Annotated in this window: 56 protein-coding genes (2 of these 56 cut by a window edge); 11 read left to right on the top strand and 45 right to left on the bottom strand. The window is 68.9% G+C overall.

Annotation, left to right across the window (positions count from 1 at the left end; translation table 11 throughout):
* The 18 genes from PCA_RS03775 to PCA_RS03690 all read right to left on the bottom strand — a co-directional run.
* Positions 1–783: the 5' portion of an FtsX-like permease family protein gene (locus PCA_RS03775; RefSeq protein WP_181301096.1), read on the bottom strand. 450 nt of this gene lie to the left of the window's left edge; only the first 783 of its 1,233 coding nucleotides appear in the window; the start codon lies at positions 781–783; the stop codon falls past the left edge of the window.
* 14 nt (positions 784–797) lie between these two features.
* Entirely contained in the window at positions 798–2,105 is a 1,308-nt protein-coding gene (locus PCA_RS03770; RefSeq protein WP_181301094.1) for an ABC transporter permease, read from the bottom strand.
* Between the two features lie 64 nt (positions 2,106–2,169).
* Complete coding sequence (locus tag PCA_RS03765; protein ID WP_181301092.1) at positions 2,170–3,387, bottom strand: FtsX-like permease family protein; 1,218 nt, start codon at positions 3,385–3,387, stop codon at positions 2,170–2,172.
* Positions 3,384–4,694 (bottom strand): ABC transporter permease, encoded by a 1,311-nt coding sequence (locus tag PCA_RS03760; RefSeq protein ID WP_181301157.1) that lies wholly within the window; start codon positions 4,692–4,694, stop codon positions 3,384–3,386. The genes PCA_RS03765 and PCA_RS03760 overlap by 4 nt, the downstream gene beginning before the upstream one ends.
* A 64-nt stretch (positions 4,695–4,758) precedes the next feature.
* Positions 4,759–5,982 carry an FtsX-like permease family protein gene (locus tag PCA_RS03755; RefSeq protein ID WP_181301090.1) on the bottom strand — a complete coding sequence of 408 codons (1,224 nt, stop codon included), beginning with the start codon at positions 5,980–5,982 and terminating at the stop codon, positions 4,759–4,761.
* 19 nt (positions 5,983–6,001) lie between these two features.
* Positions 6,002–7,294, bottom strand: a complete 1,293-nt coding sequence (locus PCA_RS03750) for an ABC transporter permease (protein WP_181301088.1) — start codon at positions 7,292–7,294, stop codon at positions 6,002–6,004.
* A 46-nt stretch (positions 7,295–7,340) separates the two neighbouring features.
* Positions 7,341–8,558, bottom strand: coding sequence for an FtsX-like permease family protein (locus tag PCA_RS03745; protein WP_181301086.1), 1,218 nt, complete (start codon positions 8,556–8,558; stop codon positions 7,341–7,343).
* A gap of 11 nt (positions 8,559–8,569) precedes the next feature.
* Positions 8,570–9,895 (bottom strand): ABC transporter permease, encoded by a 1,326-nt coding sequence (locus tag PCA_RS03740; RefSeq protein ID WP_181301084.1) that lies wholly within the window; start codon positions 9,893–9,895, stop codon positions 8,570–8,572.
* A 164-nt stretch (positions 9,896–10,059) separates the two neighbouring features.
* On the bottom strand, positions 10,060–11,319 hold the full coding sequence (locus PCA_RS03735) for an ABC transporter permease (RefSeq protein WP_181301082.1): 1,260 nt from the start codon (positions 11,317–11,319) through the stop codon (positions 10,060–10,062).
* 103 nt (positions 11,320–11,422) lie between these two features.
* Positions 11,423–12,739 carry an ABC transporter permease gene (locus PCA_RS03730; RefSeq protein WP_181301080.1) on the bottom strand — a complete coding sequence of 439 codons (1,317 nt, stop codon included), beginning with the start codon at positions 12,737–12,739 and terminating at the stop codon, positions 11,423–11,425.
* Positions 12,740–12,778: 39 nt separating this feature from the next.
* A complete protein-coding gene (locus PCA_RS03725; RefSeq protein WP_181301078.1) occupies positions 12,779–14,020 on the bottom strand; it encodes an FtsX-like permease family protein in 1,242 nt (413 codons plus the stop codon).
* A 10-nt stretch (positions 14,021–14,030) separates the two neighbouring features.
* Positions 14,031–15,341: an ABC transporter permease gene (locus PCA_RS03720; protein WP_181301076.1), complete on the bottom strand. Its 1,311-nt coding sequence runs from the start codon at positions 15,339–15,341 to the stop codon at positions 14,031–14,033.
* Positions 15,342–15,478: 137 nt separating this feature from the next.
* Positions 15,479–16,825: a TolC family outer membrane protein gene (locus PCA_RS03715; RefSeq protein WP_181301074.1), complete on the bottom strand. Its 1,347-nt coding sequence runs from the start codon at positions 16,823–16,825 to the stop codon at positions 15,479–15,481.
* A gap of 35 nt (positions 16,826–16,860) precedes the next feature.
* On the bottom strand, positions 16,861–17,586 hold the full coding sequence (locus tag PCA_RS03710; RefSeq protein ID WP_181301073.1) for an ABC transporter ATP-binding protein: 726 nt from the start codon (positions 17,584–17,586) through the stop codon (positions 16,861–16,863).
* A gap of 83 nt (positions 17,587–17,669) precedes the next feature.
* Positions 17,670–18,941, bottom strand: a complete 1,272-nt coding sequence (locus tag PCA_RS03705) for an efflux RND transporter periplasmic adaptor subunit (RefSeq protein WP_181301071.1) — start codon at positions 18,939–18,941, stop codon at positions 17,670–17,672.
* A 171-nt stretch (positions 18,942–19,112) separates the two neighbouring features.
* Positions 19,113–19,673, bottom strand: a complete 561-nt coding sequence (locus tag PCA_RS03700) for a hypothetical protein (RefSeq protein WP_181301069.1) — start codon at positions 19,671–19,673, stop codon at positions 19,113–19,115.
* Between the two features lie 110 nt (positions 19,674–19,783).
* The gene (locus tag PCA_RS03695; protein ID WP_255436624.1) at positions 19,784–20,008 is read right to left on the bottom strand and encodes a hemin uptake protein HemP; all 225 of its coding nucleotides are present in this window, start codon (positions 20,006–20,008) and stop codon (positions 19,784–19,786) included.
* 84 nt (positions 20,009–20,092) lie between these two features.
* Entirely contained in the window at positions 20,093–21,061 is a 969-nt protein-coding gene (locus PCA_RS03690; protein WP_181301067.1) for an aldo/keto reductase, read from the bottom strand.
* Positions 21,062–21,290: 229 nt separating this feature from the next.
* On the opposite strand from PCA_RS03690, the gene PCA_RS03685 reads away from it, so the two are divergent.
* A complete protein-coding gene (locus PCA_RS03685) occupies positions 21,291–22,781 on the top strand; it encodes an alpha-L-fucosidase (RefSeq protein WP_181301065.1) in 1,491 nt (496 codons plus the stop codon).
* A 7-nt stretch (positions 22,782–22,788) separates the two neighbouring features.
* On the opposite strand, the gene PCA_RS03680 is transcribed toward PCA_RS03685, so the two are convergent.
* The gene (locus PCA_RS03680) at positions 22,789–23,697 is read right to left on the bottom strand and encodes a LysR family transcriptional regulator (RefSeq protein ID WP_181301063.1); all 909 of its coding nucleotides are present in this window, start codon (positions 23,695–23,697) and stop codon (positions 22,789–22,791) included.
* Positions 23,698–23,787: 90 nt separating this feature from the next.
* Between PCA_RS03680 and PCA_RS03675 the strand changes: the two genes are divergently transcribed.
* Positions 23,788–24,732, top strand: coding sequence for an NAD(P)H-binding protein (locus tag PCA_RS03675; protein WP_181301061.1), 945 nt, complete (start codon positions 23,788–23,790; stop codon positions 24,730–24,732).
* A gap of 4 nt (positions 24,733–24,736) precedes the next feature.
* On the opposite strand, the gene PCA_RS03670 is transcribed toward PCA_RS03675, so the two are convergent.
* Together PCA_RS03670 and thiL are read right to left on the bottom strand one after the other, a co-directional pair.
* A complete protein-coding gene (locus tag PCA_RS03670; protein ID WP_181301059.1) occupies positions 24,737–25,246 on the bottom strand; it encodes a phosphatidylglycerophosphatase A in 510 nt (169 codons plus the stop codon).
* Positions 25,243–26,211, bottom strand: a complete 969-nt coding sequence (gene thiL / locus PCA_RS03665) for a thiamine-phosphate kinase (RefSeq protein ID WP_181301057.1) — start codon at positions 26,209–26,211, stop codon at positions 25,243–25,245. Before thiL ends, PCA_RS03670 begins: the two co-directional genes overlap by 4 nt.
* A gap of 132 nt (positions 26,212–26,343) precedes the next feature.
* On the opposite strand from thiL, the gene PCA_RS03660 reads away from it, so the two are divergent.
* Positions 26,344–26,805, top strand: a complete 462-nt coding sequence (locus PCA_RS03660; RefSeq protein WP_219918491.1) for a nuclear transport factor 2 family protein — start codon at positions 26,344–26,346, stop codon at positions 26,803–26,805.
* Positions 26,806–26,814: 9 nt separating this feature from the next.
* Here the strand turns inward: PCA_RS03660 and PCA_RS03655 are convergent, their stop codons facing one another.
* Genes PCA_RS03655 through ribE form a run of 3 tightly spaced genes read right to left on the bottom strand, consistent with a single transcriptional unit; the run spans position 26,815 to position 28,264 of the window.
* Positions 26,815–27,360: a GNAT family N-acetyltransferase gene (locus tag PCA_RS03655; RefSeq protein ID WP_181301055.1), complete on the bottom strand. Its 546-nt coding sequence runs from the start codon at positions 27,358–27,360 to the stop codon at positions 26,815–26,817.
* Entirely contained in the window at positions 27,357–27,803 is a 447-nt protein-coding gene (gene nusB / locus PCA_RS03650) for a transcription antitermination factor NusB (RefSeq protein ID WP_181301053.1), read from the bottom strand. Before nusB ends, PCA_RS03655 begins: the two co-directional genes overlap by 4 nt.
* Entirely contained in the window at positions 27,803–28,264 is a 462-nt protein-coding gene (gene ribE / locus PCA_RS03645; protein WP_181301051.1) for a 6,7-dimethyl-8-ribityllumazine synthase, read from the bottom strand. Before ribE ends, nusB begins: the two co-directional genes overlap by 1 nt.
* Positions 28,265–28,682: 418 nt before the next feature.
* Between ribE and PCA_RS03640 the strand changes: the two genes are divergently transcribed.
* Positions 28,683–29,126 (top strand): hypothetical protein, encoded by a 444-nt coding sequence (locus PCA_RS03640; RefSeq protein ID WP_181301049.1) that lies wholly within the window; start codon positions 28,683–28,685, stop codon positions 29,124–29,126.
* Between the two features lie 296 nt (positions 29,127–29,422).
* Entirely contained in the window at positions 29,423–29,590 is a 168-nt protein-coding gene (locus PCA_RS03635; RefSeq protein ID WP_181301159.1) for a hypothetical protein, read from the top strand.
* Between the two features lie 242 nt (positions 29,591–29,832).
* Here the strand turns inward: PCA_RS03635 and tldD are convergent, their stop codons facing one another.
* The gene (gene tldD / locus PCA_RS03630; protein ID WP_181301047.1) at positions 29,833–31,272 is read right to left on the bottom strand and encodes a metalloprotease TldD; all 1,440 of its coding nucleotides are present in this window, start codon (positions 31,270–31,272) and stop codon (positions 29,833–29,835) included.
* Between the two features lie 142 nt (positions 31,273–31,414).
* Here tldD and PCA_RS03625 point away from each other — a divergent pair, with 142 nt between their 5' ends.
* A complete protein-coding gene (locus tag PCA_RS03625) occupies positions 31,415–32,629 on the top strand; it encodes a sterol desaturase family protein (RefSeq protein ID WP_181301045.1) in 1,215 nt (404 codons plus the stop codon).
* Positions 32,630–32,887: 258 nt separating this feature from the next.
* Here PCA_RS03625 and PCA_RS03620 read toward each other — a convergent pair whose 3' ends face one another.
* A complete protein-coding gene (locus PCA_RS03620) occupies positions 32,888–36,868 on the bottom strand; it encodes a YhdP family protein (protein WP_181301043.1) in 3,981 nt (1,326 codons plus the stop codon).
* Between the two features lie 27 nt (positions 36,869–36,895).
* The gene (gene rng, locus PCA_RS03615; RefSeq protein ID WP_181301041.1) at positions 36,896–38,377 is read right to left on the bottom strand and encodes a ribonuclease G; all 1,482 of its coding nucleotides are present in this window, start codon (positions 38,375–38,377) and stop codon (positions 36,896–36,898) included.
* Between the two features lie 149 nt (positions 38,378–38,526).
* Between rng and PCA_RS03610 the strand changes: the two genes are divergently transcribed.
* Genes PCA_RS03610 through PCA_RS03595 form a run of 4 tightly spaced genes read left to right on the top strand, consistent with a single transcriptional unit; the run spans position 38,527 to position 41,792 of the window.
* Entirely contained in the window at positions 38,527–39,192 is a 666-nt protein-coding gene (locus PCA_RS03610; protein ID WP_181301039.1) for a response regulator transcription factor, read from the top strand.
* Positions 39,189–40,589, top strand: coding sequence for a HAMP domain-containing sensor histidine kinase (locus PCA_RS03605; protein WP_181301038.1), 1,401 nt, complete (start codon positions 39,189–39,191; stop codon positions 40,587–40,589). The genes PCA_RS03610 and PCA_RS03605 overlap by 4 nt, the downstream gene beginning before the upstream one ends.
* Positions 40,586–41,284: an ATP-binding protein gene (locus PCA_RS03600; protein ID WP_181301036.1), complete on the top strand. Its 699-nt coding sequence runs from the start codon at positions 40,586–40,588 to the stop codon at positions 41,282–41,284. The genes PCA_RS03605 and PCA_RS03600 overlap by 4 nt, the downstream gene beginning before the upstream one ends.
* On the top strand, positions 41,268–41,792 hold the full coding sequence (locus tag PCA_RS03595) for a mismatch-specific DNA-glycosylase (protein WP_181301035.1): 525 nt from the start codon (positions 41,268–41,270) through the stop codon (positions 41,790–41,792). The genes PCA_RS03600 and PCA_RS03595 overlap by 17 nt, the downstream gene beginning before the upstream one ends.
* Before the next feature lie 171 nt (positions 41,793–41,963).
* Here the strand turns inward: PCA_RS03595 and PCA_RS03590 are convergent, their stop codons facing one another.
* Entirely contained in the window at positions 41,964–42,740 is a 777-nt protein-coding gene (locus tag PCA_RS03590) for a c-type cytochrome (RefSeq protein WP_255436622.1), read from the bottom strand.
* A 92-nt stretch (positions 42,741–42,832) separates the two neighbouring features.
* Here PCA_RS03590 and PCA_RS03585 point away from each other — a divergent pair, with 92 nt between their 5' ends.
* Complete coding sequence (locus PCA_RS03585) at positions 42,833–44,434, top strand: amidase (RefSeq protein ID WP_181301033.1); 1,602 nt, start codon at positions 42,833–42,835, stop codon at positions 44,432–44,434.
* A gap of 19 nt (positions 44,435–44,453) precedes the next feature.
* Here the strand turns inward: PCA_RS03585 and PCA_RS03580 are convergent, their stop codons facing one another.
* The 17 genes from PCA_RS03580 to rpsN form a co-directional block, all read right to left on the bottom strand.
* On the bottom strand, positions 44,454–45,266 hold the full coding sequence (locus tag PCA_RS03580; RefSeq protein WP_181301031.1) for a hypothetical protein: 813 nt from the start codon (positions 45,264–45,266) through the stop codon (positions 44,454–44,456).
* A 110-nt stretch (positions 45,267–45,376) separates the two neighbouring features.
* Positions 45,377–46,048 carry a signal peptidase I gene (gene lepB, locus PCA_RS03575; RefSeq protein ID WP_181301029.1) on the bottom strand — a complete coding sequence of 224 codons (672 nt, stop codon included), beginning with the start codon at positions 46,046–46,048 and terminating at the stop codon, positions 45,377–45,379.
* Positions 46,049–46,154: 106 nt separating this feature from the next.
* Positions 46,155–47,516 (bottom strand): 3-deoxy-7-phosphoheptulonate synthase class II, encoded by a 1,362-nt coding sequence (locus PCA_RS03570; RefSeq protein ID WP_181301150.1) that lies wholly within the window; start codon positions 47,514–47,516, stop codon positions 46,155–46,157.
* 5 nt (positions 47,517–47,521) lie between these two features.
* Complete coding sequence (locus tag PCA_RS03565; RefSeq protein ID WP_181301148.1) at positions 47,522–48,043, bottom strand: disulfide bond formation protein B; 522 nt, start codon at positions 48,041–48,043, stop codon at positions 47,522–47,524.
* A gap of 158 nt (positions 48,044–48,201) precedes the next feature.
* A complete protein-coding gene (gene rplQ, locus PCA_RS03560) occupies positions 48,202–48,585 on the bottom strand; it encodes a 50S ribosomal protein L17 (RefSeq protein WP_181301027.1) in 384 nt (127 codons plus the stop codon).
* Between the two features lie 246 nt (positions 48,586–48,831).
* On the bottom strand, positions 48,832–49,830 hold the full coding sequence (gene rpoA / locus PCA_RS03555; protein WP_181301024.1) for a DNA-directed RNA polymerase subunit alpha: 999 nt from the start codon (positions 49,828–49,830) through the stop codon (positions 48,832–48,834).
* A 15-nt stretch (positions 49,831–49,845) separates the two neighbouring features.
* Positions 49,846–50,472, bottom strand: a complete 627-nt coding sequence (rpsD, locus tag PCA_RS03550) for a 30S ribosomal protein S4 (protein ID WP_181301022.1) — start codon at positions 50,470–50,472, stop codon at positions 49,846–49,848.
* Between the two features lie 12 nt (positions 50,473–50,484).
* Positions 50,485–50,871 (bottom strand): 30S ribosomal protein S11, encoded by a 387-nt coding sequence (gene rpsK / locus PCA_RS03545; protein ID WP_007513384.1) that lies wholly within the window; start codon positions 50,869–50,871, stop codon positions 50,485–50,487.
* A gap of 12 nt (positions 50,872–50,883) precedes the next feature.
* Positions 50,884–51,240: a 30S ribosomal protein S13 gene (gene rpsM, locus PCA_RS03540; RefSeq protein WP_181301015.1), complete on the bottom strand. Its 357-nt coding sequence runs from the start codon at positions 51,238–51,240 to the stop codon at positions 50,884–50,886.
* Between the two features lie 136 nt (positions 51,241–51,376).
* Positions 51,377–52,699: a preprotein translocase subunit SecY gene (gene secY / locus PCA_RS03535; protein ID WP_181301013.1), complete on the bottom strand. Its 1,323-nt coding sequence runs from the start codon at positions 52,697–52,699 to the stop codon at positions 51,377–51,379.
* Positions 52,700–52,703: 4 nt separating this feature from the next.
* A complete protein-coding gene (gene rplO, locus PCA_RS03530; RefSeq protein WP_343204401.1) occupies positions 52,704–53,141 on the bottom strand; it encodes a 50S ribosomal protein L15 in 438 nt (145 codons plus the stop codon).
* Positions 53,141–53,338, bottom strand: coding sequence for a 50S ribosomal protein L30 (gene rpmD, locus PCA_RS03525; protein ID WP_181301009.1), 198 nt, complete (start codon positions 53,336–53,338; stop codon positions 53,141–53,143). The genes rplO and rpmD overlap by 1 nt, the downstream gene beginning before the upstream one ends.
* A complete protein-coding gene (gene rpsE, locus PCA_RS03520; RefSeq protein WP_181301007.1) occupies positions 53,331–53,840 on the bottom strand; it encodes a 30S ribosomal protein S5 in 510 nt (169 codons plus the stop codon). The genes rpmD and rpsE overlap by 8 nt, the downstream gene beginning before the upstream one ends.
* A 110-nt stretch (positions 53,841–53,950) precedes the next feature.
* Positions 53,951–54,310 (bottom strand): 50S ribosomal protein L18, encoded by a 360-nt coding sequence (gene rplR / locus PCA_RS03515; RefSeq protein WP_181301005.1) that lies wholly within the window; start codon positions 54,308–54,310, stop codon positions 53,951–53,953.
* 91 nt (positions 54,311–54,401) lie between these two features.
* Complete coding sequence (rplF, locus tag PCA_RS03510; RefSeq protein WP_181301003.1) at positions 54,402–54,929, bottom strand: 50S ribosomal protein L6; 528 nt, start codon at positions 54,927–54,929, stop codon at positions 54,402–54,404.
* A gap of 10 nt (positions 54,930–54,939) precedes the next feature.
* Positions 54,940–55,335, bottom strand: a complete 396-nt coding sequence (rpsH, locus tag PCA_RS03505) for a 30S ribosomal protein S8 (protein ID WP_181301001.1) — start codon at positions 55,333–55,335, stop codon at positions 54,940–54,942.
* A 218-nt stretch (positions 55,336–55,553) separates the two neighbouring features.
* On the bottom strand, positions 55,554–55,851 hold the 3' portion of the coding sequence (gene rpsN / locus PCA_RS03500) for a 30S ribosomal protein S14 (RefSeq protein ID WP_181300999.1). The gene runs 8 nt beyond the window's last position; the window shows 298 of its 306 coding nt (coding positions 9–306); its start codon lies off the right edge, out of view; the stop codon is at positions 55,554–55,556.

The following is a 55,851-nucleotide window of genomic DNA, read 5'->3' as shown; positions in this document are numbered from 1 at the left end:
GGGGTCGATCTGCTTCAGCTTCGCCACGGCGGCTTCCAGCACCGCTGCGCGGTCCTGCGGTGCCGTGCGCAGCACGTAGTCCGCGCCGTCGGCCGAAGTCATGTGGATCGGCCACACCACGGTGTATTGCGGCCCCTTGTTCAGCATGTTGGGCCGCGCCAGGGACTCCACCACGCCGATGACGCGCAGCGGTATGCCTTTCCCCACGTACGCCGTCTGGCCCAGCGGGGCCTTGCCCGGCCACAGCCGATCGGCCAGCGCCCGCGTCACGATCATGGATTGCGGCAGGCCTTTGGTGTCGCCGGTTTTCAGGGCCGCGAGGGCGATGTCCAGGTCGACGTATTCACCCGGCTGGAAGTCCCGCCCGGCCACCAGCCGCAACCCGAGCGTGGGCAGGATGTTCTGCCCCATGTACTGCGACACGGTGACGGTGGGCTGCTGCTGTCGCGGTTCCAGCATCAGGCCGCTGTTCGACGAACCGCCGAAGCTGAACGGGAGCTCCTCCGTCAGCCCCGCCTGTTTCACGCCGGCGATCTGCCGCAGCGCGGCCAGGTCCGTTTCGGTCTGCGCCTTCGCATCGGGGTTCTTGCCGATGTGGCCCAGCTGGATCTGCACCAGTTCGCGCTCGGCGATGCCGCTGGGCAGGTCCATGCGGTGAAGCCGCTGGCTGATCAGGAACACGGCATTGCACACGATGGCGCAGGTGAGCGCGATCTCCAGCACCAGCAGCCACGCGGTGAACTTGTGCCGGCGCAGCGTGGAAAGAATCGGTCGCAGTTCCATGATGGCGCCCTCCTTCAATTGCTCTTGAGCTGGAGCGCCGGCGCGATCTGGCACGCGCGCCAGGCCGGCAGCAGGCCGGCCAGCAGGCTCGCGCCCAGCGCCAGCAGGAACGTGGCCAGCAGCATCGTGGGGTCGAGATGCGCCAATGCGGCATAGCTGGCCGGCTGCCGCCGCACCAGCCACAAGCCGACCAGCGCCAGCAGCAGGCCACCGATGCCGCCGACCAGGCCCACCACGCCGGCCTCGATGAGCAATTGCGCGAACAACGAGCGCTTCGATGCGCCAAGCGCACGGCGCACGCCCAGCTCACCGGAACGGCGCAGGAACTTCGCCAGCATCAGGCCCACCGTGTTGACCAGGCACACCAGCAGGAAGCCGAAGGCAAGGCCGTTCTGCAGGCGTACGTCGTCCGGCACGACCTGGTTGTAATCCAGCCATTGCATGACGTCGCGCAGCTTGATGTTCGGCGGCCGACCGAAGCGCCCCAGCTCCTTCTGCTGCCTGGAGTAGCCGACGAGGAAAGCCTCGTACGCCGCGACCTTGGCCGGACTGTCCAACTGCACCCAGAACTGCAGCCACACGCACGGCGAGTTGTGGTCGGGCGTATTTCCGCCGCCGCCATTGCCCCAGCAATCGACGCCGCCGTCGTGGGTCATGCCAAGATCCTGCGACGTGGACAGCGGCAGGTAAACGCCTTCATTCTCGTTGTAGCTCTTGCGATTCAAGTCGTAGAAGTGCGGATTCGGGTTCCAGTCGCCGATCACTCCGACGACGCGAAACATCGCACCGGACAGCCGCAGCGGCTTGCCCGTGCTGTCCCCGCCTCCGAACAGCTTGTCGTTGAGCTGGCTGCTGATCACCGCCACGCGCGCATGCGCCGCGTCGTCCGCCTCGCCCCATGCATGCCCGTACTTGAACGGCACGCCGAACATGGCGAAGAAATCGACCGTGGTGTAGCGCGCACTCTCGTAGAACGGGTCGAGCGTGCTGTGGTCCGGCTGGATAGCCACGTTGCCGCCGGTCATCAGCGCCTGGCGGTCCGCCCGCCTCGCCTGCAGCAGGTTCATGCCGTCGATCCAGCTCAGCTGGTCCAGCGGCTCCGTCTTGCCCGGCACGTAACCCAGGCTGTCGCGCGGGTCGATCTGCGGGTAGTAGAGCGATCCGCTGCGCCCCGGCAACGGATCGCCCGCCAGCACGTGCAACACGGTGAGCGTGGTCATGGACGCGCCGATGCCCAGCGCAATCGCCAGCACCATCAGTGCGGTGAGCGCCCGGTTGCGCTTCAGGCCGTGCAGCGCCAGATCGAGGTAGTAGCCGAACATGCGATCGTCCTCATTGCGAAACCCGCCCCGCACCCGCACTCCCGCCGTTCCGGCGGAAGGAAACTCACACGCTGCGCGTCGCCACCACCGGCGGCACCGCCGCCGCCCGCAGCGCGGGGCCCAGCACGGCGAGCTGGCCAAGCACCCACAGCGCCAGTGCGCCGACCAGCAGGTAATGCGCCGGCAGGTGGGCCAGCTCGAAGCGATGCATCAGGAACAGGTTCAGCGCATACGCGAACAGCGCGCCCAGCAGCACGCCGGCACTGACGATGAGGAAATTCTCGACCTGGAAGTAATGCAGGATGTCGCCGCGTGTGGCGCCCAGCGCGCGGCGCATGCCGATCTGGCGACGCCGCTGCTGCACCCAGAAGCTGGCCAGCCCGCTCACGCCCAGCGCGGTGACCACCAGCAGGATCAGCATGATCGCCACCAGCATGCGGCCGGCGGCGAGGTCGCTGCGGAAATAGTTCTCGCGCAGCTCGGCCATGGTGTACAGCTTGCTCTGCACGTGGCCGGGGTTGGCCTTCTGCAGGGCGGCGGCAGCGGCGGCCAGCACCTCGGGCAGGTGCGCGGGATCGCCGGCGCGTATCATGAAACCGCCGCCGACATTCTGGTTCCCGAGAAGGAATTCGGCGACCAGCGCGTAGTCGTCGTCGGCGCGTCCGGTGATGCCGCCGCGCAGGTGGTCCACGATGCCGACGATGCGCATCGGATTGGAACCGCCGTCGTAGATCACCTTGCCCAGCGCGTGGCCGTCGGCGAACAAACGGGATGCCAGCGCCTGGGTCGCCAGTACCGGAACCTCGGTGTCCTTGGTGGCGTTTTCCGCCACCGGCAACTCGTCGCGCGCGGGCGCCCTCCCCTGGATGACGCGCAGGCCCAAGGTACTCACCAACCCCTGGCTGCCCTGGAATTCGTACACCTTCGCCAGTGCCTGCTTGCGCGAAGGATCGACAAAGACCGGATTGCTCTGCACGAACCAGAGCGGCGGACCGCCGTAAGCCGCATCCGCCACGCCGGGAACGGCGCGCAGTACGGCGATGTTTCCGGCCGCCGTCCCGGGATTGTCCTGCCCGATCACGCCTATGCTCTGGATCAGCCCGATCCCGCTTTCCGCCACGCCGGTAGGCACGTGCGCGCGCTGGATGTTGCCGTAGACGATGAACACCAGGTTGCCGAGCACCGCCATGGTCAGCGCGATCTCCAGCACCAGCAGGACCACGGCGGCCTTGTGGCTGTGCAGCGCGGCGAGGATGGGCCGTACTTGCAGATGGATTCTCATAGCGACTTCACCTGCAGGGCGGGCGCCACGCGCGATGCGCGCCAGGCCGGCCACACGCCCGCGAGCAGGGACGACAGCACCGCCAGCAGCAGCGCCACGCCCAGCATGGACGGATCGAAATGCGCGGAAGCGGCGAAGCTCACCGGCTGCTGCCGCACCATCCACAGGCCCAGCCACGCCAGCGGCAGGCCGAGCAGGCCGCCGGCCAGGCCGACCACGCCGGCCTCGATCAGGCATTGCGCGAACACGTCGCGGCGCGAGGCGCCCAGCGCGCGGCGCACGCCGATCTCGCCGGACTTGCGCAGGAACTTCGCCACCATCAGGCCGACCGTGTTGACCAGGCAGATCAGCAGCACGCCGAACGCGATCCAGGTCTGCATGCGCACCGTCACCGGGATCACGCGCTTGTAGTCCAGCCAGTCGAGCAGGCCGCGCAGGCGCACGTCCGGATCGCGCTGGAAGCGGCCAAGCTGGTGCTGCTGCGCGCTGTACTGCACGAGCGCGGCGCGGTAGTCCGCCGCCTGCGCGGGCGTGTCCAGCTGCACCCAGAACTGCGCCCAGGTGCACTGCTGCACCCTGGGATCATGCGTGCCGGCGTTCGGATCGTTGCCCCAGCAGTTCATCGGGCCGTAGCCGTAGTCCTGCGGCAGGTCCAGCCAGGCGAAGAACGGCAGGTACATCTGCTCGGGCTTGCCGAACGCGCCGCCGTTGACGTCGTAGAAGCGCGGTTGCGGGTTCCAGTCGTCGATCACGCCCGCCACGCGGAAGGTCTTGGTGGCGATCACCAGGGTCCTGCCCACGCTGTTCCCGCCGCCGAACAGTTTCTGGTTCATCGCCCGCGACAGCACCACCACCTGCGCATGGCTGGCATCGTCCTGCGCGGACCACGCGGCGCCGTACAGGAAGGGCACGCCGAACATCGCGAAGAAGTCGGCGGTGGTGGCGCGGTCGGTGTACATCGCCAGCGGGCTGTCCGGCGCATCGGCCCGCACGGGCAGCCAGTTGGAGCTCATCACAGCGCGGCGCGGCGCAATGCCCAACTGGTACAGGTTCACCGCGTCGATGTAGGTGAGGTCGTCCGGCGGCTCCACGTCGGCGCCGGACAACTTCGCCGGACGCGGGTCCACCTGCGGATGGAACAGCACGCCGCTGCGCCCCGGCAGCGGATTGCCCGAGAGGTTGTGCAGCACCGCCAGCATGGTCACTGAGGCGCCGATGCCCAGCGCGATCGCCAGCACCATCAGCGCCGCAAGCACCTGGTGGTGCCTGAGGCTGCGCCATGCGAGATCCAGGTAATAACCGAACATGTCCACCCTTGTGTTGATGAAATCCGTACCCGTACCCATGCCCGGAAACGGGCCGGTGCAACCGTCACGCGCTCCGTGTCGCCACCACCGGCGGCACCCGGGCCGCGCGCAGCGCAGGCCCCAGCACGGCGAGCTGGCCCAGCACCCACAGCACCAGCGCGCCCACCGGCAGGTAGTAGCCGGGCAACCGGGCCAGTTCGTAATGCGCCATCAGCAGCAGATTGAGACCGTAGGTCAGCACCATGCCGAGCGCGATGCCCAGCGAGGCGATCAGGAAGTTCTCGGTCTGGAAGTAGCGCAGGATGTCGCCGCGCGTGGCGCCGATGGCCCGGCGTATGCCGATCTGCCGGCGCCGCTGCGCCACCCAGAAACTGGTGAGGCCGACGATGCCCACCGCGGTGACCACCAGCAGCAGCACGCACACGCCCACCAGCATCCAGGCCATGGCGCGGTCGTTGCGGTAGTACTTCGCGCGCTGCGATTCCAGGGTGAACGCGTACTTCGGCGAGATCAGCCGCAATGGGCCGCTGGCCTTCAGCGTGCGCAGCACGTCCTGGATCACCGCATCGCGCCGCATCGCATCCTTGACCCGGATCACGTAGGCGCCTTCGGTGTACGGCAGCGTCACCGGGAACAGCATGGCGTAGCCGTAACTCTCCGTGGGACCGGAGTCGCGCGGCTGCACGAGGCGGTCCAGCACGCCCACCACGCGGTTGGCGCCGAACGCGTAGATCGTCCTGCCGACCGCCGACTCGCCCGGGAAAAGATGCTCCGCCAGAGCCTTGGTGATGATCACGGGCAGACCGGAGCGGCCGGCCTCGAGCTGTTCTTCAGTGATGAACTCGTCGGGCTTGAACCACTGGCCCTCCGCGAGTTTCAGGCCCAGCGTGTCGGCCAGGTTCGCGTCGCCCATGTACTGCGTGACCGAGATGCGCGGCGCCTTCGCATCGTCGCTCAGGCCCACGCCGCTGGCGCTGAACGAGTTGCCGAACAGCGTCTGGTTGACGACGGCCACGTTCGCTACGCCGGGGATCGCGCGCAGTGCGGCGATGTCGGTGCGCGTCTGCGCCATCACGGCCTCGGCCGAACCGGGCGTGACGCTGCCGATGAACATCTCGACCACGTGCGCCTCGTCCACGCCGGTGGGCCGCTGCATGCGCTCCAGCCGGTTGCCGATGAGGAACAGCGCGTTGCAGACCACCGCGCAGGAGAACGCGATCTCCAGCACCAGCAGCGCCACGGCGATACGGTGGCGGCCCAGCGCATTGAGGATGTGACGGAAGTGCATTGGAGAGTCCCCTCGCCCGCTAGTTCGACTTGAGCGCCACCGCCGGCGCCACCTGCATCGCCCGCCACGCCGGCAGCAGGCCGGCCAGCAGGCTGCTCGCCAGCGCCAGCGCGAACGTGAGCAGCAGCATGCTCAGGTCCATGTGGATGTATGCCGCGTAATCGGTCGGCTGGTGCCGCACCAGCACCAGGCCCAGCGCAGCCAGCGCCAGGCCGAGCACGCCACCGGCCAGCCCCACCACGCCGGCTTCGACCAGGCATTGCAGGAAGATCGCGCGGCGCGAGGCGCCCAGCGCACGGCGCACGCCGATCTCGCCGCTGCGGCGCAGGAACTTCGCCAGCAGCAGGCCCACCGTGTTGAGCAGGCAGATGCCCAGGAACCCCAGCGCCAGCCAGGTCTGCAGCCGCACGTCGGAGGGCACCACGCCCTTGGCGTCCAGCCATTGCATCACGTCCAGCTCCTCGGCCAGGCCGGGATGGCTGAAACGGCCGCCCTGCTGCTGCAGCGCGATGTAGTTCTGCAGGTACTGGCGATAGGCCGCCGCCTTTGCCGGCGTGTCCAGTTCCGCCCAGTACTGCAGCCAGATGCAGGGCGCTTCGGGGGCGCGGGAGTCGGGCGCACTGCCCCAGCAAGTCAACGAGCCGCTGGTGGAAAGCTTCAGGTCCAGCGCCGTCGACAGTGGCAGGAACACCTGTTCGCTGTTGCCGAACTGGCCGTTGCTGAGGTCGTAGAAGCGCGGGTTCATGGCCCAGTCGCCCAGCACGCCGACGATGCGCAGGGACTGGCCGCCCACCTGCAGCGTCTTGCCCACGCTGTCCTTGCCGCCGAAGAGCTGTTCGTTCAAGTCGCCCGAAATCACCGCCACGCGCGCGCGTGCCGCATCGTCTTCCGGCCGCCATGCTTGGCCGTAACGCATCGGCACGTCGAACATGGGGAAGAAATCCGCGCCCGTGTAACGCGTCGCCACGCGCAGCGGCTCGCCCTGCGCGGATACCACCACCATCGCGCCCGCCGACATCGCCGCCTGGTGGTCCGCCTTGCCGTCGCGCAGCAGCGCCTCGGCATCGCGCCGGGTCAGGTTGTCCGGCACCTTGTCGCCCTGGCGAAAGTGGTCGTCCGGTGACACATCCATGCGCACGCGGAACAGCTGCGCGCTCTTCTGCGGAATCGGGTCGCCCGACAACACGTGCATCACCGTCAGGGTGGTCATGCTGGTGCCGATGCCCAGCGCGATCGCCAGCACCATCAGCGCGGTGAGTACCCGGTTGCGCTTCAGGCTGCGCAGCGCCAGGTCGAGGTAATAACCGAACATCCTCACTTCTCCCCTTGTCCGTACGCTGCCGCCATGCAATCGGTGCTCATGCCGTCCTCGTCGCCACCACCGGCGGCACCCGGGCCGCGCGCAGCGCGGGGCCCAGCACGGCGAGCTGGCCCAGCACCCACAGCGCAATCGCGCCCAGCGGCAGGTAGTACAGCGGCAGGTGCGGCAGCTCGTAGAACTTCATCAGCAACGCGTTGAGCACGAAGGCCAGCAACATGCCCAGCGCGATGCCGAACGTGACGATCAGGAAGTTCTCGGTCTGGAAGTAGCGCAGGATGTCGCCGCGCGTGGCGCCGATCGCGCGGCGTATGCCGATCTGCTTGCGGCGCTGCGCCACCCAGAAGCTCGCCAGGCCTACGATGCCGAGCGCGGTGACGCCGAGCAACGAGACGATCACGCCCACCAGCATGCCGGTCAAGGCGCGATCGGCCTGGAAGAAACGTGTGCGCAGCGCCGGCAGCGTGTCGCTCTGCTGGTGGTCGACCACGGCGTCGGGTGCGATCTTGGCCAACGCGGTCCTGGCATCGACCATCACGCGGTCCAGCTCGCGTGGATCGGCGCGGACCAGGTACGTACCGGCAAGCTGCGGACCCGGCTGCACGGGCACGAACACGGTCCATTGCGCCCCGCGCTCGCCTTCCTCGTCGTATTGCTGCACCGAAAGCTGCGCTACCACGCCGATCACGCGGAACTGGTTCCGCCCGGTCCAGAACGTCTTGCCGAGTGCGTCCTCGCCGGGCCACAGGTGCTCCGCGAACACGCGCGTGACCAACACATTCGAATTGGCCGGCAAATAGCCTTCCAGCACGGTCTGGTAATCCTCCGCACCCGGCATGCGGCCCGCGACCAGCTTCAGTCCAAGGGCTTCCGGCGTGCCCGGTGCGCCGAGGTACAGTTCGGGAACGCCGCGGAATTGCTTGCCCGCCTGATCCAGCGTGACGCCGAAGGCGCCGGCCGCCGGCCCGAACGGCACCGAGTTGATGACGCGCACGGCTTGCACGCCCGGGATGGCGCCCAGGCCGGCGACCACCCGTGCGTTGAGATCGTGGGCGGACTTCGGATCGAAGCCCCCGAGCTGGATGAAACCCAGCGACGACTCGTCCACGCCGCTGACAAGCTGCATCGCCGACAACCGGCTGGCGATCATGAACACGGCGTTGCACAACACCGCACACGCCAAAGCGATCTCAAGCGCAATCAGCAGGGTCGCAAGCCGGTGCTTCTTCAGGGCCACGAGGACGGGTTTGATCTGCATGGCGCGATTCCTCACAGGATCTTGAGTTGCAACGCTGGAGGAACCCGACTGGCGCGTAGCGCCGGCAAGGAGCCTGCGAGCACGCTCACCACCACCGCCAACACGAAGGTGATAAGGAACATGCCCCCGTCCAGATGCGCCAGGTCGGCATACGGCGTGGGCTGGCGACGCACCAGCCACAATCCGAGCAGGCTGAGCAACCAGCCTCCCACGCCGCCGATGAAGCCGATCAGCGCGGCCTCGGTCAGGCACTGCGCGAACACCGCACGCCGCGAGGCGCCCAGTGCGCGGCGTACGCCGAACTCGCCGGCGCGGCGCAGGAACTTGGCCAGCAGCAGGCCCACCGTGTTGAACAGGCAGATGCCGAGAAAGGCGAACGCCAGCCAGGTCTGCAGCTTCACGTCGCGCGGAATGGCACGGTTGAAATCCAGCCAGCCCATCAGGTCGCGCAGGCGCGTCCCCGTGTAATTGAAGCGCCCCAGTGCCTTCTGCTGCTGCGCGTAGTTGTCGAGGAAACCGCGGTACGCGGCGGTCTTGGCCGCACTGTCCAGCTCCACCCACAAGCCGACCCAGTTGCAGGGCGCGTTCTCCAGATGGCCGGGCGTGGCCGGGGCCGCCCAGCAATTGAACTGCTGGAACGCGCCCTGATTGATCTCCAGCGCACTCTGGAACGGCACGAACACGTCCTCCGGCTTGCCGAAGTAGCCGGCCGTGTCGCCGTTGGCGAAACGGCCGCCGGCAACGGTGTAGAACTGCGGCGCGGGTCGCCACGGCTTGAGCACGCCGACGATGCGCACGTCGCTGTCCCTGAGGCGCAGGGTGCGACCCACGCTGTTCTCACCGCCGAAAAGCTTGTCGTTGAGATCGGCGGAGATCACCGCGACGCGCGCGCGCTGGGCATCGTCCTGCGCCGTCCACGCTCCGCCGTACTGGAACGGCACCGCGAACATCGGAAAGAAATCCGTGGTGGTCGCCAGCATGGTGAGCATCAGGGCCGGCATGTTCGCCTTCGGCGCCGTGGCCTTGAGCTGGCTGTCCACGATCAGCGTCTGGCGATCCGCACGATGCGCGCTCCACAGATCCACCGCCGACCGGTAGTCGAGCTTGTCGGACGGCTCGCGGTGGTCGCCGCCGTGCGGCGTGGGATCCGCATCCACCTGCGCATAGAACAGGTGCGCGCTGCGCCCGGGCAACGGATCGCCGGAAAGCAGGTGCATCACCGTCAACGTGGTCATGGACGCGCCGATGCCCACCGCGATCGCCAGCACCATCAGCACGGTGAGCACGCGGTTGCGCTTCAGGCTGCGCAGCGCGAGGTCGAGGTAGTAACCGAACATTCCACGTCTCCTTGAATCGTCCCCTCCCCCTGCTTGCGGGGGATGTCGGGAGGGGCCGCGTTCTCAAACCAAAAGCACCCCACCCCAACCCTCCCCTGCATGCAGGGGAGGGCGTGAAGCAACCTCACACCGGACGGATGGCCGTCACCGGTGGTGAAGCAATCTCACACTGCGCGGGTGGCCGTCACCGGCGGCACGTTGGACGCGCGCCGCGCGGGCACGAACACGGCGCACTGGCCCAGCACCAGCACCGCGATCACGCCGATCAAGGTGTAGAGCACCGGCAGGCGGTCCATCTCGTAGTAGCGCATCAAGGCCAGGTTGAGGCCCACCGCCATGCCGATGCCGATCAGCGCGCCGCTGCCCGCGATCAGCAGGTTTTCCAGCTGGAAGTAGTGCAGGATGTCGACCTTGCGCGCGCCCAGCGCGCGGCGCACGCCGATCTGGCGGTGCCGCTGGCCGACCCAGAAGCTGGTGAGGCCCACGATGCCTGCGGCGGTGACGCTGAGCAGGACCAGGCAGATCACGCCCATCAGTATCGCCATGCCCACGTCGGCGCGGTACGCCTTGGCGCGGATGTCGCCGAACGACTTCACGCTGTCGTCGTCGAGCACGCGCAGCGGATTCACCTTGTACAGCGTGGGCGCCACCGTGCGCATCACCGCATCCAGTTGGCCGGGCTTGGTGCGCACGGCGTAGCGGGAGAAGTTCGCGTTCAGGCGGGTCGGGACGAGGGTGGAATTCCAGGCGAAGTTGTTGGTCCAGGTGCCGCTGCCCGGCACCTGCAGGCGCGCCACCACGCCGATGATGGTGCTGGGCGAGCCGCTGCCGTCGATGTAGACCGCCTTGCCCACCGCGTCGCCTTTCGGGTACAGCTTGTCCGCCAGGTCCTTGGTGAGGATGACGATGGGGCGTGGCGGGTTGTCGCGAAAGCCCTGGTGCTGCACGTCGGCCGCGGTGAAGTTGCGGCCGGCCACCAGGCGCAGGCCCAGCACGGGAAGTACGTTCTCGTCGCTGAAGTAGTAGGTGGTGCGCACGTTGTCGCCCTTGTCGCTGAACTTCCTGTCCGGCTTGGTCGAGACCGAGCCGTTCCACGACGAATTGAGCAGCGGCACCGAGTTGATCGGCGCCACCGAGGCCACGCCGGGCAGGTTGCGCAGTGCGGCCAGGTCTTCCTTCAGCATGGCGTCCAGCCTGGCCACGCCATCGGGCGTGTCGGCGCTGGGCGCGCCCACCCACTGCTGGGTGGCCAGGAAGAGGTTGCCCTCGTCCAGCCCGGTCGGCCGGTTCACGCGGTCGATGCGCTGGCCGATGATGAAGATCGCGTTGCACACGATCGCCAGGGTCAGCGCGATCTGCAGCGCGATCAGCACCACGCCCGCCTTGTGCTTGCGCAGCGCCGCGATCATGGGGTGCAGTTTCATGGCGGAATCCTCTCTGCTCGTCGTTCCGGCGCACGCCGGAACCCAGTGCCGTGGCGATGGTTGGAAGTCGCTGCGCCCCGGCCTGCGCCGGGGTGACGACCGGTCAGTTCGATTTCAGTTGCCACGCGGGCTGCACCCGCGAGGCGCGGTAGGTGGGATACAGGCCCGCCAGCATCGTGGCGACCACGGCCACCAGCAGGGTCAGCAGCAGCAGCGAGACGTCCAGCCGTGCAAGGCTGGCGATGTCCTTCGGCATCACCCAGCCCACGCTGGCCACGCCCGCGCAGGTGAGCAGCAGGCCGAGCACGCCGCCGGCCACGCCGACGATGCCGGCCTCGGTGAGGAACTGCGCGTAGATCGCCGAACGCGGTGCGCCCAGCGCGCGGCGCACGCCGATCTCGCTGCTGCGGCGCAGGAACTTCGCCAGCAGCAGGCCGATGGTGTTGACCAGGCACACCAGCAGCAGGCCCAGCGCCACCAGCAGCGAGACCTTGGTGTCGCTGGGCACCACGTGCTGGTTGTCCAGCCACTCCGGCAGGCTGCGCAGGCGGTTGTTCGGCGCCCAGGCGAAGCGCCCGGCCTGCTGCTGCTCGCGCGCGTAGCCCTGCAGGTAGTCGCGGTAGGTCGTCACCGCCGCCGCGTCGTCCAGCTCGGCCATGAAGGCGATCCACACGCACTCGGAATGCTGCAGGCCGGCGAAGCCGGGTTCCTTGGGCACCGCGTTGCAGTTGGTGTTGCCGTCGTTCGGGATGTTCGCCTGGATCGCGGTCTGGAACGGCAGGAACACGTCCTCGGTGCCGCTGTCGAAACCGCCGGAATTGACCACGTCGTAGAAGCGCGGCTGCGGGTTCCAGTTGTCCAGCACGCCGACCACGCGGTAGTCGGCGCGCTCGATGTTGACGCTCTTGCCCACGCTGTTGGTGCCGCCGAACAGCTTCTCGTTGAGCTTGCTGCTGATCACCACCACCTGGGCGCGGTTCGCATCGTCGCTGGCGCTCCAGCCGCTGCCGTACAGGAACGGCACGTCCAGCATCGGGAAGAACTCGCCGAACACCGCATGGCCGCTGACGTTGATCGGGTGCTTGCTGGCCTCCGCCGGCACCACCGAGGGCGAGATCTGGTACATCGCCGACTGCAGCCGGGCGCGGTGGTCGCGCATCAGCGCGGTCGCATCGGTGTAGTCCATCGCGTTCGGCGGGTCGCCGTCGGCGCTGCGGCCGTTCGGGCCCCAGTTGTCGATCTGCGGCACGAACAGCTGCGCGGACTTCCACGGAATCGGGTCGCCCGACACGGCGCGGAACACCGACCACGAGGTCATCGACGCGGCCACGCCGAAGCCGATCGCCAGCACCATCAGCGCGGTGAGGCCGGGGCTGCGCTTGAGGCTGCGCAGTGCCAGGTCGAGGTAGTAGGCGAACATGGTCGGTCCTCGGGAAGGAAATGGGGAATGCGGGGTGCGTCAAACGGGGCGCGTCGCCTCCACCGGCGGCACGCGCGAGGCGCGCAGCGCCGGCGCGAACGTCGCGCCCTGGCCCAGCAGAAGCAGCACGATCACGCCGGCCAGCACGTAGACCGTCGGCATCCGTTCCATTTCGGCGTGGGTGATCATCCAGAGGTTCATCGCCACGGCGAGCACCACGCCGACCAGCGCGCCGGCCACGCCGATCAGGAAGTTCTCGGTGAGGAAGTAGCCCAGGATGTCGTGGCGGGTGGCGCCCAGCGCACGACGGATGCCGATCTGCCGGCGGCGCTGGCCGACCCAGAAACTGGTGAGGCCCACGATGCCGGCGGCGGTGATCGCGAGCAGCGCGGTGCAGATGATGCCCATCAGGATCGCCGTGCCGCGGTCGCTGTCGTAGGCGCGCCGACGGACTTCGGCGTAATCCTGGATGCCGTCCTTGGCGTCGATGATGCGCATGCGGCTCTGTGCGTACAGCGCCTTGGGCGCCTCGCGCATGGCGTCGGCGAGCTGGCCCGGCTTCGCGCGCACGATGTAGAACACGCCGCGCGCATCGTCGGGGCGCGCCGGCCAGATCAGCGACTGCCCGGCATAGGCCTTGTTCCACGAGGACGTGCCCTGCCGGTGCAGCGGATCGACGATGCCGATGATGGTGCTGGGCTTCGCGCTCATCGCGTAGATGTTCTTGCCCAGCGCATCGCCGCCGGGGAACAGCCGGTCGGCCAGCGCCTTGCTCACGACGGTCACCGGCGGGGCGACCGCTTCCTGGGTGCCCATCACGCCGACTTCGTCGGGACGGAAGTTGCGCCCGGCGACCAGGCGCAGGCCCAGCGTGCCGATGAAATGCTCGTCGCCCACGTACACCGCGGAATCGGTGGTGGGCTCCACCTGGTCCGGCGTCATCATCACGTAGTTGTCCCAGCCGCCGCCCTGCAGCGGATAGCCGGTGGCGGCGCTGGCGTCCTGCACGCCGGGCAGCTGCCGCAGCGCGAGCAGGTCGGCCCGCACCTGGGCGTCGACCTGCTGCGTGGTGCGGTCGATCACCGCCCACTGGTTGCGGATCACGAACACGTTGGCCTCGTCCACGCCGCTGACCTCGGCCATGCTGGACAGGCGCTGGTGGATGATGAACAGCGCGTTGCAGACGATCGCCAGGGTCAGCGCGATCTGCAGCGCGATCAGCAGCGTGCCCGCCTTGTGCCGGCGCAGCGCGACGAGGATGGGTTTGACGTGCAGGCTCATCGCCGTCGCCTCAGTTCGACTTCAGTTGCCAGGCCGGCTGCACGCGCGCCGCGCGCCAGGCCGGATAGAACGCCGCGAGCAGGGTCGCCACGACCGCCACCAGCAGGGTCAGCCCCACCAGCGAGAAATCCAGCTCCGCCAGCTGCGCGATCTTGGGCGGGAACAGCAGGCCCACGCCCGACACGCCCGCGGCGGTGAGCAGCAGGCCCACCAGGCCGCCGGCCAGGCCCACCGCGGCCGCCTCGATCAGGTATTGCGTGTAGATCTCCCGCCGCGTGGCGCCCAGCGCGCGGCGCACGCCGATCTCGCCGCTGCGGCGCAGGAACTTGGCCAGCAGCAGGCCCACGGTGTTGATCAGGCAGATCAGGAAGAAGCCCAGCGACACCAGCAGCGACATGCGGCTCTCCGGCGGCACCACGTGCTCGTAGTCCAGCCACTCCGTCACGTTGCGCAGGCGCACGTTGGGCGCCCAGTCGAAGCGGCCGGCCTTCTGCTGGTCGGCGGCGTAGCTTTCCAGGAAGCGGCGATAGCTCGCGACGTCCGCGGCGCTGTCCAGTTCCACCCACGGCGTGACCCACACGCAGTTGCTCTGCAGCCAGCCGTCCCAGGTGGTGAAATCCAGCTTGCCGCGGCAGCTGTTGCGGCCGCCGGTGCGCATCTGCAGGTCCAGCGCGCGGTTGAACGGCATGTAGAAGTCCGAGGGCTCCTCGAAGCCCTGGGTGCTGAACAGGTCGAAGAAGCGCGGGCGCGGATTCCACGGGCGGGTCACACCCACGATGCGGTAATCGTGTCCGCCGAAGTCGACGCTGCGGCCCACGCTGTCGGCGCCGCCGAACAGCTTCTGGTTGAGCTCGGCGCTGATCACCACCACCGCCGCGCGGGACTGGTCGTCCTGCCGGCTCCAGGCCGCGCCGTACTGGAACGGCACCTCGAACATCGGGAAGAAATCGCCGCCGACGGCGTAGCCGTTCGCGTTCAGCGGCAGGTCGCGCTCGCCGTCCGGCATCACCGACATCTGCACCATGTACAGCAGGGTCTGGCGCTTCGCGTGCAGGGTGCGCATCAGCGCCATCGCGTCCACGTAGCCCAGCGCCTCGGCCGGCTCGCCCTTCAGGTTCTGCTGCGGCCCCCAGGCGTCGACCTGCGGCGTGAACAACTGCCCCGACTTGTCGGGGATGGGGTTGCCGGACACCGCGCGGAACACCGAATACGTGATCATCGACGCCGCCACGCCGAAGCCGATCGCCATCACCATCAGCGTGGTGAGCGCCGGGTTGCGGCGCAGGCTGCGCATGCCGAGCTGGAGGTAGTAGGCGAACACCGCTCAGTCCTCCGCACTTGAGCCCCTCTCCCCATGGGAGAGGGATTGTGGCGAGGGTTCGGCCGAAGCGGGGCGCCACGCCCTGCCCGCACCCTCTCCCTGGGGGAGAGGGGAAAAGCGCATGGCAAGATTCGCGCTCATTTCAGCAACCCGTTGACCGCCTGCAGGTCGGACATGTCGATGGTGCCGGCGGCCTGCTTGAGCAGCAGCTTGTTGAGGATGAACTGGTGGCGCACCACCGTGTATTCGCTCTGCATGTTGGCGAGGTACTGGATGGCGATCACCACGCTGGTCAGCGACTGCGTGCCGATGGAGTAGCCCGCGCGCATCGAGGTCACGGTCTTCTCCGCGGCCTCCACCGAGTCGCGTGCGCTGGCTACCTGCTCGATGCCGTCCTGCACCAGGTTGAAGTAGTTGGCGGCGTCGCGCGCGGCCTGGCGGCGCTGGCTTTCCAGCACGCCCTCGTCCGCGTCGCGCTGATAGAGCGCCTGCTTCACCCGCGCATGCGTGAGCCCGCCGCTGAACAGCGGGACGGTGAGCGTGAGGCCGACCGTGGTGGTGGCCGGTCCGTAGGCGCCCGTGCCCGGCGCCGTGTTCGACCACTGGCCGAACTTGTTGTAGCCCACGCCCGCGGTGAGCGTGGGCAGGTGGCCGGCGCGCGCCGCCGACACCTTGTGCTCGTCGCTGCTGACGGCGTAGCGCGCGGCGAGCACGGCGGGGTTGGTCTTCAGCGCCGCATCCACCCAGGCCTTCTCGTCGTTCGGCTGCGGCGCCTCCGTGGGCAGGTCGTCGCGCAGCTTCAACAGCGTGCCGACCGGCTTGCCGGTGATCTGCTGCAGCGCGCGGCGCGCGTCCTTGAGGCTGTCCTCCGCGCCGATCCGCTGCGCCTTGATGTACAGGTACAGCGCCTTGGACTGGCTGACGTCCGCCGCCATCGACAGGCCGTTCTTGAAGCGCGTGGAGGTCTGGTCGTACTCCTGCTTGTAGGCGTCCTCGTAGGCGCGGTTGATGCCCACCATGTCCTCCGACACCAGGACGTTGAAGTACGCGTTGGCGACACGGACGTACAGGTTCTGCAACGCGGCCTGGTAGGTCTGCTCCTGCGCATCGTCGGCCGCGTGCGCGGCGCGCAGGTTCGCGATCGCGGACAGGTCGATGATGGACTGGCTCAGGTTGCCGGTGAAGTTGCGGTCGCGCGTGTGGCCGCCGCCCGCGGTGCTGATGATGTTGCCGCTGCTGTTGGTGGTCTGGCCGTTGCCGCCGCTGTGGATCTGGTTCAGCTGCAGGCCCGCGGACAGTTGCGGCAACAGCGCCGACCGCGCGATCGGCACGCCCTCGGCCACCATCAGGCGCTGCGCGTCGGCGGTGGCGAGGACGGGATCGTTGGCGACGGCCTGCCGGTAGGCGTCCATCAAGTCCTCGGCGCGCCCCGGCAGCGGGGCGACGGCGAGCAGGAGCAGCACGGGCAGCAACTTCAGACGCATGGACGGGACTCGCAGGATGGTGGTCGACGGGGGCTTCAGGCCGGATTGGCGTTGCCGCGCGCGGCGGCCACGCTGGCGTGGAAGCGCGGGTCCTCGGACAGGTCCACCACCTGGCCGTCGATGATGTGCACGTTGCGCTGCGCGCGCGCGGCCAGTTCGGGATCGTGGGTCACCATCACGATGGTGGCGCCGTCGCGGTGGATCTCCTCCAGCAGCTCCAGCACGCCGCGGGCCATCTGCGTGTCCAGGTTGCCGGTGGGTTCGTCGGCGAGCAGCAGGCGCGGCGAGCCGGCCAGCGCGCGGGCGATCGCCACGCGCTGCTGCTGGCCGCCGGAGAGTTCGGCCGGGTAGTGCTTGAAGCGCGAGGCCAGACCCACGCGCTCCAGCGCGTCCATGATGCGCTGCTTGCGCTCCGGCGCCTTCATGCCGCGGTAGCGCAGCGGCACTTCCACGTTGTCGAACACGTTGAGGTCGGGAATCAGGTTGAACGCCTGGAAGATGAAGCCGATCTTCTCGTTGCGGATCTTCGAGCGCGCGTTGTCGTTGAGCTGGCTCACTTCGCTGCCGTCGAGGTGGTACTCGCCGCCGGTGAAGGTTTCCAGCAGGCCGGCGATGGTGAGGAAGGTGGTCTTGCCCGAACCGGACGGACCGGTGACGGCGACGAACTCGCCTTCCTTCACGTCGATGTTGAAGTCGCGCAGCGCGTAGGTCTCCACCACTTCGGTGCGGTAGACCTTGGACAGGTGGGTCATCTTGAGCATGGTTCACGTTCCTCGGTGGTGGATGGTTCTTCGTTCTTCTCCTCCCCCTGCCCGCAGGGGGAGGTCGGGAGGGGGTACTGCCCTTATCGACTGATCGCCACGCGCTGCGCGCCCTTGAAGCTGTCGGTGCCGGAGATCACGATGCGGTCGCCCTCCTTCAGGCCTTGCAGGATCTCGACCTTGTCGATGCTGCTGACGCCCACGCGGATCGGCGTCTTGGTGGCGATGCCGTCCTTGACCAGGTAGGCGTAGCTGCCGCCGGATTCGTCGACGAAGGAGCCGCGCTGCACGGTGAGCACGTTGTCGCGCTTGTCGAGCAGGATGCGCACGGACAGGCGCTGGTTCTGGCGCAGCTGCTGCGGCGTGGCGCCTTCGAAGCGCACGCGGGCGGCCACTTCGCCGTTCACCACTTCGGGCGAGATCGCGCTGACCAGGCCCTTCCAGGTGTTGCCGTTGCCGCTGATCTCGCCGGTCATGCCGATCGCGAGGTCGCGGGCGAAGCTCTCGGGCACCTTCACTTCCACTTCCAGCGCGGTGAGGTCGATCACGCTGAGCAGTTGCGCGTCCTTCGCCACGGTGGCGACGGGCGCGATGAAGAGCTGGCCGACCTGGCCGTCCACCGGCGACTTCACGTTGAGGTCGTCCACCTGGCGCTTCAGGTCCTGCACCGCCAGCATCTGGTTGTCGTGCGCCAGCTTCTTCGACTGGATGTTGAAGTTCAGGCTGTCGTTGCTCATGCCGAGGTCGGCCTTGGCATGCGCGAGGGTGATCTTCGCCTTCTCCAGGTCGTCCTTGGCCTTGTCGACCGCCACGCCGGTGGAGGCGCCGGCGGTGTAGGCCTTCTGCTCGCGGTCGAGGTTGTTGGCGGCGCTCTTCTCGTCGATCTGCGCGTTGTCGTAGGCCTTCTGCAGTTCGCCGCGCTTGGTGCGCGCGTCGACCTGCGACTGCAGGTAGTCCACCTGCATCGCATCGGCCTTGGACTGCTCCTGCGCCAGCTTGTTGCGCAGCTCGGGGCTGTCGATCACGGCGAGCACCTGGCCCTTCTTCACCGCGTCGCCGGCGCGCACCTTCAGCACCGCGGCGCCGCCGTAGGTGGCGTAGAGCGTGGGGCTGTTCGCCGCCACCACCTTGCCCTCGGCGGCGATGTCGCGCACGAACGGGCCGCGCTCGACGGTGGCGAAGGCCAGCCGCGACGCGCTCACCGAAGCGTCGGCCGAGAACAGGCGGAGGATGCCGGGCAGCGCGAACGCCAGCACCACCAGCAAGGCCACGCCGCCGCCGACGAACATCATGCGGCGCTTGCGGTTGGGCTTGGCTTCAACGATGCGGTCTTGAGCGGAAGTGTCGCGGATCATCGTGCATTCCCTGGCCGCGGACAGTGCGGCCCCCGACCTGTGCTCAGCAATCCGCGTGCCAAGCGTCGGTGCACGAAAAACATTCCATACATCAAATGCTTGTACTGACCGAGCGCAACGGACTCGGTGTCCGCGGACACCATGCGGACAGTGGACAAGCCGGGGCGCCGCTCAGTGCAGGGCCAGTCCCTCGGCCTGCGCGATGCCGCGCGCGATCCTGCCGCTGAGCGTGGATACCTGCGCCGCGGGCCGCGCATCCAGCACTTCGAACCCCGCCAGCCGGCCGCAGCGGAAGTCCAGCAGCCGGGCCGCCGCGATGCGTTCGTCGTCGGGGCGCTGGCCAGCCGCGGCGTGTACCGGCAGGCCCGCCGTCAGCAAGGCATCCCAGCCCAGATAGTCGCTGTCAGGCAGCAGATGCAGGCGGGCGCACAAGCGGCCGTCGCGGCCCCGGCATTCCAGCCATTCGTGCGGCCCGTCGCTGCCGATCGCGCTGGCGGCGACCAGCCAGTGCACGCACAGCAGCGGCGCCAGCTCGCGGCTGCCCGCCAGCAGGCCGGGCACGATCCGTTCCGCCAGCGCGGACGAGGCGCACGGCAGGTACAACACGCAGCCGGTCGCCGGCAGGCAGCGCGCCAACCGCTGCGGCGCGATCCGCAGCCAGCGCCGCTCCACCGCCACGCCGGTGGCGTGCGGACAGACATGGGCAACATGGGTAGCCAGCCAGCCGAACATCGCCGTCTCCTTTGCTGGATTGGCTGGCCGTGCCGCGCTTCGGGCGCCGCGCCGTGCTGGCGGGTGGTTGCGGGGGCCGGGCCGTTCGCACGGCCCGGCGCCGGGGGGCATCACTTGGTGAGGATGAGCTTGTCGTTGCGGGTGAGCCGCAGGTGGTACTCGCTGCCCTGGTGCTGGATCACCAGCTCGCGCTCGCCCTCCAGCAGCGACAGGCTGCTGACCCGGCGCACGGCCGCGCGCATTTCCACGGGCCGGGTGCGCGGGGAAGCAAGCGGCAACGAATGGGCAAGCCGGCTGGCGGCAACCGGCAGACTCAAGGGGGTGGCGATCGACATGGACGACTCCGCGGTGGGTTTCAGGCGGAGTTGATGATAATGATTCTCATTAATGTGTCAACTGGCGCGACGGCCGACACGGCCTCACGCGACGGCCTGCGCCACGCGCTGGCGCATCGCCTCGTCCAGCCTCGGCAACACATCCAGCGCGGCCAGGTTGTGTTCGAGCTGTTCCGTCCGGCTCGCCCCCAGCATCACCGTGGACACGTGCGGGTTGGCGAGGCACCAGGCGATCGCGAGTTGCGCGGTGCTGCAGCCCAGTTCGTCGGCCAGCGGCCGCAGCCGGCGCACCTTCGCCACCTGCTCGCCGCGCTCGCCCAGCACCTTGTCGTGCAGCCAGGCGTAGTCGGGTTGCGCCAGCCGCGAATCGGCGGGCACGCCGCCGTCGTACTTGCCGCTGAGCAGTCCCGAGGCCAGCGGCGACCAGGTGGTGGTGCCCAGCCCGTAGTCCTCGTACAGCGGCGCGTATTCCAGCTCGACCCGCTCGCGGTGCAGCAGGTTGTACTGCGGCTGCTCCATCGTCGGTGCGGTGAGGTGATTCTCGCGGGCGACCCGGAACGCCTCGCGGATCCCTTCGGCCGGCCACTCGCTGGTGCCCCAGTACAGCACCTTGCCCTGGCGCACCAGGAAGTCCATCGCCGCCACCGTTTCCGCCACCGGCGTATCCGGATCGGGGCGATGGCAGAAGTACAGGTCGAGGTAGTCCACGCGCAGGCGCTGCAGCGCCTGCTCGCAGGCCTCGATCACGTGTTTGCGCGACAGGCCGCGCTGCGTGGGCCGGGGATGGTCCTGCGCGCCGAAGAACACCTTGCTGGACACGCACCAGCTGTCGCGCGGAAACCGCAGGTCGGCCAGCACGTCGCCCATCAGCGCCTCGGCCACGCCGTTGCCGTAGGTCTCGGCGCTGTCGAAGAAGTTCACCCCGCGGTCCCAGGCCAGCGCCAGCATGTTGCGCGCCAGCGAGCGTCCCACGCTCTTGCCGAACGTGGCCCAGGTGCCCAGGGAAAGGACGGAAAGCGGCAGGCCGGAATGGCCGAGGCGGCGATACTGCATGGGAAACTCCATCGACTGACGGGCGACCGACCGATGCCGCCCCCTTCCGCATGCTGCGTCCGCGCGTCGGCCCGATGCAAGCTTTTGCACCCACTGGCTGCAGCATGCACGCCGATCGTCGCGGAATCGGCAGGCGATCGCCGACATGATCATGTATGAACATGATCGTCATATTTGAAATATAGTGACCCGGACCACATCACCGCAGCTGCTCGTGGAGACTCACCCCATGGATCGTCGTCGTTTCCTGCTCGCCGGTTCGGCCGCCGCCTCGCTGGGCGCGCTGGGCCTGCCCCGCCTGGTCCGTGCGGACGCCGCCGCCACCGCCACGCCCACCGCGCCGCGGCCGCGCCCGACGGTGCAGCAGTTGCGCTGGCAGCGCGAGGAACTCGCGATGTTCGTGCACCTCACGGTGAACACGTTCACCGACAAGGAATGGGGCGACGGCGCCGAGTCGCCGTCCATCTTCAACCCGCGCAAGCTGGATGCCGGGCAATGGGCGCGCGCGGCGAAGCAGGCGGGTTTCCGCAGCATGATCCTCACCGCCAAGCACCACGACGGCTTCTGCCTGTGGCCCACCGCCACCACGGCGCATTCGGTGAAGAACAGCCCATGGAAGGACGGCCACGGCGACGTGGTGCGCGAATACACCGACGCCTGCCGCGCCGAGGGCCTGGGCGCGGGCCTGTACCTGTCGCCATGGGACCGCAACGCGAAGGTCTACGGCAGCGGCGAGGCCTACAACGATTTCTACATCGCCCAGCTCACCGAACTGCTCACGCACTACGGCCGGATCGTGGAAGTGTGGTTCGACGGCGCCAACGGCGAAGGCCCGGACGGCCGCAGGCAGGCCTACGACTGGCCGCGCATCCACGCCACGGTGCGCCGCCTGCAGCCGGACGCCATCATCTACTCCGACGCCGGCCCCGACGTGCGCTGGGTCGGCAACGAGAAAGGCGTGGCCGGCAGCACCTGCTGGACCAGCATCGATCCGGCCAGCGTGCCCTACGCCGGCTACGACCGGCCGTGGGTGGGCGAGCTGCTGGGCCACGGCGATCCCCACGGCAGCGTGTGGCGCCCCACCGAAGCGGACGTGTCGATACGCCCCGGCTGGTTCTGGCACCCCGCGGAAAACGACAAGGTGCGCACGGCGGACGACCTGCTGGACCTGTATTTCAGCTCGGTGGGCCGCAACGGCAAGCTGACGCTCAGCCTGCCGCCGAACCGCGACGGCCTGTTCGACGCCACCGACATCGCCTCGCTGCAGGGCTTCGCGGCGAAGCGCACGGCGCTGTTCGCCAGCGACCTGCTGCAAGGTGCCAGGGTGCGCGCCAGCGGCAGCGATGCGCCGCACCTGCCGGCGAAGGTGCTGGAGGCCGATCCGGACACGTACTGGAGCGCGCCGCCGAACGCCCGCGACGGCTGGCTGGAATTCGAGCTGCCGCAGGAGATCGAGTTCGACACGCTGGAACTGGGCGAGGCGATCGCGCTGGGCCAGAACATCGCGAATTACCGCGTGGAACTCTGGGACCAGGGCGCGTGGCGGCAATTCGCCTGGGGCACCACCATCGGCAACCGGAAGCTCGCGCGCTTCGACCCGGTGCGCGCGGGCAAGCTGCGCGTGGCGCTGGAATTCGGCTACGGCACGCCGCGGCTGGCGCGGGTCGCGGCCTACCGCGGCCCGGACCGCCGCTACGGCCCGGGCCACGACGAGAAGTGACGTCGCCTCAGGCGCCCGCGGCCGCGAACGCCGCCAACGCCTCGGACAGGTAGTCGAACACCAGCCGCACGCGGCGGTTCGCGCGCTGGTCCTCGTGCATCACCAGCCAGGTATCCAGCTCCAGCGTGATGGCGCCCGGGAGCACCGGCAGCAGCGACCGTTCGCGGCGCGCCAGCGCGTGCTGGCACACGCCGATGCCGAAGCCCGCACGCAGCGCCGCCAGTTGCGCCCACGCGCTGTCCGTGCGCAACGCGAAGTTGGCGCGTGCGTACATCTCGCCGCCCGGCACGCGGGCGATCATCGCGCGCAGCGCCGGCGTCTCGCGGTCGAAGCCGATCAGCGCGTGCTGCCGCAGCTCGGCCAGCGTGCGCGGCACGCCATGCGCCTTCAGGTAGCGTCGATGGGCGTACAGCCCCATCCCGATCGCTCCCACGCGCCGCGCCACCAGCGCGACCTGGCTGGGCCGCAGCATGCGCACCGCGATGTCGGCGTCCTTGCGCAGCAGGTCCTCGATCGCATCGGACAGCGACAGCTCGATCACGATGCCCGGCTGCCGCCGCCGCAGCTCGGCCAGCATGGCGGGCAACACCCCGCCGCCGACCATCTCGCTGCAGGTGATGCGCACCGCGCCGCGCACCTCCTGCCGGCTGCCGGAAGCCGCGCGCCGCAGCGCGGCCGAGGCCGCGGCCATGCCGCGCGCATGCTCGGCCAGCTCGGCGCCCACCTCGGTCAGCGCCAGGCCCTGCGGCGAACGCGTGAACAAGGCCACGCCCAGCCGCGTCTCCAGCTGCCGCACATGCCGCCCGAGACTGGGCTGGGTCATGCCCAGCATGCGGGCCGCCGCGGACAGGCTGCCTTCGTCCGCCACCGCGAGGAAGGAACGATAGAGATCCCAGCCGAGCTCGTCGGTATCCATGCATTTATTTATAGCAAATGTTTGACATTGGGCAATTTTCAACTACCCATTCCCGCGCGAAACTGGCCCCATCCCTCCCGGAGCACGACCATGAACGCATCGAAGACAGCCCTGATTCTCGGCGCCACCGGCGGCGCGGGCGGCGAGATCGCCGCGGCCCTGCTGCGGCGCGGCTGGACGGTACGCGCGCTGGTGCGCAACGCCGTGCGTCCCGGCCTGGACCCACGCATCGACTGGCGCACCGGCGACGCCCTGCAGGCCGGCGACGTGCTGCAGGCCGCGGCCGGCGTGGACGTGCTGGTCCACGCGGTGAACCCGCCGGGCTACCGCGACTGGGACACGCTGGCGCTGCCGATGCTGGACAACAGCCTCGCCGCCGCCCGCGCCAACGGGGCGCGCCTGGTGCTGCCGGGTTCGATCTACAACTACGGCCCCGACGCGTTTCCCCTGCTCGCCGAGGACGATCCGCAGCGGCCGCTGACCCGCAAGGGCGCGATCCGCGTCGCGATGGAGCGGCGCCTGGCGGAGGCCACCGACGTGCGCAGCCTGATCCTGCGCTGCGGCGACTTCTTCGGGCCGGGCGCGCGCAACAACTGGTTCGCGGAGATGATCAAGCCCGGCCGCCCGGTGCGCTCGCTGCTGTACCCGGCGCGCCACGACCTGGGCCATGCCTGGGCCTACCTGCCCGACGTGGGCGAAACGGTGGCGCGCCTGCTGGAGCGCGAGGGCGAACTGGAACGCTTCGCCCGCTACCACTTCGCCGGCCACTACGTGGATGGCGACGCCCTGCTCGCCGCCACGCGCCGCGCCACCGGCAACCCGGCGCTGCGGCTGCGCGCGTTTCCGTGGTGGCTGACCTGGCTGGCCGGGCCGTTCGTGGTGCTGCTGCGCGAAGTGCGCGAGATGCGCCACCTGTGGCGCGAACCGCTGCAACTGGACAACCGCAAGCTGCTGGCGCGGCTGGGCGAGGAACCGCACACCCCGCTGGACCAGGCGGTCGCCGCGACCCTGCGCGGCTTCGGCTGCCTGCCGTGAACGCTCAGCGGAGGAAGTGCAGCGCGATTCCCAGCACCACCGCGGCGAACGCGCCGGCCACCACGTCGTCCACCATCACGCCGAGGCCGCCCTTGAGGCGGCGGTCGAACACGCGTATCGGCCACGGCTTCCACACGTCGAACAGGCGGAACAGCGCGAAGCTGGCCAACACCGCCCACCACGGCGCCAGCAGCGCGGGCAGCAACGCGATCCACAAGCCGACGAACTCGTCCCACACCAGCGCGCGGTGATCGTCCACGCCGAGCGCGCGGCCGGCGCGTTCGCAGGCCCACACGCCCAAGACGAAACCCAGCCCGATGACCAGCAGGTTGAGCGGCAGCGACAGCCCGCGCAGCAGCAGCCACGGCAGCAGCGCCGCCAGCGAGCCGAACGTGCCCTGCGCCACCGGCGCGAGGCCGGAACCGAGGCCGCAGGCGATCCAGCCCGCGGGCGTGGCGAGCAGGGCGCGGCGTTGCGCTGCGGTGAGCGTCTTGCGTTCGACGGGAGCGTTCATGCGGCGAAATGATCCCAGCCCGCGCGCTCCGGTTCCAGCCAATCGCCGCCCGCATCGCGCACGCGCACGCCCTCGCCCGCCACGATGCGGCCGATGCGCGTGGCGCCGCCGCCCAGCCGCGCCAGGTCGGCCTGCACCTCGCCCACGCGCGCGGCGGGCACGGTGAAGCACAGCTCGTAGTCGTCGCCGCCGGACAGCGCGAAGTCGCGCGCGGCGCCGTCGTCGAACAGGCCCAGCAGCGCGGACGAACACGGCAGCAGCGCCGCGTCGATTTCCGCCCCCACGCCGCTGGCCGCGCACAGGTGGCCCAGGTCGGCGAGCAGGCCGTCGGACACGTCCAGGCAGGCGCTGGCGCGCCCGCGCAGCGCCAGCCCCGCGGCCAGCCGCGGCACCGGCCGGTTCAGGCGTTCCACCAGCGCATCGCGCATGGCCGTACGGCTGTCCACCTGCATCGCCGTCTGCAGGCAGTGCAGGCCCGCGGCCGCATCGCCCAGCGTGCCGGTGACCAGCACCGCATCGCCCACCCGCGCACCCGCGCGCGTCAGCGCCTGCTCCGGCGGCACGAAGCCGTGCACCGCCACGCTGAGCGTGAGCGGGCCGCGCGTGGTGTCGCCGCCCACCAGGGCCAGCCGGTGCTGCCGCGCGAGCTGCGCGAAACCGTCGGCCAGGCCGTCGATGAAGGCGGCGTCCGCCTGCGGCAGCGTCAGCGCGAGCAAGGCCCAGGCCGGCACGGCGCCCATCGCGGCGAGATCGGACAGGTTCACCGCCAGCGCCTTCCAGCCGATGTCGGCCGGCGCGGTGCCCAGCGGGAAATGCACGCCCTCCACCAGGGTGTCGATCGCCACCGCCAGTTCCTGCCCCGGCGGCACCGCCAGCAGTGCGGCGTCGTCGCCGATACCCAGGCGCACGTCCTCGCGCCCCTGCTCGGTGCGCTCGCGGATGCGGTCGATCAGGCTGAATTCCATGGCGATCCCGGGTGGCGGCGACTCCAGAGCAGAGCATCCGCACGCACGCGGCGCAAGCCCGTGACCTGCGGCGCATGCACGGCGGCCACGGGCGTGCGAGGCTGGCGACCATCCCCCGCCCGAGTCGCCGCCATGCGCCGCATCCGTTTCCCTGCCGCCACCTTGTCGCTCGCCCTGCTGGCCGGCCCGCCGGCAATGGCTGCACCGTCGCTCGCCGCGAGCACGGACGCGGCCGTGCTGGCGCCGGTCCGTGCGTTTTTTTCGGCGATGTCCCGCTACGACCAGGCCGGCATGCGTGCGCTGGTGCTGCCCACCGGCATGGCCACGCTGATGCGCCAGGGCAAGCCGGTGCAGCTCGCGCTGGGCGAGTTCGTGGACCACGTGAAACCGGGCAAGGCCCGCATCGAGGAGCGCATCCGCGATCCGCAGGTACGCGTGGACGACAACATCGCGGTGGTGTGGGCGCCCTACGAATTCCTGCTCGACGGCAAGCCGCACCATTGCGGCACCGACGTGTTCAACCTGGCGCGCGTGGACGGCCGCTGGCTGATCGCCGGCATCGCCGACAACAGCCGCGATTGCCCGGCGAAGTGAGCGGCCCGCTCAGCGGGTGAACACGAGGATGGAGTCGCCGTGGTACACGGTGCGCCTCCATTCGCGGAAGCCGGCCTTCACCGCAACGCGGATGGAGGCCGCGTTCTCCGGCTCGATGATGCACGCCGCGGTGCGGCCGGGCAGCTCGGCCTCGCTCCAGGCCAGCGCCGCGGCCAGCCCTTCGCTGGCGTAGCCTTTGCCGTGCGCATCCGCGGCCAGCACCCAGCCGGTTTCCAGCATGCCGTCCAGCGGCGGGTCGATCTCGCGCTTGAAGTCGGCGAAGCCGATGTCGCCGATGCAGCGACCGCTGGCCTTCTCCTCCACCGCCCAGAAACCGTAGCCCAGCAGCGCCCACAGGCCGGGATAACGCAGCATGCGCATCCACGCATCCTGCCGCGTGGGCGAAGCCGCGCGGCCCAGGTAGCGGGTGACCACCGGATCGGACCAGATCGCCGCGAACGCATCCAGGTCGTCGGCGCGATGCGCGCGCAGGCGCAGGCGCTCCGTTTCCAGCACGGGCGCCGTGCGCGCCGTGGTGCCGGCCGGCGGCGTCAAGCCTTCTTCTCGGCGCTGCGCAGTTGCGCGGCCAGCTTGTCCAGCACGCCGTTGACGTAGCTGTGGCCGTGGTCGGCGCCGAAGCGCTTGGTGACCTCGATCGCCTCGTTGATGACCACGCGGTACGGCACGTCCAGCCGGTACTTCAGTTCGTAGGCGGCGAGGCGCAGCGCGGCGCGCTCGATGGGATCGACCTCGGCCACCTCGCGGTCCAGGTAGGGGCGCAGCGCGGCGTCCAGCGCGTCGACGTGCATCTCCACGCCGCGCAGCAAGTCCTCGAAGTAGTCCAGGTCGGCCACTTCCATGTCCTGCTCGTGGCGGAACTGCTCGATCACCGCGTTCATGTGGCTGCCGGAAAGCTGCCACGCGTACAGCGCCTGCAGCGCGCGGCGACGGGCGCGCGAGCGCGCGGCGAGGTCGATGCCTTCGGGACGCGTGTGCATCACAGCTTGCCGTACAGGTTGACCATTTCCAGCGCGGCCATCGCCGCGTCCGCGCCCTTGTTGCCGGCCTTGGTGCCGGCACGCTCGATCGCCTGCTCGATGGAATCGGTGGTGAGCACCCCGAACGCCACCGGCACGCCCGAATCCAGCGCCGCCTTCGCCAGGCCCTTGGCACACTCGCCGGCCACGTAATCGAAATGCGGCGTGGAGCCGCGGATCACCGCACCCAGCGCGATCACCGCCGCGTACTTGCCCGACGCCGCCAACTTGTGCGCCGCCAGCGCGATCTCCCACGCCCCCGGCACCCGCACCAGCTCGATGCCGTCGTCCTTCACGCCGTGCCGCAGCAGCGCGTCGCGCGCCCCGGCCACCAGCGGCTCCACGACGAAACCGTTGAAACGGCCCGCCACGATGGCGAAGCGGCCCTTGGGCGTGGCGAAATCGCCTTCGATGGTCTTCATGTTCGGTGCATCCCTGGACGGGCTGGGCGCCCGTGCGAAGCGGGTATTTTACAGGCTTGGGGCCATACCCGCTTGTATTCCACAGAAGATCGGAGGCATTACCGCCGCTGCCAGAGTGTGCACGGCGCGAACCTTAGGGACGTCGGGCCTCGCTCAAGCCACATGGGGGCCGCCACGATCCATCCCACCACACCAAATCCATCCATGCGCTTGCTGGCGCCAACTCCGAGTGAGAGGATCGCCGCAGCCCCTTGGGAAGGCTGCAAGATTAGACTGCGAATATAGGCGGCGCGACCAGGGAAACTTGTTAATTCGTGTGAAAAATTTCCGCCAGCCCCGGCCTGATTTATCAAATTAGGCCACGGGATTAGCCTTAATTAAACAATCGATTTTAAATTATCCGCCACAACGGACGCACATGAGCACTCCCGCAAACATTGAAGTCTTCAACGTGGTTGCCGCCAAGGTTCTTGTTTTGCTCTATGAGTCGTTTCCAACTCCCACGAATGTTGACCCCCTTGCGGTTGGGCTAGATATCCTTTTCGGCGAGAATTACGAAACGGATAGTCCGCAGTACAACCACCTAATCACGGGCGCAGAGGCAACCGCGCAGTTCCTTATCGACGAGGGTTTTATTAGAGTTGCGAATGGCCCGCAGTACCTTGAGGTGCGCGGCTTCCAAAACATTGTGCTCACCAGTAAAGGTTTCGCTCTGCTACAAAAAACTCCCGAGGCAGTTGACTGTACTGTCGACCGGCGAAGCTACTTTGAACGGCTAAAATCAGCAACGATCTCCGGAGCCAAGGCTGTAGCTGCCGAATCTATAGGGGCGGTTGTTTCTCGCCTTCTAGGTGCGGGCTAACAGTTCGTTCGAGGCAGACGACTTCGCTGCCGCTTAACTCAAGCGCTGGCAATCAAGGCAACGATCCTATATTAAACGCAGACATCACCAGACACCCGAAGAATACCGCCACGCCAATCCATCCAGTGATCACCAACCAAAACCCAAGTCGATCTTTTGACCTAAAGGCTTTCCTTCCGTTTATGAAAACAAATCCTCGCCTGAGGGATTTGCAGATATTCCACAGACAGAAGGCCGCAAAAATCACTGCGGCAAGATAAAAAAATCTGTCGACGGCTGCAAAAGTTGACTCCCGCATGAATTTACTCTACACGCTTTGCACGATCTTCTACAACCGTCGCGACGGCATTGTCAGGGACGTGATGAAAGTGGCCAAGCTATTACGCGGCAAGGAAAAGACGGTGTGCGCCGATACCGGTTATCAAGGTGCTGAGAGGTGCGCGCTCACTTGTGCTGATCTGTAGCGGTTTCGTCCGGTATGACATGGACGGCCACGTGCTGGCGGATTCGAGAACGTTTCCTGCGCGGCCAGCGGCGGGTCAGGCGATTTGGAGCGGCCTGATCGGGCCGCACCATGTCAAGAATGTCGGCAGCGAGGTGCTCCACATCCTTGCGGTTGAGATAGGGGAATAGCACAACCTCGCGGGACGAGAACCCAGCAGCACCGTCACAGGGCGGGCGGTTCCGCCGCCGCCCTGCCCCAGCATTACGCCGCAGTCCCACCCACCGTCATCGCATCGATCTTCAGCGTGGGCTGGCCCACGCCTACCGGGACGCTCTGGCCGTCCTTGCCGCAGACGCCCACGCCTTCGTCCAGCTTCATGTCGTTGCCGATCATGGAGACGCGGGTGAGCACGTCGGGGCCACTGCCGATCAGGGTGGCGCCCTTCACTGGGGCGGTGATCCTGCCGTCCTCGATCAGGTAGGCCTCGCTGGCGGAGAACACGAACTTGCCGTTGGTGATGTCGACCTGGCCGCCGCCGAAGTTCGGCGCGTACAGGCCCTTCTTCACCGAGCGGATGATTTCGTCGGGGTCGTGGCTGCCGCTGCGCATGTAGGTGTTGGTCATGCGCGGCATCGGCAGCGCGGTGAAGGATTCGCGGCGGCCGTTGCCGGTGGGCGCCATGCCCATCAGGCGCGCGTTGAGCTTGTCCTGCATGTAGCCCTTGAGGATGCCGTCCTCGATCAGCACGGTGCAATTGGTCGGCGTGCCTTCGTCGTCCACGCTGAGCGAGCCGCGGCGGCCGGGCAGCGTGCCGTCGTCCACCACGGTGACGCCGGGCGCGGCCACGCGCTGGCCGAGGCGGCCGGCGAAGGCGGAGCTGCCCTTGCGGTTGAAGTCGCCTTCCAGGCCGTGGCCGATCGCCTCGTGCAGCAGCACGCCAGGCCAGCCGGGGCCGAGCACCACGGTCATCTGGCCGGCGGGCGCGGCGACGGAATCCAGGTTCACCAGCGCCTGGCGCACCGCCTCGTCGGCGAAGGCGAGCGCGCGGCCGTTCTCGACCAGCTCGCGGTAGCCGTAGCGGCCGCCGCCGCCCGCGTAACCCTGCTCGCGGCGGCCGTTGGCCTCGGCGATCACCTGCACGTTGAGGCGCACCAGCGGACGCACGTCGGCGGCGAGCGTGCCGTCGGAGGCGGCGATCAGCACGGTGTCGATGGTGGCGGCGATGCTCACGATGACCTGGGTGATGCGCGGGTCGCGCGAGCGCGCGTAGGCGTCCACTTCGCGCAGCAAGGCGATCTTGTCGGGGTTGGGTAGGCTCTCCACCGGGTCGATGGCGGGATAGAGCTGCCGCGTGTCGCCCAGCGCCAGCGGCCGGCCGGCGCCGCGACCGTCCCGGGCGATGGCGCGCGCGGCCTTCGAGGCTTCCAGAAGCTGCGGCAGCACGATCTCGTCGGAGTAGGCAAAGCCGGTCTTCTCGCCGGAGATCGCGCGCACGCCCACGCCCTGCTCGATGGAATGGCTGCCGTCCTTGACGATGCCCTCTTCCAGCATCCACGACTCGCTGCGCGAATGCTGGAAGTACAGGTCGGCCGCGTCGATGGACGGGCCCATCAGCTGCGCGAACACGCGCTCCAGATCGGCGGACGCCAGGCCACCGGGCGCCAGCAGCTGTCGTTCGGCCTTGGCAAGCAGTGAGCCCATGAAAAATCCGCCGTGCGCGAAGTATCGGAAAGAACCAAGATGAGGCCGAATCCTGCGGCTTAAAGCCCCCGGCGGCAAGCGCCGCGGTATCATGCGCGCCGCTGGCCGCCGGCGATGGAGCGGCATACATAGGGAAGTGGGCATGTCCGAATCCAGGCGCAACGGCACCCGGAAGGCGCTTGACGCGGCGGTGCAGAAACCGGCGGAAAAGATCGGCGCGGTGATCGACGAAACGCGCGACCTGTTCCACCGCAGCGGCGAGCTGAAGCCCGGCAAGGCGATGATCAGCACGGCGCTGGCGATGGCGCTGGGCATCCTGTGCCTGCTGGGCGTGGTGGCGTTCCATTTCCCGCAATACCTGACCACGCCGGAGCTGCGCCACCAGTATTCGGTGGACGTGCTGCGCCAGGCGATGTTCGTCGCGCTGCTGGTTTCCGGCGGTCTGTCGCTCGCGAACGTGATCCTCAACCGCCAGCGCAAGCTCAACGTCGCCGCGTTCGCGATCGTGGTGCTGGCCGTGGCGCTGGGCGGTTCGCGCGTGCCGGTGGGCACGTTCCCCGACCACACGCCGTACATCGGGCTGGACTGGTTCGTGCTGGACCTGCTCGGCTCGACCCTGATCTTCGTGGTGATCGAGAAGCTGTTCCCGCTCTACAAGGGGCAGGCGATCTTCCGCGCCGAGTGGCAGACCGACCTGAAGCATTTCGCGGCGAACCACTTCGTCGTGGGGCTGATCCTGCTGATCGTGAACCTGGTGCTGCACCACGGCTTCGGCTGGCTGGTCAGCAGCAGCTTCCAGCAGTCCGTGCAGCACATCCCGTTCGTGCCGCAGCTGCTGCTGTGCATACTCGCCGCCGACCTCGCGCAGTACTGGGCGCACCGCGCCTATCACGAGGTGCCGCTGCTGTGGCGCTTCCACGCCGTGCACCACAGCGTGAAGACCATGGATTGGCTGGCCGGCTCGCGCCAGCACATGCTGGAGCTGGTCGCCACGCGCGTCTGCGTGCTGGCGCCGCTGTACGTGCTCGGTTTCAGCGAAGGCGTGATGGCCGCCTACATCCTGGTGGTCGGCTTCCAGGCCGTGTTCAACCACGCCAACGTGCACCTGCCGTGGGGGCCGCTGAAGTACGTGCTGGTGACGCCGAACTTCCATCACTGGCACCACGCCTCCGACGACGAGGCGATCGACAGGAACTACGCGGCGCACTACGCATTCCTCGATTACCTGTTCGGCACCGCGGTGAAATCCAGCAACAAGTTCCCGGAAAAGTACGGCGTGGTCGGCGACTACGTGCCGGACGGCTTCGTCCGGCAGCAGATGTTCCCGTTCAACGGCTCGACCAGGCCGCGCGGTTAAGGAAGGTCTTGTTTTGCTCGTCGTCCCGGCGAAGGCGGGAGGTGCTTCACAACAGCGCAGCTGGTGGTCCGGTGACTGCAAGCCACGGAACGCCAAGGCACTGGATTCCTGCTTTCGCAGGAATGACGAGCAGGCCGCAGGAATGACGAGCAGGCGGTCGATTGATCAGGCCATCCTTAACGGCTGGACCCCGCTTTCACAGGGATGACGAGCAAGCCGCAGGGATGACAAGCAGGCGGTCGATTGACCAGGCCATCCTCAACGGCTGGACGACGATGCCGGTAGCGCCGGCGACACGTCGAGCAACGGTATCGTGATGGCCGGGCTGGACGAGGGCGCGGCCGGCAGCAGCGGCGGCTCGATGGTGGCCGGGGCGGCGGGCGCAGCGGGCAGCGAGCGCTTCTCGACCAGGGTCATCACCGGTTTGTCCCAGCTTCCGGTGACGTGGTAGCGCGCGCCGGCGGTCTTGTTGAGGCCGTGGCCCAGCAGGCCTTGCACGGCGAGGCCGGCGGCGACGCCGACCGGGCCGCCCACCACCGCGCCGATCACCGGCAGGCTGTTGCCGATGTGCGGCACCACGGTCACCTGCTGGTCGTAGTCCTTGGCGCGCAGGCCGGTGCGGCCGGTGATGCCGATCTGCGCGGCCGGCCCCTTGATCACCAGGTTGCCGGTGGTGGCGCTGCCGTTGGCGAGCTGGAAATCGCCCTTGATCGAGTCGAAGCCCAGGCCCTTGCCGAACACGTCGCCGAAATCCAGGGTGAGCCGGCGCGGCAGCTCGGCCAGCGAGACCAGCCCGAACAGGCGCCCCACGCCGGGCCCCACTTCGGGAATGCGGCCGTCGCTGACCTGGATCGCCAGCGTGCCGGTGGCATTGGCGAGGCTGAAGGACGAGGGCGCGCCGGGCCAGCTCGCGTCGAGCTGGTCCTGGGTCTTGCCGCCGTTGACCAGGCCGGTGAAGCCGAACGCGGTGAGCATCTTGCCGAGGTCGTCGGCGGCGAAGCTGATGCGCATGCGGGTATGGCTGTCGGTGGGCGTGCCGTTCCAGTCGCCGCTGCCGGTGATCTGCACGCTGGGCGACAGCGCGCGCAACTGGTCGATGCGCATGCCTTGCGCGGTGGGCCAGCTTTCCAGCCGCGCCTCGCCCAGCTTGGCGTCGCCGAAGCTCAGCTCGCCCACCCACAGGTGGAACGGCGGCAGCGAGGCGGGGTCGATGCCGGTGTTGGCGGGGTTTTCCTCGGGCTGGCTGGCGGCCGCCTTGCCAGGGGGCGGCGGCGGACTGCCGGGCCAGTGCAGGTGGGTGAGGCGCGCGGTGATGCCGCGCTTGTCCAGTTCCCTGGTGGGCACGGTGTAGCGCCCGGTCATCGCTGGGCCGGTCACGTCCACCTGCAGGTTGTCCGCGGTGGGCGTGGCCTGCAGCGTCATCGCGCCCAGCGGATGGCCGAACCATTCGGCATGGTCGGTGCCCACGTCCACGCTTTCCAGCGCCGGCCCGCCGCTGGCGGTCACTGGACTGGCTGCGCCGGGCGCGCTCGCCGTGCCGGTGATGTTGGTCGGGGCGGCATGCCCGCCCGCGGTCAGCGCGATCGCCTGCTGCACCCAGCCGGTGACATCCAGCTTCGCCGCGTGGCCGCGGATGCGCAGCCCCTGCGCCGGCAGGTCCATCGGCATCTGCGTGCCGAACGCCAGCGTGCCGGCCAGCGGCTTGTTGCCGTCGCCGAGGCGCAGGTGGCCGCGCGCCTGCTCGCCGAGGGCGATCTTCAGGTCGGCGCCCTGCATCGGCAGGGTCATCACGAGATGGAGCGGCAGCTCGGTCGCGGCGGTCTTCTTCAGCGGCACGGGCACGTCCAGTGCGATACCGGCCAGGGTGGAGTCCAGGGTCAGGGTCTGGACCAGCGGGCCGTCGTTCGCCGGCTTGGTGAGGCTGAAACCGATGTCGAAAGGACTGCGCCCGCTGCCCAGCGGATTCAGCCAATCCAGCGAGGGATAACCCGCGGTGAGTTCGGCGAAGCTGTAGCTGCCGCTCAGTTTGGCCGTCAGCGCCGTGGCGGGGTCGCCGGTGGCGCCGGCAATCGCCAGGTCCAGCGTGGAAGGCTCGCCGTGCGCGATGCCGCTCAGCGGACCGGCATGGAAGCCATGGCCGTCGAAGGTGGCCGGGCCGCTGAGCTTGTCCAACTGCAGTTGCCAGTCGGGATTGCCCACGTCCACGTTCTTGAGCTGGGCGGTGCCGGCGAGGGTGAAATCCTCCGCATGCGCCAGCGGCAGCGAGAGGTGGAAATCGAAGCTGCCGCTGCCGCCCAGTTTCAGCTTCGCCAGGGCGTCGGCCTGGTGGCTGGCGATCGGGCTCTTGAACACGAAGCCGAGCAGGCTGGCGCCGCTGCCGCCGCCGCTCACGTTGAGGTCCAGCGTGCCGTCGCCGAATTCCGGGATCAGCGCCGTCGCCTTGTCGACCTTCACGCCCAGCGAGGAGCCGGCGTCGGCCTGCACCAGCATGCCGCTGTTGACGAAGCTGGCGACGGCGTGGACGCCGGTGGCCTCGGGCCAGTCCTTGCCGTAGTGGAAGGTGAGGTCGCTGATCTCGGCGCGCGCCTCGAAACGCCCCTCGTTGTGGTGGAACGGCCAGTCCCTGAGGTCGCCGCGCACCACCACGTCGCCATGGTCGATGCGGCCGCCGACCAGCGCCTGGTCCAGCCACGACACGGTGGCCGCCGGCATCGAATCGATCGGCCAGAACAGCTTGGCGGCAGCCACGTCGGCGTGCGCCAGCGCGACGTAGAGGTCAAGGAACGGCGGGCCGCCGGCGTCGTGCAGGGCGATCTCCCCGCGCAGCTGGCCGCCGTAGCCGCGGCCCTCGAAATCCAGCGGATCGATGCCCAGGTGCCAGTCGCCGTCCGCATGCCAGAACGCCAGCGTGCCGCCCAGCTTGGCCATCGCGAACGGCTGGCGGAAGGTGTGCGGCAGGTTCACCGTGGCGCCCTGCGCAGGCAGTTCCAGCGACACCGCCTCGCCATCGCCGCGCAGCGTGCCGCCGAGATGATCCACGCCGGGCAGCTTGCCCGCCGGGTCGATGGCCAGTCCGCTGAACGTGGCGGCCAGCCGGTCCAGGCCGCCGGCCCGGGTCCAGCCCAGCGCCACGCTGTCCAGCTTGCCGCGCGGATGGCCCTCGCCCAGCCACTTCGCCAGCCCGGGCGACATGTTCGGCGCCAGCCCCAGCCAGGGCAGCAGCGGCGCCAGTTGCAGGTCGCGCGCCGCCGCCTGCACGGCCAGTTGCGGCGTGCCCGGATGGTGCAGCCACACCGCCAGCGCGCCCTGGTCGTCGCCGGCCCAGCGCAATTCGTAGCCGTCGGCGCTGCGGCCCAGCTCGGCGTCGCCGTGCAGACCCGGCACCGCGACCGCGCCATTGGCGCCGGCGATGCGCAGGTCGTCGAGGTCGAGGCGGGTGAAGTTGCGCACCACCTTGCCGTGCTGCCAGTCCAGCCAGGACGCCACGTTGCCGTGGCCGCCCTGCACGGTGTAGCCGCTCAGGTCCACGCCGGCCAGCATGCGCGCCAGGTCGACCTGCTGCCCGGACAGCCACAGCCGCCCGTCGCTGCCGTCGTCGCGGAAGCGGCCCGCGCCGCGCACCACGCCCCCCACGCCTGCACGGTGCAGCAGCGCGCCCACGCGGATGTGGTTGCCCTGGCGGCTCAACCGCAACTGGTCGACCACCAGGCTGTAGTGCTTGTCGTTGGCGGCGTCGGCGATGTTCAGGCGCAGGTTGTCCAGCCACAGCGCCACCGAGAGCTGGCTGAAGCCGGGCTGCTGCTCGGCGTCGCCGCCCGTGCCCAGGCCGTTGACGTGCCAGCGGCCGTCGGCGTCGCGGCTGAGGTCCAGTTGCAGGTCGCGCGTGCGCAGGTTCACCAGGTGCCGCGAGGGCAGCCAGCCGCCGAAATCCAGCCGCAGCTCGGATTCGGGCACCTTGATCGGCGTGCCCTTGACGCCCGGCGGCACGCCCACGGTGACGTCGTGCAGCACGAACAGCGGGCCGGAACCGGTCCACCTGCCCTCCAGCGAGGCGAAGCTCACCGGGCGCTGCAGCTTCGCGGAGAGTTCCCGCGCCACCCACTCGGGATGCCGCGCCAGCAGCGGCAGCAGCAGCTGCGCCAGCGCCATCAGCACCGCCAGCGCGATCACGCCGCTGCCGGCCACCCAGCCCAGCGCGCGCGCGCCAAGGTGCAGCCGTCGCTGCCACGTGGGATTCATCGACGTGCGGCCGCGGCAGGCGTCGGCTTAAAGCAGAACCACATCAAACTGTTCCTGCGAATAATGTTCCTCGGCCTGGAAGCGTATGCTCTTGGAGATGAACTCCTCCAGTTCGGCCACCGCGGCGGACTCTTCCTCGAGGATGCGGCCGACCACCGACGGGCTGGCCATCACCAGCAGTTTCTCGGCGTCGAACTGGCGCACGGCGCGGGTGATCTCGCGGAAGATCTCGTAGGTCACCGTTTCGGCGGTCTTCAGCGTGCCGCGGCCGCCGCAGGCCGGGCACGGTTCGCACAACTGACGCTCCAGGCTCTCGGTGGTGCGCTTGCGGGTCATCTCGACCAGGCCCAGCGAGGACATCGGGTACACCGTGGTCTTGGCGTGGTCGCGCGCCAGCCCCTTGGCCAGCATGCGCAGCACCTGGCGCTTGTGCTCCTCGTCCACCATGTCGATGAAGTCGATGATGATGATGCCGCCCAGATTCCGCAGCCTGAGCTGGCGCGCCGCCGCCTGCGCCGCCTCCAGGTTGGTGCGGTAGACGGTCTCCTCCAGGTTGCGCGTGCCCAGGTAGGCGCCGGTGTTGACGTCGATCGTGGTCATCGCCTCGGTCTGGTCCACCACCAGATAGCCGCCCGACTTCAGCGGCACCTCCTTCCTCAGCGCGTGCTGGATCTCGTCCTCCACGCTGTACAGGTCGAAGATCGGCCGCTCGCCGTCGTAGTGCTCCACCCGGTCGTCCAGGCTGGGCATGAACTTGTGCACGAACTTCACCACCTTCTCGAAGGTCTCGCGCGAGTCCACGCGCACCTTCTCGATGTCGTCGGTGAGCATGTCGCGCAGGCTGCGCAGCGGCAGCGAGAGTTCCTCGTACACCCGCTCGCCCACCCTGGCCTTGGCGATGTTCTCCTGCACCACGCGCCACACCTTGCCGAGGTAGGTCACGTCGAAGGCCAGCGATTCGCCGCTCTGCCCCTCCGCATTGGTGCGCACGATGTAGCCCAGCGGGTTCTCGCCGATCAGGGCGCCCATCGCCTCGCGCAGGCGCGTACGCTCGGGTTCGTCCTCGATGCGCGCGGAAATGCCCAGGGTGTGCGCATGCGGCAGCAGCACCAGGTAACGCGACGGGATCGACAGGTGGGCGGACAGTCGCGCGCCCTTGCTGCCGATCGGGTCCTTCACCACCTGCACCACGATTTCCTGGCCCTCGTGCACCAGCTCGCTGATCGCCGGGGTATGCCCGTTGCCGTGGCCGGCGGCCGGCTCGGCGCCCTCGGCGACGGGCGGCCGCACGATGTCGGAGGCGTGCAGGAATGCGGCGCGGTCCAGCCCGATCTCCACGAACGCGGCCTGCATGCCCGGCATCACCCGCTGCACCCGGCCCTTGTAGATGTTGCCCACGTAACCGCGCTTCGATGCGCGCTCGACATGCACTTCCTGCAACATGCCGTTTTCGACCACGCCCACCCGCGTCTCGCGCGGGGTCACGTTGATCAGGATTTCTTCACTCACTGCGCAACTCCCCGAATGGACAACCTTTATAGCCGTTGCCCGCCGCCACTGTCGATGCGCGGCGCATGGTGCAAAAAGGTGAATGCTTTGCTAAGCGAGCCCAGCCACAATGGAACGCGCCAGCCCGTGGCTTGGACAAGGAAAACGGCATGAAATTGCTGCTGGTGGAGGATTCCGAACGCTTGCGCCAGACCCTGCGCCACGGCTTGCAGGGCGCCGGCTTCACCGTGGACGCGGCCGGCGACGGCGTGGAAGCCTGCGGTTTCCTCGCGGGTTACGACTACGACCTGGTGGTGCTGGACCTGATGCTGCCCCGGCTGGACGGCATCGGCGTGCTGCGCAGCCTGCCCCCCGGCGGCCGGCGGCCGCGCGTGCTGGTGCTGTCCGCCCGCGACCAGGTGCCCGACCGCATCGAGGCGCTGAACGCCGGCGCCGACGACTACCTGGTCAAGCCGTTCGCGTTCGACGAACTGGTGGCCCGCCTGCATGCGCTGGCGCGCCGCCCGCAGCAGGCGCAGCCCGCGGTGTTCAGCCACGGCACGCTGGCGCTGGACCCGCGCTCGCACAGCGTGAGCGTGGAAGGCCAGCCGCTGGCGCTGACCCCGCGCGAGTTCGCGGTGCTGGGCCTGCTGCTGCGCCATCGCGGCCGCGCGTTCAGCCGCCAGGAAATCCTCGAACGCACCGCGGGCAGCGACAGCGAAGCCTCGGACCGCAGCGTCGAGGTGCTGGTATTCGGCCTGCGCCGCAAGCTGGATGCCGCCGGCGTGACCGGCCTGATCGAGACGCGGCGCGGCGCGGGTTACCTGATCCCGTGAAGCCGAGCTCGCTCTCCGCCCGCGTCACCTTGCTGCTGGCCGTGGTCTGCCTGCTGGTGCTGGGCGGCGGCGCGCGGCTGATGGACTGGCGCATCGACCACGAGCTGGCCACCCGATTCCGCGCCGACCTGCTCAGCCAGGCCCGCGCCGTGGGCAACATGGCCGCGCTGGAACAGGACGGCCCCGCCGACCGGGCCGTCCCCGGGCTGGCGGGCGGCGACACCTGGTACGAGCTGCGTTGCGACGGCGCCACGCCCCAGTTCAGCGACCCGCCGCCGCCCGCCTCCCCCAGGGGCTGGCCCGAAGACGCCGGCCCGCAGCCGCGCTTCGCCCGGCTGGGTCGCCACGACCACCACCTGGAATCGGTGCGGCTGAGTTTCCCGCACCCTCCTGGCGAGGATGGCGACGCCCGCGCCGCCGGCACGGGCGCACACGCCACCTGCCGGCTGCTGTTCATGCAGGACCGCCATTCGCTCGACGAGTTGCTGCTGGCGATCGACTGGGTGCTCGGGCTGGGCCCCGTGCTCGCCGTCGCGATCGCGCTGATCGCGGTGCCGCTGGTGGTGCGGCGCGGCCTGCGCCCGATCGGCGCACTGGTGGAGCGCATGCGTGACATCGGCCCCAACGCGCCCGGCCAGCGGCTGGCCCCCATCGGCCTGCAGGAACTGGACCCATTGGTGACGCGCTTCAACGACGTGCTGGGCCGCATGGACGACGGCCTCGCACGCGAGCGCCAGTTCGCCAGCGGCCTCGCCCACGAGACACGCACCCGGCTCGCCGAACTGCGCGCGCTGGCCGAGGTGGAATCGCGCTACCCCAGCGGCCGCAGCACGCCCGAGCTGCTCGCCGAGATCGGCAGCATCGGCGCCGAGCTGGAAGCCACCGTCACCGCCCTGCTGCTGCTCACCCGCCTGCAATCCGGGCTGGAACGGCCGCAGTGGCAGACGCTGGCGCTGGCGCCGTGGCTGGAGCGCCAGCTGCAACGCCAGCAGGCCACGGCCACGGCGCGCCGCCTCGCGCTGGTGAGCAAAGGCACGCCGCCGGAAGCGCTGCACACCGACCCCGCGCTGCTGGAAGTGATCGTGGGCAATCTGCTGGGCAACGCCTGCGCCTATGCGCCCGAGGGCGACACCGTGCACCTGCGCGTCGATGCGCGCGGCCTCGCCATCGACAACGCCGCGCCCGGCCTCACCGACGCGGACCTCGCCAGCTTCGGCCAGCGCTTCTGGCGCAAGCAGTTGCCGCACGCCGGCCACGCCGGGCTGGGCCTCGCGCTCACCACCGCCGCGGCGCAGGCGCTGGGCCTGGCGCTGGAGTTCCGGCTGGATGCGCAGCAGCGCCTGCACGCCACACTGGATTGGCGCACCGCCATCGCCGTGGAAACCCCCTCGCCATGAACGCCACCGCCACACCCATCCTGCTCGCATGGAGCGGCGGCAAGGACTGCCTGATGGCGCTGCAGCGCCTGCGCGCCGATCCGCGCTGGCAGGTGGTTGGCCTGCTCACCACGGTCAACCGCAACTACCGGCGCATCGCCATGCATGGCGTACGGCAGGACGTGCTGCAGGCCCAGGTGGATGCGCTGGGCCTGCCGCTGGTCGAAGTGCTGCTGGACTGGCCCGGCAGCAACGAGGCCTACGAAGCCGCGCACGCGCAGGCGCTGGTCGAGGCGCGGATGCGCTGGCCCGGCATCCGCCACTGCGCGTTCGGCGACCTGTTCCTGGAAGACGTGCGCGACTATCGCGTGCGCCAGCTCGGCCGCGACAACTGGCGCGCGATATTTCCGCTATGGGGCGAGGACACCACGGCGCTGTCGCGGCGCTTCGTCGCCGAAGGCCATCGCGCCATGCTGTGCTGCGTGGACACGCAACAGCTCGACGCGCGCTGTTGCGGCCGCGCCTACGACGCGGCCCTGCTCGACGCGCTGCCCGCCGGCGTCGACCCCTGCGGCGAACGCGGCGAGTTCCACACCCTCAGCTACGGCGGCCCGCTGTTCAGCCGAACGCTCAAGCTCAGGCGCGGCGAATCCGTGCTGCGCGACGACCGCTTCCAGTTCACCGACTTCCTGCTCGACGATGACGCGCAAGGCTGAGCCCCATGTGCTGCCCGACGTGCTGCAGCCCGGCCTCGCCCTGGTGTTCTGCGGCACCGCGGCCGGCAAGCGCTCCGCCGCCGAACGCGCCTACTACGCCCACCCCGGCAACCTGTTCTGGCGCGCGCTGCACGAGGCCGGCTTCACCCCGCGCCTGCTCGCGCCCGCGGAGTTTCCGCTGCTGCCGCAATTCGGCATCGGCCTCACCGACCTCGCCAAGCGCCACAGCGGCAACGACGACGAACTCCCGCCCGGCGCCTTCGACGCCCCCGCGCTGCACGCGAAGATCGGACGCTACGCGCCCCGGATGATCGCCTTCACCAGCAAGAACGCGGCACACGCCGCGCTGGGCCGCGCCGTCGACTACGGGCTGCAGAGCGAAGGCATCGGCAACACGGAAGTATTCGTGCTGCCGTCGCCATCGGGGCAGGCACGGGGGCATTGGGATATCGGTAGATGGCGCGAACTGGCAGCGCTGACGCGCACGCGCCGGGGAAGGTCTGATTGATCGACTACTCGCCCGTCATTCCTGCGAACGCAGGAGGCGCTTCACAACAGCGAAGCTGGTCGTCCAGTGCCTTGGGGACGACGAGCAAAACCAGGCCATCCCCGGCGCGCCCCGTGCGACCCGAACATCGATGCCCAGGTGCCGCGTCGAAACACGCGCGACACGACAAACTCACGTCCCCGCCTTCCCGTCCGCCAGCACGCCGCAGCGCAGCGGCGGCTGCACGCTGCCGGCCGGCTGCGCGTGCATGTCGGCCGGCAGTTCGCGGCTGGCCAGCCATGCCGCCACCGCGGTGATGTCGGACTCGCTGAGGCGTCCGGCCACTTCGGCCATGCAATCCGGCGCCACGGTGGCGCGGGTGTGCGTGCGCCAGGCGCCGAGCTGGGCGCTGATGTAGTCGTAAGGCAGGCCGACCAGGCCGGGGATGTCGGGTTCGACGCCGGTGAGCTGGTTGCCGTGGCATTGCTGGCAGGCCGGAATGCGGCGCGCCGGATCGCCCGCGCTCACCAGCTGCTCGCCGCGCTGCAGCGTGGCGGCGGGCAACGCCGGCAATGCGGAGCGTGCATACGGCACCTGCTGCGCGGCGAAGTACCCGGCGATCTCGCGCAGATAGGCCGGGTCCAGCCCGCGCACCGTGTATTCCATGGGCGCGTACTTGCGCAGGCCGTTCTGGAAATCCTGCAATTGCCGCTCGATGTACACGGCCGGCTTGCCGGCCAGGCGGGGAAAGAAGCCGCTGTCGGGCGAACCCTCGCCATGCACGCCATGGCAGCCGGTGCAGGCGGCGATGCGTTGCTGCAAGGTGTCCGGCACCGGCGGCGACACCGGGGATCCCGCGGGCGCGGCCGCGAACGCCGGCGCCAGCAGCAGCGCGAACCCGAGCAGGGACACGCAGCGCAAGGCGCGCATGGCGACGGCAGGTGTCAGGCAACGCAGGTGCAGGTTCATCGGTCGAGTATAGGCAAATCCGGCACCTGTCGCGGCGCCGCGGATTATGCTTTGGCTGGCGCGCCACCTCGCCTCGCGCCCCGGGGGATGCCATGCCACGCCGACTGTTCGCCCGTACCCTGCTCGCCACCACCCTGCTCGCCGGCATGCCGCTGTGCGCGCAGGAGCACGACGATGCCTGGGCCTCCATCGCCCGGTTGCAGCAGCGCATGGACGACGGCGCACTGGACAGCCACGCGCTGACGCAGCAATTCCTCGACCGCATCCACCGGATCGACCAGAACGGCCCCGCGCTGCACGCGGTGCTGGAAACCAACCCCGACGCATTGAAGATCGCCGCCGCGCTCGACGCAAAACGCAGCAAGGCGCACGGCCCGCTCTACGGCATCCCCGTGCTGTTGAAGGACAACATCGACACCGGCGACCGCGAGTCGACCACCGCCGGCTCGCTGGCGCTGCAGGCCGCGCCGGCACCGCATGACGCCACGGTGGCGGCGAAGCTGCGCGCCGCCGGCGCCGTGATCCTCGGCAAGGCCAACCTCAGCGAGTGGGCGAACTTCCGCTCCAGCCACGCCTCCAGCGGCTGGAGCGCGGTGGGCGGCCAGACCAGGAACCCCTACGCGCTGGACCGCAATCCCTGCGGTTCCAGCGCGGGCTCGGCCGCCGCGGTGGCCGCCGGGCTTGCCACGGCGGCGGTCGGCACCGAGACCGACGGCTCGATCATCTGCCCCGCCGCCATGAACGGGCTGGTGGGCATCAAGCCCACGCTGGGCCTGGTCAGCCGCGCCGGCATCGTGCCGATCAGCCACAACCAGGACACCGCCGGCCCGATCGCGCGCAGCGTGGCCGATGCCGCCGCACTGCTGGGCGCGATCGCCGGCAGCGACCCGCGCGACCCGGCCACCGCCGAGGCCGACCGGCACGCCACCGACTACACGAAATTCCTCGACCCCGACGGCCTGAAAGGCAAGCGCATCGGCGTGGTGCGCGAACTGGCCGGCAACGAGCCGAATGCCGACCGCGTGCTGGACGCGGCGATCGCCACGATGAAGGCGCAGGGCGCGATCGTCGTCGATCCGGTGAAGCTGCCGCACCTGCGCGAACTCGGCGACGCCGAGATGACCGTGATGCTGTACGACTTCAAGCACGACATCGACGCCTACCTCGCCACGCGCACCGGCCTGGCCGTGCACACGCTGGCCGACCTGATCGCCTTCGACAAGGCGCACGCCGCGGAGGAGATGCCGTGGTTCGGGCAGGAGCTGTTCGAGCAGGCCCAGGCCAAGGGCCCGCTCAGCGACGCGGCCTACCGCGAGGCGCTGGCCAAGGCGAAACGACTGTCCGGCCCCGAGGGCATCGATGCGGCGCTCAAGGCACAGCACCTCGACGCACTGCTCGCGCCGTCGTGGGGCCCGGCCTTCGTGACCGATCCGGTGCTGGGCGACCACATCGTCAGCGGCGACCCGACCATCGGCGGCGTGTCGCAGCCGGCCGCGGTGGCGGGCTATCCCTCGATCACCGTGCCCGCGGGCTGGGCGCACGGGCTGCCGGTAGGCATCGTGCTGTTCGGCGCGAAGTGGAGCGAACCCGCGCTCATCGGCATCGCCTACGGCTTCGAGCAGCACACGCACGCATGGCAGCCGCCGAAATTCCTCGACACCGTGGGCGGCAAGCCGGTGGCGCCGGGACGCTGAGCACGCACGCCGCCGGGGCTCAATGCAGGTACAGCGTGGGCCCCAGCACCAGGGCGAACGCCAGCGTCGTCGCCAGGCCGGCGACCAGCAGCGCGGGATGCCGGGCTATGCGGAACGCGGCGGGCGCTTCCGGCCGCACCGGCCCATAGGCCACGTTGAACAGGCCCGCCGTGCCGCCGAACGAGGCGGCCACCGCGGACAACAGCGTGATCACGATGCCGTGCGGATTCAGCAGCCCCACCAGCAGCGCGCTGACGCCGCCCACGATGTACACGGTCAGCGCCACCTGCCGGCGCGTGCGCGCCGCCTGCTCGCCGCCGCCCAGCATCGCGCCCAGGCTGCGGATCGCCAGCTTCACCACGCCGATGTAGGCGACCAGCCCCACTGCCGTCAGCACGATGCGCCACAGCCACGGCGCCGGCAGCGGCCCTATCCCGCCGCCCTCGCCAGGGCCCCAGTCGCCGAAACCGCTGACGCCGGAGAACAGCCAGTAGCCGGCCGCCACCATGCCCTTCACCACGAACACGATCCACAGCGCGAGCCGCGGCAACGGCCGCGTGCTGCGGCGCCAGGCGAGAAAGGCCAGCACCGCGAGCAGCACGTCCATGCCGGTGCCGGCCATCGCCACCAGCCGCCCGGGCCAGCCGACCGCACCGGGACATTCGATGTAGTACGCGCCCAGCTCGCTGGGTCGCTGGCCCAGCGCGACGCAGCTGAGCGCATGGCCGCCCAGCTCGTGCGCCATGGTCAGCAACGGCAACAGCAGCAGGCTCAGCCCGACCAGGGTCCAGCGGTCGATCAACGGCAACGGCGCGGCGGCGTTCGTGGACATGGCGCTACTCCCGGTGGCGTGGTCATCCTCCGGGATGGCCGGCCGGTGCACAAGCCGCGCGCATCAGGTATCCGCGATGACGATGGTCACCGGCTGCCGGCGCGCGGGCGTCAATCCAGCGACGCGCCGAAGCGGCCGCTGCGCGGGAGGTAGTGGCGGGCGGGGTCCAGCGAGATCGCCACGTAGCGCGTGCGCCCCACGATCTCGTCGCGCGGCACGAAGCCGAAGTAGCGCGAATCCATGCTGTCGTCGCGGTTGTCGCCCATCAGCAGGTAGCGCCCGGCCGGCACCGCGACCGGGCCGAAGCTGCTGACCGGTCCCGGCCAGCGCGACAGGCGCACCAGGTGATGCAGGCGGCCCAGGTCCTCGCTGGCGTAGCTGGCCGGGTTGTCGCGGTCCGCGGCCACGCCGGCAACCATGGCCGGCTGGTAGCTCGCGCGCTGCCCGTTCACCCACAGCACGTTCTGCCGCAGCGCCACCACATCGCCCGGCACGCCGATCACCCGCTTCACCAGCCGCTCGCCGGCGGCGCTGGAATCGGCGATCACGATGTCGCCGCGCTGCGGGTCGGCGACGTGGTACAGCGAGAGATGCGTGAACGGCACGCGCAGGTCGTAGGCGGCGCGGTTCACGAAGATGCGGTCGCCGATGCGGATGGTGGGCAGCATGGAGCCGCTGGGCACCACGTTCCAGTCCGCCACGGCGCTGCGGAACATGAACATGCACAGCAGGAACACGATGAAGCCGCGGTTGCGCTGCAGGAATGCCTTGAATGAGCGCATGGTCGATGTCCCCTCTGCCCCGGGCCCGCGACGCGGGCCATCCCGCAGAATGACCGCGTCCGCGCCCGACAGGTTCCCCGCCGCCCCGCACCGGCGGCCCGCGGGATCAGTCCGCGTGCACGCCCGCCGACTTGCGCACGATCAGCATCGCCAGTTCCAGCGACTGCTCGTAGTTCAGGCGCGGATCGACCATGGACTTGTAGGCGCGCTCCAGGTCGGCCTCGCCCAGCCCGCGCGCGCCGCCGGTGCATTCGGTGACGTCCTCGCCGGTGAGTTCCAGGTGCACGCCGCCCAGCCGCGTGCCGGCGGCAGCGTGGATGTCCAGCGCCTGGTCCAGTTCGCCGCGGATGTTGTCGAAGCGACGCGTCTTGTAGCCGTTGGACGTGCTCTCGGTGTTGCCGTGCATGGGATCGGCCACCCACAGCACGCGCCGCCCCTCGCGCTTCACCGCCTCCAGCAGCGGCGGCAGCGCGTCGGCGATCTTCGCGTTGCCCATGCGGTGGATCAGGCTGAGCCGGCCCGGCTCGTCGTGCGGGTTCAGCGCGTCGATCAGCGGCAGCAACTGTTCCGCGGTGACCGTGGGGCCGACCTTCACCGCGACCGGGTTGCGGATGCCGCGGAAGTACTCCACGTGCGCGCCGTCCAGCGCCGCGGTGCGCATGCCGATCCACGGGAAGTGGGTGGAGAGGTTGAACCAGCCCGGGTGGCGCGGCACCTGGCGGGTCAGCGCCTGCTCGTAGTGCAGCAGCAGCGCCTCGTGCGAGGTGAAGAAGTCCACCTTGGAGAAGCCGGCGATCGGCCCGGCCAGGGTTTCCATGAAACGCAGCGAATCGCCGATGCCGGCCACCATGCGGCGGTACTCGGCGGCCAGCGGCGAGTGCTCGACCCAGGCCAGATCCCAGTACTCGGGGTGGTGCAGGTCGGCGAAGCCGCCGTCGATCAGCGCGCGCACGAAGTTCATGGTCAGCGCGGAATGGGCGTGGGCGCGGATCAGCCGCTGCGGATCGGGGCGGCGCGCGGCGGCGGTGAAGCCGGGGCTGTTGACCACGTCGCCGCGGAAGCTGGGCAGGGTCACGCCGTCGCGCGTCTCGGTGTCGGCCGAGCGCGGCTTGGCGTACTGCCCCGCGAACCGCCCCACCCGCAGCACCGGCTGCTTCAGGCCGTGCACCAGCACCAGGCTCATCTGCAGCAGCACCTTGAGCCGGTTGGAGATGATGGGGCTGCTGCAGTCGGCGAAGCTCTCGGCGCAGTCGCCGCCCTGCAGCAGGAAACGCCGGCCTTCCTGCGCCTCGGCCAACGCCTGCTTCAGCGCCAGCACCTCCCACGAGGTCACCAGCGGGGGCAGCCCCGCCAGTTGCGTGGTGGCCTGCGCCAGCTCGGCGGCGTCCTCGTACTGCGGCTGCTGCAGCGCCGTGCGGCCCTGCCACGAGGCAGGCGTCCAGTCGGCGGCAAATACCGCTGGCGACATCCCGTTCATCGACGTGCTCCCTTCGGGCGACGCGCACCGGCCACGACCGCCCAGGCGCCCAGCAGGACGAACCAGATCAGCGACCACCACGGCATCGAAAGGCCCAGGATGGGCTGCACCGCGGCGCACTCGCCGGAGCCGCTGAGCACCTTGAGCAGCACGCCGACCAGGCCGCCGTTGCCGGCACGGGTTTCCAGCAGGTAGCCCAGCGGCGCGCCACAGCTCGGCACCTGGCCGGGCGGCAGCGACTGTATCCACAGATGCCGCGTGGCGATGCCGATGCCGACCAGCGCGACCAGCACCAGCAAGCCCACGTAGACCCAGCGGCCACCGCCGCGCGGCGCATGCAGGCCGCCCAGCAGGAACACCACGCCCAGCGCCATGAACACCACGCGCTGCAGGATGCACAGCGGGCACGGATCCATCTGCAGCACGTATTGCGCGTACAGCGCAAAACCGATCAGGGCGGCGCAGACCAGGAAACCGGCCAGCAGGCTGACGCGAAACGAGCAACGCAAGGGGTTCATGGACGGCATGGCAAGGAGCGGAAACATGACATTACCCGCTTGCCGGCTGACTGTCAGCATCGGGGCAACGCACGTCTTGACGCAGACATGAAAAACCCCGGCAGGTCGCCCGGCCAGGGTTCTCGTTCGGACGTCTGGAAGTCCGTATGTGCGGACGCTTACTCGGCGTCGACCGCTTCGGCCTGCGGACGGCCGACCAGCTCGACATAGGCCATCGGCGCGTTGTCGCCGTCGCGGAAGCCGCACTTCAGGATGCGCAGGTAGCCGCCGGGACGCTCGCGGTAACGCGGGCCCAGCTCCACGAACAGCTTGCCCACCGCTTCCTTGTCGCGCAGGCGCGCGAAGGCGAGGCGGCGGTTGGCGACGCCGTCGGTCTTGGCCAGGGTGATCAGCGGCTCGGCGACGCGGCGCAGTTCCTTGGCCTTGGGCAGGGTGGTGCGGATCAGCTCGTGCTTGAACAGCGAGGAAGCCATGTTCTTGAACATCGCTTCGCGGTGGGCGCTGGTGCGGTTGAGCTTGCGACCGGATTTCATGTGGCGCATGGCGGAATACTCTCTCTAAGGGTCTGTTGTTATGAAGCGCCGGCACCTGTGTCCGACACCCCGCGGTTGCCCGCTTTTATGGCCTCGTCAAAACCAAGGCTCTTTTTAAGCATCCCCACCGGAGCGACAGCTCTCGTGAGGAGTGCGGCCATGGATGGCCGCTTTTGGCGCTTGGCCAGGGCGCTATGCACGCCCTGGCCAAGATTGAGCTACACGGCGATCAAGGACGATCGCACCAGTGACTCATCAACCAAGCTGCATGCCGTGCGAGAGGCCGGCCGGCGGCCAGTTCTCGAGCTTCATGCCCAGGGCCAGGCCGCGCGAGCCAAGGACGTCCTTGATCTCGGTGAGCGACTTCTTGCCCAGGTTCGGGGTCTTCAGCAGCTCGACCTCGGTCTTCTGCACCAGGTCGCCGATGTAGTAGATGCTCTCGGCCTTCAGGCAGTTCGCCGAACGCACGGTGAGCTCCAGATCGTCGATCGGGCGCAGCAGCAGCGGGTCGAAACCGCTCTTCTCGGCCTTGTCGGTGGCGCTCTCGCGACGCGAGAAATCGCCGAATACCGACAGCTGGTCGTTGATGATCTCGGCCGCCTTGCGCACCGCATCCTCGGCGCCGATGGTGCCGTTGGTCTCGATGTCCAGCACCAGCTTGTCGAGGTTGGTGCGCTGCTCGACGCGAGCGGCGTCCACTTCGTAGGCCACGCGCAGCACCGGCGCGAACGACGCGTCCAGCTGCAGGCGGCCGATCGGGCGAGCCTCGTCGTCCGGATGGACGCGCGAGCTGGCCGGCTGGTAACCCACGCCGCGACGCACCTTGAGGCGCATGTTGAGCGCGATGTCCTTGGTCAGGTGGCAGATCACGTGCTCGGGGTTGATGATCTCCACCGAGTGGTCGACGACGATGTCGCCGGCCGTGACCACGCCCTTGCCCTTCTTGGACAGGGTCAGGGTGACCTCGTCGCCGGTGTGCTGGCGGATCGCCACGTCCTTGAGGTTCAGCAGGACTTCGATCACGTCCTCCTGCAGGCCCTCGAGCGTGGTGTATTCGTGCAGCACGCCGTCGATCTCGACCTCGACGATGGCGCTGCCGGGGATCGAGGAAAGCAGCACGCGCCGCAGCGCGTTGCCCAGGGTGTGGCCGAAGCCGCGCTCGAGCGGCTCGACCACCACCTTGGCGCGATTGGCTCCGAGCTGTTCGACGCTGAGGCCGCGTGGCCGCAGCACGCTAGTTGACGAAACTGCCATGCAGAGCTCCGGTGATTACTTCGAATAAAGCTCGACGATCAACGCTTCGTTGATGTCGGTCGGCAGGTCGCCGCGATCCGGCACCGCCTTGAACGTGCCTTCGAACTTCTTGCTGTCGACCTCGACCCAACCCGGACGCAGGTCCATGGTGTCGAACACGGTCGACGCTTCCTGCACGCGCAGCTGGGTGCGGGCGCGCTCGGTCAGCGCGATCGCGTCGCCAGGCTTGACCTGGTAGGACGGGATGTTGACCTTCTTGCCGTTGACCAGCACCGCCTTGTGCGAAACCAGCTGGCGGGCCTGGGCGCGGGTGACCGCGAAGCCCATGCGGTAGACGACGTTGTCCAGGCGGCTCTCGAGCAGGCGCAGCAGGTTCTCGCCGGTGTTGCCCTTGAGGGTCGACGCCTTGGTGTAGTAGTTGCCGAACTGACGCTCGAGCACGCCGTAGATGCGCTTGACCTTCTGCTTCTCGCGCAGCTGGACGGCGTAGTCGGACATGCGCATGCGCTTGTTGGCGCCATGCTGGCCGGGCTTGTTCTCCAGCTTGCACTTGGAGTCGATCGCGCGGGCCGGGCTCTTCAGGCTGAGATCAGCGCCTTCGCGGCGGGCGAGCTTGCAGGTAGCTCCACGATAACGGGCCATGGTGACTACTCCTTAGACTCGACGCTTCTTGGGGGGACGGCAGCCGTTGTGCGGGATCGGCGTGACGTCGATGATGTTGAGCACCTTGTAACCCAAGGCGTTCAGCGAACGCACGGCCGACTCGCGACCCGGGCCCGGACCCTTGATGCGCACTTCCACGGTCTTCACGCCGTAGTCGCCGGCGGCACGGCCAGCCTTTTCGGCGGCGACCTGGGCAGCGAACGGGGTCGACTTGCGCGAACCGCGGAAACCCGCGCCGCCGGCAGTCGCCCACGACAGGGCGTTGCCCTGGCGGTCGGTGATGGTGACGATGGTGTTGTTGAAGGAGGCCTGCACGTGGGCCACGGCATCCGTGACAACGCGCTTGATCTTCTTCTTGGTCTTGACAGGCTTGGCCATATTCTCGATCCGTTACTTCTTGATGGCGCGACGCGGGCCCTTGCGGGTGCGTGCGTTGGTACGCGTGCGCTGGCCGCGCACCGGCAGGCCGCGACGATGGCGCAGGCCGCGATAGCAGCCCAGATCCATCAGGCGCTTGATGGCCATGCCCACTTCGCGGCGCAGATCGCCCTCCACGACGTACTTGGCGATTTCCGCGCGAAGCTTTTCCACTTCGCCCTCACTGAGCGACTTGATCTGGGTGGTGGGAACCACGCCAGCGTCCGCGCAGACCTTCTTGGCCCGGCTGCGGCCAATGCCGTAAATGCTCTGCAGGCCAACCCAGACATGCTTCTGGACCGGCAAATTGACACCTGCGATGCGCGCCATGATGTGCTTTCTCCGAGTGCTTTCGTGCGCGGTAAACGCGCAATTTTAACCTGAATTACCTTGACAGGAAAGCCCCGCGGCGCTCAACGCCGCCAACCTTCCGGTTTTTCGACCCCTCCGTACGCACCAGCAGCCACTAGTTGCGACGGAGATTGGCCTTCTTGAGCAGACTTTCGTACTGATGGCTGACCAGATGCGCCTGCACCTGGGCCGTGAAATCCATCACCACGACCACCACGATCAGCAGCGAGGTGCCGCCGAAATAGAACGGAACATGCCAGAACTTCTGCATGAACGACGGCACCAGGCAGACCAGCACCAGGTACAGCGCGCCGACGCCGGTCAAGCGGGTCATCACGCCGTCGATGTAGCTGGCGGTGGCGCGACCCGGACGGATGCCCGGGATCAGCGCGCCGGAGCGCTTGAGGTTGTCCGCCGTCTCATCCGCGTTGAACACGATCGCGGTGTAGAAGAACGCGAAACCGATCACCAGCACCGAATACACGATGTCGTACAGCGGCTCGCCCGGGTTCAGCGCCTGGGTCAGGTCCTGCAGCCAGCGCGACTGCTGGCCCGTGCTGAACCAGCTCACCGCGGTGGCCGGGAACATCAGCAGGCTGGACGCGAAGATCGGCGGGATCACGCCCGACATGTTGATCTTCAGCGGCAGGCTGGAGCTCTGGTTCTGGTAGGCCCGCTGGCCACCGGAACGCCGCGCGTAGTTCACCGTTATTCGTCGTTGCGCGCGCTCCATGAACACGCAGAACGCGGTCACGCCCAGCACGATCGCGAACACGATCAGCAGCATCAGCACCGACAGCTCGCCGTTGCTGGACATGCCCAGGGTGTGCACCACCGCGCCCGGCAGCCCGGCCACGATGCCGGCGAAGATCAGCAGCGAGATGCCGTTGCCGATGCCGCGCTCGGTCATCTGCTCGCCCAGCCACATCAGGAACATGGTGCCGGCGGTGAGGCCCACCACCGAGGCCAGCACGAAGCCGAAGCCCGGGGTGTACACCACCGGCGCGCCGCCGGCCGCGACCTGCTTCTGCAACGCCACCGCGATGCCGAAGGACTGGAACAGCGCCAGGCCCACGGTGCCGATGCGCGTATACATCGTCATCTTGCGCTTGCCGGACTCGCCTTCCTTGCGCAGCGCCTGCAGGCTCGGGATCACCGAACCCATCATCTGCACCACGATGGACGCCGAGATGTACGGGATCACGCCCAGCGCGAACACCGAGAAACGCTCCAGCGCGCCGCCCGAGAACATGTTGAACATGTCCATCAGGCCGTTGCCCTGGACCAGGTTCGTCATCGCGTCGGGGTTCACCCCCGGCACGGGGATGAACGAACCGAGACGGAACACCACCAGCGCACCGATCACGAAGAAGATGCGCTGACGCAGTTCGGTCAGTTTGCCGAGCTTGCCGAGTGCGTTGCCCTTGGCTTGAGCCACGTGATTACTCCACGCTGCCGCCGGCCGCCTCGATGGCAGCCTTGGCGCCAGCCGTGGCCAGCAGGCCCGACAGCTTCACCGCACGACCGATTTCGCCCTTCAGCACCACCTTGACCTTCTTCGCGCGGCTGTCGATCAGGCCGGCCTGATGCAGCACGATCGCGTCGATCACGTCGGCCTTGAGGCCGGCGAGCTGGTACAGGAACACCTGCTGGCTCTCGGCCTTCAGCTTGGAGCGGAAGCCGACCTTGGGCAGGCGACGCTGCAGCGGCATCTGGCCGCCCTCGAAGCCGTACTTGTGGGTGCCGCCGGCGCGGGCGTGCTGGCCCTTGTGGCCGCGGCCGGCCGTCTTGCCGAGGCCCGAACCGATGCCGCGACCCACGCGCAGGCGCGTCTTGCGCGAACCGGCGGCGGGCTTGATGTCGTTGAGACGCATGATGATTACTCCTCGACCTGCACCAGGTAGTAAACCGTGTTGATCAGGCCACGCACCTGCGGGCTGTCCTTCAGCTCGCGGACGTCGTTGGTCTTGTTCAGGCCCAGCGCCTTGACGCTGAGACGATGCCGCGCCTGCACGCCGCGCAGGCCCTTCACCAGGCGCACGCGCACGGTGCCGGCGGTTTCGTTCTTCTTAGCCATTGCCCAGCACCTCTTCCACGGTCTTGCCACGCTTGGCGGCGATCTGCTTCGGCGAGGCGACCGCCTGCAGGCCCTTGATGGTGGCGCGCACCAGGTTGATCGGGTTGCGCGAACCGACCGCCTTGGCCAGCACGTTCTTCACGCCGACCACTTCCAGCACGGCGCGCATGGCGCCGCCGGCGATCACGCCGGTACCTTCGGAGGCCGGCTGCATGTAGACGCGGGCCGCGCCGTGGTTGGCCTTGATGGCGTACCACAGGGTGCCGTTGTTCAGGTCGATGTTGACCATGTTGCGGCGCGCGCGCTCCATCGCCTTGGAGATGGCCACCGGCACTTCACGCGCCTTGCCATAGCCGAAGCCGACCTTGCCCTCGCCGTCGCCGACCACGGTCAGCGCGGTGAAGCTCATCTGGCGGCCACCCTTCACGGTCTTGGCCACGCGGTTGACGGCAATCAGCTTCTCGAGCAGGCCGTCGGAATTTTCGCGATCGTTGGAAGACATTTATCGATTCCGTATGCCCGGACCATCCGGGGCTTTTGCTTGCGGCTGGGCCGCTTGTTGTTGTGTGTTGCTGGTACCGGGCGGAATTCAGGGAATCCCGACCCTTGCGCTTAGAACTTCAGGCCGGCCTCGCGGGCCGCATCGGCCAGCGCCTTGATGCGACCGTGGTAGCGGAAGCCGGAGCGGTCGAACGCCACCGACTCGACGCCGGCAGCCAGCGCGCGCTCGGCCACGGCCTTGCCCACCGCCGCGGCGGCGGTCAGGTTCTTGGTGCCCTTCAGGCCTTCGGCCACCGACTTCTGCAAGGTGGAGGCAGCCGCCACCACCTTGTCGCCGGAGGCGTCGAACACCTGGGCGTAGAGATGCTGGCCGGTGCGATGCACCGACAGGCGCGCCACGGCCAGCTTGCGGATGCGCGCACGCGTGGACTTGGCACGGCGCAGGCGGGATTCGTTCTTGTTCATCATCATGTTCCTCGAAAGCGGATCGGCGGTAGGTACGCAGTGCTCTTGTGAGTAGCGCGGCCATGGATGGCCGCTTCCACACGCAGGGAAAGCGTACTCAAGCCTTCTTGGCTTCCTTCAGGGTGATCTTCTCGCCGGCATAGCGGACGCCCTTGCCCTTGTAGGGCTCCGGCGCGCGGAATGCGCGGATCTTGGCGGCGACCTGGCCCACGGCCTGCTTGTCGGCGCCCTTGACCAGGATCTCGGTCTGCGACGGCGTCTCCAGGGTGATTCCCGCCGGAGCCTCGAACACCACCGGGTGCGAGAAGCCCAGGCTCAGGTTCAGCGCCTTGCCGGCCATCGATGCGCGGTAACCCACGCCGACCAGCTCCAGCTTGCGCTCGTAACCCTCGGACACGCCCTTGACCATGTTCGCCAGCAGCGCGCGGGCGGTACCGCCGAACTTGTCGTCGGCGCCCTCGGCCAGCTGGATGTTGACGGCCGAGCCGTCCACCGCGACGGACACGCCGGGCAGCGCGTGGACCGACAGCTCGCCCTTCGGGCCCTTCACGGAAACGCCGTCGGCCGCAGCCTTCAGCTCCACGCCCTTCGGCAGGTTGATCGTCTTCTTGGCAACACGTGACATCGTCGGCTCCTTAGGCGACCTGGCCGATGACTTCGCCGCCCAGGCCCTTGGCGCGGGCCTGCGCGTCGGTCAGCAGACCGGCGGACGTCGAGATGATCGAGATGCCCAGACCGCCGAGCACCTTCGGCAATTCATCCTTGCCGCGGTAGATGCGCAGGCCGGAACGGCTGACGCGGGAAATGGCCTCGATGGCCGGACGGCCCTCGAAATACTTCAGCTTGATCTCGAGCACGGGCTTGCCCTCCTCCTGGGAGGTCTGCACGTCGAGCACGTAGCCTTCGTTCTTGAGAAGGTTGGCGATGGCCACCTTCAGCTTCGACGACGGCATGCGTACCGTCGACTTGCTCATCAGCTGAGCGTTGCGGACACGCGTGAACATGTCGGCGATGGGATCAGTCATGCTCATGAAAACATCCTTCAGAGTGCACCGATATCCGATAAGACCGGAAATCTTCTAGATTGTGATGCCGACAGATCGTCGGCCTGCGTTGCGCAGACCGCCGACTATAGCAGCTTTTTCCGGTTTTGCGAACATCGGCGTGGAATGCGCCAACGGCTGCCGCCCCCGGGGCGGGCCGCCGCATCGGGCCGGACGGGCTTGCGCCCGCCGCGCCCTGTGGGGTCTTACCAGCTGGCCTTGCGCAGGCCGGGCACGTCGCCGCGCATGGTGGCTTCGCGCAGCTTGTTGCGGCCCAGGTTGAACTTCGCGTACACGGCGCGCGGACGGCCGGTCAGCGCGCAACGGGTGCGCTGGCGAACCGGGCTGGCGTCGCGCGGCAGCTTCTGCAGCTTGCCCTGGGCTTCCATCTTCTCCTCGTAGGAGGCGGTGGGGCTCAGCACGATCGCCTTCAGTTCGGCGCGCTTGGCAGCGTGCTTCTGGACGAGCTTGGTCCGCTTGATGTCGCGGTTGACCATCGAGGTC

This window comes from Rhodanobacter sp. PCA2, from assembly GCF_013620825.1.
Taxonomy (GTDB): domain Bacteria; phylum Pseudomonadota; class Gammaproteobacteria; order Xanthomonadales; family Rhodanobacteraceae; genus Rhodanobacter_A.
The sequence above is the reverse complement of the archived record's forward strand: the minus strand, read 5'-3'. Positions and strand labels throughout refer to the sequence as shown.

Bases quoted from the DNA above. Each gene is read 5' to 3' on its own strand.
- rpsD (WP_181301022.1), bottom strand. From the start codon at position 50,472: ATGGCCCGTTATCGTGGAGCTACCTGCAAGCTCGCCCGCCGCGAAGGC.
- rpoA (WP_181301024.1), bottom strand. From the start codon at position 49,830: ATGGCAGTTTCGTCAACTAGCGTGCTGCGGCCACGCGGCCTCAGCGTC.
- PCA_RS03735 (WP_181301082.1), bottom strand. From the start codon at position 11,319: ATGAAACTGCACCCCATGATCGCGGCGCTGCGCAAGCACAAGGCGGGC.
- ribE (WP_181301051.1), bottom strand. From the start codon at position 28,264: ATGAAGACCATCGAAGGCGATTTCGCCACGCCCAAGGGCCGCTTCGCC.
- PCA_RS03625 (WP_181301045.1), top strand. From the start codon at position 31,415: ATGTCCGAATCCAGGCGCAACGGCACCCGGAAGGCGCTTGACGCGGCG.
- rpsM (WP_181301015.1), bottom strand. From the start codon at position 51,240: ATGGCGCGCATCGCAGGTGTCAATTTGCCGGTCCAGAAGCATGTCTGG.
- PCA_RS03565 (WP_181301148.1), bottom strand. From the start codon at position 48,043: ATGAACCCCTTGCGTTGCTCGTTTCGCGTCAGCCTGCTGGCCGGTTTC.
- PCA_RS03595 (WP_181301035.1), top strand. From the start codon at position 41,268: ATGACGCGCAAGGCTGAGCCCCATGTGCTGCCCGACGTGCTGCAGCCC.
- PCA_RS03725 (WP_181301078.1), bottom strand. From the start codon at position 14,020: ATGAGCCTGCACGTCAAACCCATCCTCGTCGCGCTGCGCCGGCACAAG.
- PCA_RS03685 (WP_181301065.1), top strand. From the start codon at position 21,291: ATGGATCGTCGTCGTTTCCTGCTCGCCGGTTCGGCCGCCGCCTCGCTG.
- PCA_RS03610 (WP_181301039.1), top strand. From the start codon at position 38,527: ATGAAATTGCTGCTGGTGGAGGATTCCGAACGCTTGCGCCAGACCCTG.
- rpsH (WP_181301001.1), bottom strand. From the start codon at position 55,335: ATGAGCATGACTGATCCCATCGCCGACATGTTCACGCGTGTCCGCAAC.
- PCA_RS03580 (WP_181301031.1), bottom strand. From the start codon at position 45,266: ATGTCCACGAACGCCGCCGCGCCGTTGCCGTTGATCGACCGCTGGACC.
- PCA_RS03620 (WP_181301043.1), bottom strand. From the start codon at position 36,868: ATGAATCCCACGTGGCAGCGACGGCTGCACCTTGGCGCGCGCGCGCTG.
- PCA_RS03635 (WP_181301159.1), top strand. From the start codon at position 29,423: ATGAATTTACTCTACACGCTTTGCACGATCTTCTACAACCGTCGCGAC.
- PCA_RS03695 (WP_255436624.1), bottom strand. From the start codon at position 20,008: ATGTCGATCGCCACCCCCTTGAGTCTGCCGGTTGCCGCCAGCCGGCTT.
- PCA_RS03600 (WP_181301036.1), top strand. From the start codon at position 40,586: ATGAACGCCACCGCCACACCCATCCTGCTCGCATGGAGCGGCGGCAAG.
- rpsE (WP_181301007.1), bottom strand. From the start codon at position 53,840: ATGTCTTCCAACGATCGCGAAAATTCCGACGGCCTGCTCGAGAAGCTG.
- PCA_RS03570 (WP_181301150.1), bottom strand. From the start codon at position 47,516: ATGTCGCCAGCGGTATTTGCCGCCGACTGGACGCCTGCCTCGTGGCAG.
- PCA_RS03670 (WP_181301059.1), bottom strand. From the start codon at position 25,246: ATGAACGCTCCCGTCGAACGCAAGACGCTCACCGCAGCGCAACGCCGC.
- PCA_RS03745 (WP_181301086.1), bottom strand. From the start codon at position 8,558: ATGCAGATCAAACCCGTCCTCGTGGCCCTGAAGAAGCACCGGCTTGCG.
- PCA_RS03765 (WP_181301092.1), bottom strand. From the start codon at position 3,387: ATGAGAATCCATCTGCAAGTACGGCCCATCCTCGCCGCGCTGCACAGC.
- rpsK (WP_007513384.1), bottom strand. From the start codon at position 50,871: ATGGCCAAGCCTGTCAAGACCAAGAAGAAGATCAAGCGCGTTGTCACG.
- rplF (WP_181301003.1), bottom strand. From the start codon at position 54,929: ATGTCACGTGTTGCCAAGAAGACGATCAACCTGCCGAAGGGCGTGGAG.
- rplQ (WP_181301027.1), bottom strand. From the start codon at position 48,585: ATGCGCCACATGAAATCCGGTCGCAAGCTCAACCGCACCAGCGCCCAC.
- PCA_RS03585 (WP_181301033.1), top strand. From the start codon at position 42,833: ATGCCACGCCGACTGTTCGCCCGTACCCTGCTCGCCACCACCCTGCTC.
- PCA_RS03700 (WP_181301069.1), bottom strand. From the start codon at position 19,673: ATGTTCGGCTGGCTGGCTACCCATGTTGCCCATGTCTGTCCGCACGCC.
- PCA_RS03640 (WP_181301049.1), top strand. From the start codon at position 28,683: ATGAGCACTCCCGCAAACATTGAAGTCTTCAACGTGGTTGCCGCCAAG.
- PCA_RS03690 (WP_181301067.1), bottom strand. From the start codon at position 21,061: ATGCAGTATCGCCGCCTCGGCCATTCCGGCCTGCCGCTTTCCGTCCTT.
- PCA_RS03755 (WP_181301090.1), bottom strand. From the start codon at position 5,982: ATGCACTTCCGTCACATCCTCAATGCGCTGGGCCGCCACCGTATCGCC.
- PCA_RS03710 (WP_181301073.1), bottom strand. From the start codon at position 17,586: ATGCTCAAGATGACCCACCTGTCCAAGGTCTACCGCACCGAAGTGGTG.
- nusB (WP_181301053.1), bottom strand. From the start codon at position 27,803: ATGCACACGCGTCCCGAAGGCATCGACCTCGCCGCGCGCTCGCGCGCC.
- PCA_RS03750 (WP_181301088.1), bottom strand. From the start codon at position 7,294: ATGTTCGGTTATTACCTCGACCTGGCGCTGCGCAGCCTGAAGCGCAAC.
- PCA_RS03705 (WP_181301071.1), bottom strand. From the start codon at position 18,941: ATGATCCGCGACACTTCCGCTCAAGACCGCATCGTTGAAGCCAAGCCC.
- tldD (WP_181301047.1), bottom strand. From the start codon at position 31,272: ATGGGCTCACTGCTTGCCAAGGCCGAACGACAGCTGCTGGCGCCCGGT.
- PCA_RS03760 (WP_181301157.1), bottom strand. From the start codon at position 4,694: ATGTTCGGTTATTACCTGGATCTCGCATGGCGCAGCCTCAGGCACCAC.
- PCA_RS03730 (WP_181301080.1), bottom strand. From the start codon at position 12,739: ATGTTCGCCTACTACCTCGACCTGGCACTGCGCAGCCTCAAGCGCAGC.
- PCA_RS03740 (WP_181301084.1), bottom strand. From the start codon at position 9,895: ATGTTCGGTTACTACCTCGACCTCGCGCTGCGCAGCCTGAAGCGCAAC.
- PCA_RS03715 (WP_181301074.1), bottom strand. From the start codon at position 16,825: ATGCGTCTGAAGTTGCTGCCCGTGCTGCTCCTGCTCGCCGTCGCCCCG.
- rpmD (WP_181301009.1), bottom strand. From the start codon at position 53,338: ATGGCTAAGAAGAACGAAACCGCCGGCACCGTGCGCGTGCGCCTGGTG.
- PCA_RS03770 (WP_181301094.1), bottom strand. From the start codon at position 2,105: ATGTTCGGCTACTACCTCGATCTGGCGCTGCACGGCCTGAAGCGCAAC.
- PCA_RS03660 (WP_219918491.1), top strand. From the start codon at position 26,344: ATGCGCCGCATCCGTTTCCCTGCCGCCACCTTGTCGCTCGCCCTGCTG.
- rplR (WP_181301005.1), bottom strand. From the start codon at position 54,310: ATGATGATGAACAAGAACGAATCCCGCCTGCGCCGTGCCAAGTCCACG.
- lepB (WP_181301029.1), bottom strand. From the start codon at position 46,048: ATGCGCTCATTCAAGGCATTCCTGCAGCGCAACCGCGGCTTCATCGTG.
- PCA_RS03675 (WP_181301061.1), top strand. From the start codon at position 23,788: ATGAACGCATCGAAGACAGCCCTGATTCTCGGCGCCACCGGCGGCGCG.
- thiL (WP_181301057.1), bottom strand. From the start codon at position 26,211: ATGGAATTCAGCCTGATCGACCGCATCCGCGAGCGCACCGAGCAGGGG.
- PCA_RS03590 (WP_255436622.1), bottom strand. From the start codon at position 42,740: ATGAACCTGCACCTGCGTTGCCTGACACCTGCCGTCGCCATGCGCGCC.
- PCA_RS03680 (WP_181301063.1), bottom strand. From the start codon at position 23,697: ATGGATACCGACGAGCTCGGCTGGGATCTCTATCGTTCCTTCCTCGCG.